Annotated in this window: 54 protein-coding genes and 2 pseudogenes (2 of these 56 running past the window's edge); 30 read left to right on the top strand and 26 right to left on the bottom strand. The window is 69.2% G+C overall.

Features of this window, described 5'->3' with window-relative positions:
- A protein-coding gene (locus tag AB0N89_RS02920) for a LysR family transcriptional regulator (RefSeq protein ID WP_364199536.1) crosses the window boundary here: on the top strand, positions 1-96 show its 3' portion. Its footprint begins 807 nt before the window's first position; the window shows 96 of its 903 coding nt (coding positions 808-903); its start codon lies beyond the left edge, outside the window; it ends in the stop codon at positions 94-96.
- Between the two features lie 28 nt (positions 97-124).
- On the opposite strand, the gene AB0N89_RS02925 is transcribed toward AB0N89_RS02920, so the two are convergent.
- The 3 genes from AB0N89_RS02925 to AB0N89_RS02935 form a co-directional block, all read right to left on the bottom strand.
- Entirely contained in the window at positions 125-1219 is a 1095-nt protein-coding gene (locus AB0N89_RS02925; protein WP_364199538.1) for a S1 family peptidase, read from the bottom strand.
- Between the two features lie 295 nt (positions 1220-1514).
- Complete coding sequence (locus AB0N89_RS02930) at positions 1515-2672, bottom strand: GDSL-type esterase/lipase family protein (protein WP_364199540.1); 1158 nt, start codon at positions 2670-2672, stop codon at positions 1515-1517.
- 8 nt (positions 2673-2680) lie between these two features.
- Positions 2681-3253: a WHG domain-containing protein gene (locus AB0N89_RS02935; RefSeq protein ID WP_364199542.1), complete on the bottom strand. Its 573-nt coding sequence runs from the start codon at positions 3251-3253 to the stop codon at positions 2681-2683.
- Between the two features lie 126 nt (positions 3254-3379).
- Between AB0N89_RS02935 and AB0N89_RS02940 the strand changes: the two genes are divergently transcribed.
- The gene (locus AB0N89_RS02940; protein ID WP_364199544.1) at positions 3380-4390 is read left to right on the top strand and encodes a hypothetical protein; all 1011 of its coding nucleotides are present in this window, start codon (positions 3380-3382) and stop codon (positions 4388-4390) included.
- Positions 4391-4471: 81 nt separating this feature from the next.
- The gene (locus AB0N89_RS02945; protein ID WP_364199546.1) at positions 4472-5332 is read left to right on the top strand and encodes an endonuclease/exonuclease/phosphatase family protein; all 861 of its coding nucleotides are present in this window, start codon (positions 4472-4474) and stop codon (positions 5330-5332) included.
- Between the two features lie 11 nt (positions 5333-5343).
- Here AB0N89_RS02945 and AB0N89_RS02950 read toward each other — a convergent pair whose 3' ends face one another.
- Together AB0N89_RS02950 and AB0N89_RS02955 are read right to left on the bottom strand one after the other, a co-directional pair.
- Positions 5344-5760: a Dabb family protein gene (locus AB0N89_RS02950; protein WP_364199548.1), complete on the bottom strand. Its 417-nt coding sequence runs from the start codon at positions 5758-5760 to the stop codon at positions 5344-5346.
- Positions 5757-6944, bottom strand: a complete 1188-nt coding sequence (locus tag AB0N89_RS02955) for an MFS transporter (protein WP_364199550.1) — start codon at positions 6942-6944, stop codon at positions 5757-5759. Before AB0N89_RS02955 ends, AB0N89_RS02950 begins: the two co-directional genes overlap by 4 nt.
- A gap of 91 nt (positions 6945-7035) precedes the next feature.
- Between AB0N89_RS02955 and AB0N89_RS02960 the strand changes: the two genes are divergently transcribed.
- Both AB0N89_RS02960 and AB0N89_RS02965 read left to right on the top strand, forming a co-directional pair.
- Positions 7036-7803 (top strand): EI24 domain-containing protein, encoded by a 768-nt coding sequence (locus tag AB0N89_RS02960; protein WP_364199552.1) that lies wholly within the window; start codon positions 7036-7038, stop codon positions 7801-7803.
- A gap of 89 nt (positions 7804-7892) precedes the next feature.
- Positions 7893-8357, top strand: a complete 465-nt coding sequence (locus tag AB0N89_RS02965; RefSeq protein WP_364199554.1) for a MarR family transcriptional regulator — start codon at positions 7893-7895, stop codon at positions 8355-8357.
- Positions 8358-8367: 10 nt separating this feature from the next.
- On the opposite strand, the gene AB0N89_RS02970 is transcribed toward AB0N89_RS02965, so the two are convergent.
- The gene (locus tag AB0N89_RS02970) at positions 8368-9210 is read right to left on the bottom strand and encodes an MFS transporter (protein WP_364199556.1); all 843 of its coding nucleotides are present in this window, start codon (positions 9208-9210) and stop codon (positions 8368-8370) included.
- 196 nt (positions 9211-9406) lie between these two features.
- On the opposite strand from AB0N89_RS02970, the gene AB0N89_RS02975 reads away from it, so the two are divergent.
- Genes AB0N89_RS02975 through AB0N89_RS02995 form a run of 5 tightly spaced genes read left to right on the top strand, consistent with a single transcriptional unit; the run spans position 9407 to position 12620 of the window.
- Complete coding sequence (locus tag AB0N89_RS02975) at positions 9407-9886, top strand: hypothetical protein (RefSeq protein WP_364199558.1); 480 nt, start codon at positions 9407-9409, stop codon at positions 9884-9886.
- Positions 9876-11054, top strand: a complete 1179-nt coding sequence (locus AB0N89_RS02980; protein ID WP_364199560.1) for a PPE domain-containing protein — start codon at positions 9876-9878, stop codon at positions 11052-11054. Before AB0N89_RS02975 ends, AB0N89_RS02980 begins: the two co-directional genes overlap by 11 nt.
- Complete coding sequence (locus tag AB0N89_RS02985) at positions 11051-11347, top strand: type VII secretion target (RefSeq protein WP_364199561.1); 297 nt, start codon at positions 11051-11053, stop codon at positions 11345-11347. The genes AB0N89_RS02980 and AB0N89_RS02985 overlap by 4 nt, the downstream gene beginning before the upstream one ends.
- Positions 11347-12078, top strand: coding sequence for a hypothetical protein (locus tag AB0N89_RS02990; RefSeq protein ID WP_364199562.1), 732 nt, complete (start codon positions 11347-11349; stop codon positions 12076-12078). Before AB0N89_RS02985 ends, AB0N89_RS02990 begins: the two co-directional genes overlap by 1 nt.
- Positions 12075-12620 (top strand): hypothetical protein, encoded by a 546-nt coding sequence (locus tag AB0N89_RS02995; RefSeq protein WP_364199564.1) that lies wholly within the window; start codon positions 12075-12077, stop codon positions 12618-12620. Before AB0N89_RS02990 ends, AB0N89_RS02995 begins: the two co-directional genes overlap by 4 nt.
- Here AB0N89_RS02995 and AB0N89_RS03000 read toward each other — a convergent pair.
- A complete protein-coding gene (locus AB0N89_RS03000) occupies positions 12595-13404 on the bottom strand; it encodes an AraC family transcriptional regulator (protein WP_364199565.1) in 810 nt (269 codons plus the stop codon). The two genes, AB0N89_RS02995 and AB0N89_RS03000, sit on opposite strands and share 26 nt — an antisense overlap.
- 97 nt (positions 13405-13501) lie before the next feature.
- On the opposite strand from AB0N89_RS03000, the gene AB0N89_RS03005 reads away from it, so the two are divergent.
- Positions 13502-14272 carry an ESX secretion-associated protein EspG gene (locus tag AB0N89_RS03005; protein ID WP_364199566.1) on the top strand — a complete coding sequence of 257 codons (771 nt, stop codon included), beginning with the start codon at positions 13502-13504 and terminating at the stop codon, positions 14270-14272.
- On the opposite strand, the gene AB0N89_RS03010 is transcribed toward AB0N89_RS03005, so the two are convergent.
- The 6 genes from AB0N89_RS03010 to AB0N89_RS03035 form a co-directional block, all read right to left on the bottom strand.
- Positions 14267-14578: a hypothetical protein gene (locus tag AB0N89_RS03010; protein WP_364199567.1), complete on the bottom strand. Its 312-nt coding sequence runs from the start codon at positions 14576-14578 to the stop codon at positions 14267-14269. The two genes, AB0N89_RS03005 and AB0N89_RS03010, sit on opposite strands and share 6 nt — an antisense overlap.
- Positions 14575-14841 (bottom strand): YbaB/EbfC family DNA-binding protein, encoded by a 267-nt coding sequence (locus AB0N89_RS03015; protein WP_364199569.1) that lies wholly within the window; start codon positions 14839-14841, stop codon positions 14575-14577. The genes AB0N89_RS03010 and AB0N89_RS03015 overlap by 4 nt, the downstream gene beginning before the upstream one ends.
- Entirely contained in the window at positions 14838-15878 is a 1041-nt protein-coding gene (locus AB0N89_RS03020) for a CHAP domain-containing protein (protein WP_364199571.1), read from the bottom strand. Before AB0N89_RS03020 ends, AB0N89_RS03015 begins: the two co-directional genes overlap by 4 nt.
- Before the next feature lie 17 nt (positions 15879-15895).
- Complete coding sequence (locus tag AB0N89_RS03025; protein ID WP_364199573.1) at positions 15896-16615, bottom strand: transglycosylase SLT domain-containing protein; 720 nt, start codon at positions 16613-16615, stop codon at positions 15896-15898.
- Positions 16616-16700: 85 nt separating this feature from the next.
- The gene (locus AB0N89_RS03030; RefSeq protein ID WP_364199574.1) at positions 16701-19685 is read right to left on the bottom strand and encodes a family 16 glycoside hydrolase; all 2985 of its coding nucleotides are present in this window, start codon (positions 19683-19685) and stop codon (positions 16701-16703) included.
- 189 nt (positions 19686-19874) lie between these two features.
- A complete protein-coding gene (locus AB0N89_RS03035; RefSeq protein WP_364199576.1) occupies positions 19875-23504 on the bottom strand; it encodes a toll/interleukin-1 receptor domain-containing protein in 3630 nt (1209 codons plus the stop codon).
- Positions 23505-23678: 174 nt separating this feature from the next.
- Between AB0N89_RS03035 and AB0N89_RS03040 the strand changes: the two genes are divergently transcribed.
- The 6 genes from AB0N89_RS03040 to AB0N89_RS03065 are packed head-to-tail and all read left to right on the top strand — an operon-like array spanning position 23679 to position 31869.
- Positions 23679-24992 (top strand): hypothetical protein, encoded by a 1314-nt coding sequence (locus AB0N89_RS03040; protein ID WP_364199578.1) that lies wholly within the window; start codon positions 23679-23681, stop codon positions 24990-24992.
- Positions 24989-26044 (top strand): hypothetical protein, encoded by a 1056-nt coding sequence (locus tag AB0N89_RS03045; RefSeq protein ID WP_364199579.1) that lies wholly within the window; start codon positions 24989-24991, stop codon positions 26042-26044. Before AB0N89_RS03040 ends, AB0N89_RS03045 begins: the two co-directional genes overlap by 4 nt.
- A gap of 1 nt (position 26045) precedes the next feature.
- Positions 26046-29078, top strand: coding sequence for a tetratricopeptide repeat protein (locus AB0N89_RS03050; RefSeq protein WP_364199581.1), 3033 nt, complete (start codon positions 26046-26048; stop codon positions 29076-29078).
- Between the two features lie 58 nt (positions 29079-29136).
- Complete coding sequence (locus AB0N89_RS03055) at positions 29137-29664, top strand: hypothetical protein (RefSeq protein ID WP_364199583.1); 528 nt, start codon at positions 29137-29139, stop codon at positions 29662-29664.
- A gap of 9 nt (positions 29665-29673) precedes the next feature.
- The gene (locus AB0N89_RS03060) at positions 29674-30534 is read left to right on the top strand and encodes a DUF3592 domain-containing protein (protein WP_364199585.1); all 861 of its coding nucleotides are present in this window, start codon (positions 29674-29676) and stop codon (positions 30532-30534) included.
- A gap of 21 nt (positions 30535-30555) precedes the next feature.
- Positions 30556-31869: an MFS transporter gene (locus AB0N89_RS03065; RefSeq protein ID WP_364199587.1), complete on the top strand. Its 1314-nt coding sequence runs from the start codon at positions 30556-30558 to the stop codon at positions 31867-31869.
- On the opposite strand, the gene AB0N89_RS03070 is transcribed toward AB0N89_RS03065, so the two are convergent.
- Positions 31862-32107: a hypothetical protein gene (locus AB0N89_RS03070; RefSeq protein ID WP_364199589.1), complete on the bottom strand. Its 246-nt coding sequence runs from the start codon at positions 32105-32107 to the stop codon at positions 31862-31864. The two genes, AB0N89_RS03065 and AB0N89_RS03070, sit on opposite strands and share 8 nt — an antisense overlap.
- A 289-nt stretch (positions 32108-32396) precedes the next feature.
- On the bottom strand, positions 32397-32993 hold the full coding sequence (locus AB0N89_RS03075; RefSeq protein WP_364199591.1) for a DUF6801 domain-containing protein: 597 nt from the start codon (positions 32991-32993) through the stop codon (positions 32397-32399).
- Positions 32994-33226: 233 nt separating this feature from the next.
- Here AB0N89_RS03075 and AB0N89_RS03080 point away from each other — a divergent pair, with 233 nt between their 5' ends.
- From AB0N89_RS03080 to AB0N89_RS03090, 3 genes are read left to right on the top strand one after another with little or no spacing between them, the layout of a single operon-like run.
- A complete protein-coding gene (locus tag AB0N89_RS03080; protein ID WP_364199592.1) occupies positions 33227-34015 on the top strand; it encodes an adenylate/guanylate cyclase domain-containing protein in 789 nt (262 codons plus the stop codon).
- 57 nt (positions 34016-34072) lie between these two features.
- The gene (gene zapE / locus AB0N89_RS03085; protein WP_364199594.1) at positions 34073-34927 is read left to right on the top strand and encodes a cell division protein ZapE; all 855 of its coding nucleotides are present in this window, start codon (positions 34073-34075) and stop codon (positions 34925-34927) included.
- A complete protein-coding gene (locus AB0N89_RS03090; RefSeq protein WP_364199596.1) occupies positions 34914-35504 on the top strand; it encodes a TetR family transcriptional regulator in 591 nt (196 codons plus the stop codon). The genes zapE and AB0N89_RS03090 overlap by 14 nt, the downstream gene beginning before the upstream one ends.
- On the opposite strand, the gene AB0N89_RS03095 is transcribed toward AB0N89_RS03090, so the two are convergent.
- Together AB0N89_RS03095 and AB0N89_RS03100 are read right to left on the bottom strand one after the other, a co-directional pair.
- Positions 35501-36898: a Gfo/Idh/MocA family oxidoreductase gene (locus tag AB0N89_RS03095; RefSeq protein WP_364199598.1), complete on the bottom strand. Its 1398-nt coding sequence runs from the start codon at positions 36896-36898 to the stop codon at positions 35501-35503. The genes AB0N89_RS03090 and AB0N89_RS03095 overlap by 4 nt on opposite strands.
- A gap of 173 nt (positions 36899-37071) precedes the next feature.
- The gene (locus AB0N89_RS03100; protein ID WP_364199600.1) at positions 37072-37767 is read right to left on the bottom strand and encodes a nitroreductase family protein; all 696 of its coding nucleotides are present in this window, start codon (positions 37765-37767) and stop codon (positions 37072-37074) included.
- 301 nt (positions 37768-38068) lie between these two features.
- Between AB0N89_RS03100 and AB0N89_RS03105 the strand changes: the two genes are divergently transcribed.
- A complete protein-coding gene (locus AB0N89_RS03105; RefSeq protein WP_364199602.1) occupies positions 38069-38788 on the top strand; it encodes a trypsin-like serine protease in 720 nt (239 codons plus the stop codon).
- A 156-nt stretch (positions 38789-38944) separates the two neighbouring features.
- Here the strand turns inward: AB0N89_RS03105 and AB0N89_RS03110 are convergent, their stop codons facing one another.
- The 4 genes and pseudogenes from AB0N89_RS03110 to AB0N89_RS03125 all read right to left on the bottom strand — a co-directional run bounded on the left by AB0N89_RS03110 (position 38945) and on the right by AB0N89_RS03125 (position 41567).
- Entirely contained in the window at positions 38945-40069 is a 1125-nt protein-coding gene (locus AB0N89_RS03110) for a nucleotide disphospho-sugar-binding domain-containing protein (protein ID WP_364199603.1), read from the bottom strand.
- 50 nt (positions 40070-40119) lie between these two features.
- Positions 40120-40275: pseudogene (locus tag AB0N89_RS03115) on the bottom strand (mycothione reductase); the annotation flags it as partial.
- A gap of 29 nt (positions 40276-40304) precedes the next feature.
- Positions 40305-40893, bottom strand: a pseudogene (locus tag AB0N89_RS03120) (transposase); the annotation flags it as partial.
- Positions 40894-41030: 137 nt separating this feature from the next.
- Positions 41031-41567, bottom strand: coding sequence for a CGNR zinc finger domain-containing protein (locus tag AB0N89_RS03125; RefSeq protein WP_364199605.1), 537 nt, complete (start codon positions 41565-41567; stop codon positions 41031-41033).
- A gap of 70 nt (positions 41568-41637) precedes the next feature.
- Here AB0N89_RS03125 and AB0N89_RS03130 point away from each other — a divergent pair, with 70 nt between their 5' ends.
- The 6 genes from AB0N89_RS03130 (at position 41638) to AB0N89_RS03155 (ending at position 49477) form a co-directional block, all read left to right on the top strand.
- Positions 41638-42276, top strand: coding sequence for a haloacid dehalogenase type II (locus tag AB0N89_RS03130; protein WP_364199607.1), 639 nt, complete (start codon positions 41638-41640; stop codon positions 42274-42276).
- A gap of 71 nt (positions 42277-42347) precedes the next feature.
- Positions 42348-42845, top strand: a complete 498-nt coding sequence (locus AB0N89_RS03135) for a hypothetical protein (protein ID WP_364199609.1) — start codon at positions 42348-42350, stop codon at positions 42843-42845.
- A complete protein-coding gene (locus tag AB0N89_RS03140; protein ID WP_364199611.1) occupies positions 42845-44224 on the top strand; it encodes a hypothetical protein in 1380 nt (459 codons plus the stop codon). Before AB0N89_RS03135 ends, AB0N89_RS03140 begins: the two co-directional genes overlap by 1 nt.
- Positions 44221-45591, top strand: a complete 1371-nt coding sequence (locus tag AB0N89_RS03145) for a VWA domain-containing protein (protein WP_364199613.1) — start codon at positions 44221-44223, stop codon at positions 45589-45591. Before AB0N89_RS03140 ends, AB0N89_RS03145 begins: the two co-directional genes overlap by 4 nt.
- A 20-nt stretch (positions 45592-45611) precedes the next feature.
- Positions 45612-46724 carry an AAA family ATPase gene (locus AB0N89_RS03150; RefSeq protein WP_364199615.1) on the top strand — a complete coding sequence of 371 codons (1113 nt, stop codon included), beginning with the start codon at positions 45612-45614 and terminating at the stop codon, positions 46722-46724.
- Positions 46721-49477, top strand: a complete 2757-nt coding sequence (locus AB0N89_RS03155; RefSeq protein ID WP_364199617.1) for a hypothetical protein — start codon at positions 46721-46723, stop codon at positions 49475-49477. Before AB0N89_RS03150 ends, AB0N89_RS03155 begins: the two co-directional genes overlap by 4 nt.
- Positions 49478-49519: 42 nt before the next feature.
- Here AB0N89_RS03155 and AB0N89_RS03160 read toward each other — a convergent pair whose 3' ends face one another.
- Positions 49520-50998, bottom strand: a complete 1479-nt coding sequence (locus tag AB0N89_RS03160) for a carotenoid oxygenase family protein (protein WP_364199619.1) — start codon at positions 50996-50998, stop codon at positions 49520-49522.
- A gap of 83 nt (positions 50999-51081) precedes the next feature.
- Here AB0N89_RS03160 and AB0N89_RS03165 point away from each other — a divergent pair, with 83 nt between their 5' ends.
- The gene (locus AB0N89_RS03165) at positions 51082-51801 is read left to right on the top strand and encodes a TetR/AcrR family transcriptional regulator (protein ID WP_364199621.1); all 720 of its coding nucleotides are present in this window, start codon (positions 51082-51084) and stop codon (positions 51799-51801) included.
- Here AB0N89_RS03165 and AB0N89_RS03170 read toward each other — a convergent pair.
- Positions 51785-52390: a TetR/AcrR family transcriptional regulator gene (locus tag AB0N89_RS03170; protein ID WP_364199623.1), complete on the bottom strand. Its 606-nt coding sequence runs from the start codon at positions 52388-52390 to the stop codon at positions 51785-51787. The genes AB0N89_RS03165 and AB0N89_RS03170 overlap by 17 nt on opposite strands.
- A gap of 90 nt (positions 52391-52480) precedes the next feature.
- Between AB0N89_RS03170 and AB0N89_RS03175 the strand changes: the two genes are divergently transcribed.
- Positions 52481-53353 carry an alpha/beta hydrolase gene (locus AB0N89_RS03175; RefSeq protein ID WP_364199625.1) on the top strand — a complete coding sequence of 291 codons (873 nt, stop codon included), beginning with the start codon at positions 52481-52483 and terminating at the stop codon, positions 53351-53353.
- Here AB0N89_RS03175 and AB0N89_RS03180 read toward each other — a convergent pair.
- On the bottom strand, positions 53337-53945 hold the full coding sequence (locus AB0N89_RS03180) for a TIGR03086 family metal-binding protein (RefSeq protein WP_364199627.1): 609 nt from the start codon (positions 53943-53945) through the stop codon (positions 53337-53339). The two genes, AB0N89_RS03175 and AB0N89_RS03180, sit on opposite strands and share 17 nt — an antisense overlap.
- A 70-nt stretch (positions 53946-54015) precedes the next feature.
- On the opposite strand from AB0N89_RS03180, the gene AB0N89_RS03185 reads away from it, so the two are divergent.
- Positions 54016-54444 carry a MarR family winged helix-turn-helix transcriptional regulator gene (locus AB0N89_RS03185; protein ID WP_364199629.1) on the top strand — a complete coding sequence of 143 codons (429 nt, stop codon included), beginning with the start codon at positions 54016-54018 and terminating at the stop codon, positions 54442-54444.
- Between the two features lie 13 nt (positions 54445-54457).
- Here AB0N89_RS03185 and AB0N89_RS03190 read toward each other — a convergent pair whose 3' ends face one another.
- Together AB0N89_RS03190 and AB0N89_RS03195 are read right to left on the bottom strand one after the other, a co-directional pair.
- Positions 54458-55081 (bottom strand): hypothetical protein, encoded by a 624-nt coding sequence (locus AB0N89_RS03190; protein ID WP_364199631.1) that lies wholly within the window; start codon positions 55079-55081, stop codon positions 54458-54460.
- Positions 55082-55094: 13 nt separating this feature from the next.
- Positions 55095-55825, bottom strand: partial view of a DICT sensory domain-containing protein gene (locus AB0N89_RS03195; RefSeq protein ID WP_364199633.1) — the 3' portion only. Its footprint extends 385 nt past the window's final position; only the last 731 of its 1116 coding nucleotides appear in the window; its start codon lies off the right edge, out of view; the stop codon is at positions 55095-55097.

The raw sequence follows: 55825 nt of genomic DNA on the forward strand, positions 1-55825 counted from the left end.
GAGGACACCTATCTTTCCGTTGCCGCTCAACGCTTTCGTGACCACGCGGTCGAGCACTTCCAGGCGCGGCGCGGAGCCGGGTCCCGGTCGGAGTGACCGGGACCCGGCTCCGGGGGAGGGACCGCTACTGGTTGAGCGAGACGCCGTAGGCGCTCATGGCCTCGCCGATCGGCTGGAAGTACGAGGTGCCACTGCCCTTGCCCGAGGTGATGCCCAGGCCGGCGCTGCCGGAGAACAGGCAGCCGCCCGAGTCGCCGGGGTTGACCAGCGCGCTGGTCTGGATCAGCTGGTAGACCGAGCCCTCGGAGTAGTTCACCGTGACGTTCAGCCGCTGCACCGAACCGGAGGTGAGGTGGGTGGTGCTGCCGCTCTTGCTGATCCGCTGCCCGACGGTGGCGGATCCGGCGGAGGAGATCCTCTGGGTGGAGCCGTTCCACAGGGTGACCGCGCCGGGGCCGCTGCCGCTGGTGTTGCGGATCAGGCCGTAGTCGTTGGTCGGGAAGCTGGCGCCCTGCGACGGTCCCACGTTCCACTGCGACACCGCGCGGGTGCAGTGACCGGCGTCGAGGATGTAGTTCTGGCCGCCCTTGTTGGTGTTGAACCCGACCGAGCAGCGCGTGCCGCCGCCGGTGATGGCCTCACCGTTGTAGATCGCGGTGTGCATCTCGCCGGTGGTCCGCTCCACCCGGACCCGGTCGCCGAGCCGTTCGGCGGCCTTCACGAGGGCTTCCGAGCCCTTGGCCGCGTCGGACACGGTCAGCACGACCTGGTTGGTCTTCGGGTCGAGACCGATCGACGTGTGCGTGACCGTCGGAAGCGCCTGCAGGGAGTCCTGCGCGCTCGCCAGCGCCGCGCTGGAGTACTTGACGACGCGGGCCTGCGCCCCGCTCGCGGTGACCTGGTCCGCCGCTGCCTGGTCGAGCACGTTCACCACCGGCTTGGCGGCGTCGTCGAGGTAGCCGTCCGCGGCACGGTCGCCGAGCGACGCGGTGACCTTCTGCAGCGTCGCGACGCTGGAGGTCTGCGTCCGGAGGAACTCGACGGCGGCGGCCTGGCTGATCCCGGCGTCCGACGCGAGGGACGTCACCGCCTCCTGCTGCACGGTGGGGGAGTAGCCCTCGATCGCCATGGCGGTGGCCGTCGACGGAGCGAGGAAGCCGATGACCGCGGCCGCGGCCACCAGGGTGGTGGCGGTACGGGCTAAGGGGTTGGGGCGCATACCGGTGACTCACTTTCGCGAGGGAGGATCCAGCGCGAAGGATGGCCGCACTGGACACAGCGGGGTCGCCGGGTACGGCCAAGGTGACCCGGCACCGGTGATCCGGTGCCGATCATGGTGTTCCGCCGCGGCCGACGGCGGATACCGACTTTCGTTGGACAGGAAGAAAGATAGGTATCCCGCCGTTCGGCCTACCGACGTATTCGCGCACAGCAAACGGAGTTCGCCCCGGCCACGTTCACACGCCTGGCCTAGCGCCTTGAGTGGCGAAGATGGTTTGAACCATTTCCCCCACTCAGGAGGTCCACCTACCGTCGTCGGCGAACGCGAGGCGTGCGAAGCGTTCTCCGATGAGCCGATGCGTGGCCGCGTCCGGGTGGAGGTCGTCGGGCAGCGGCAGCTCGGCATGGTCCGCTTCGCCGTACAGGTCGAGGCCGTCGAGGTAACTCAGGTTCGGGTCGGTCGTGCTCCGCTCCTTGGCGATACGGGCGAGTTCTTCGCGGATCGTGCTGAGCGTGAGCTTCCCCGCCTTGGCGTCCGCGGGATCGCCGGTCGCGACGAACCGCACCTTGCCTTCGCGCATGGCGTCCGGGTCGAACGCGCAGGGACCCGGGGTGTGCTCGTGGATCGGGCAAAGGATCGGCGAGACGACCAGCAACGGTGTGGTGGGATGCCCTTCCCTGATGGTGTCGAGGAAACCGTGCACGGCCGGGCCGAACACACGCATCCGCATCCCGTCCGAGTTGACCAGGTTGATGCCGATCTTGACGCTGATCAGGTCCGCGGCCGTGTCCCGCATCGCGCGGGCGGTGAACGGGTCGAGCAGCGCGCTGCCGCCGAAACCCATGTTGACCAGATCCACCCCGGCGAGGGCGGCGGCCTTCGCGGGCCAGATCCCGGTCGGGGTCGCCGCGTTGGAACCGTGACTGATGGAACTGCCGTGGTGGAGCCAGGTGAGGCGGCCGTTCGACTGTGCACTGTGGACGGTCGCGTCGGTGCGCAACACGACCAGCTGGGTGGCTTCGTCGTGCGGAAGCCAGATCTCGACGTCCTTGTCCTCGTCCGGCAGACCGGTGAAGCGCAAGGTGCGCACGGGACCCGGCTGGGATTCGGCGGTGCCGGCTGACATGTCGATGGTGAGCGTGTCGCCTTCGGTCACGCTCGCCTGTCCCGCGAGCCTGCCGTCGACGAGCACTTCGTAGACGCCGTCGGGCCTGGGCGGCACGCCGGCGTAGACCCGCTTGGTGGCGATGACGTCGAGCTCGACGACCGTGGCCGTGGAGCGGAAGGCCAGCCGCACGCCGGACGGCTGCGCTTCCGTCATGGCCAGCTGGCCGTCGGGGATCTGCTGCCTGGCACTTGCGGGCAGCCGGTGGGGGCGCACGCCGCGTTCGGTGTACTCGAGGTCCAGCGCGCCGCGGACGAGGGCGGCGGTGATCGGGGTCGTGAGCATTTCCTCTGTCATTTCGTTCGGGGCCAAGCGCGCAGCAGGACGTCGAGCGCGTCGAGGATCTCGGTCCAGCTCTCCTGCGAGCCGGGAGTGCTGTGGCTGAAGCCGCCTGCGGACTCCAGGCCGACGAAGCCGCTGAAGACACTTCCCAGCAGCCGGACCGCGTGCGTCTGATGCGGTTCGGCCAGTTCGTAGCCGCGCAGGATCGCGCGGGTCATTTCGGCGTGCCGGACACCCGCGCTGGTGACGGCCTGCTCCGGGGTGAGCCGGAATCTCGCGGCGGTGAATCTGCCGGGGTGGTCGAGCGCGTAGTCACGGTGGACGTTCGCCAACGCGACCAGCGCGTCCTTGCCCGCCAGGCCCGCCACCGCGGTGGCGGCGAGATCGGCGAGCTCCGCCAAGGCCAGCAGGGCGATCCCGGTCTTCAGCTCGTGGGCGTTCTTCACATGCGAATACAGGCTCGCCGTCTTGACGCCGCACCGTTTCGCGAGCTCCGTCGGGGTCACCTGTTCGAAGCCGATCTCGTCGGCCATCTCCGCGCCCGCCCGGATCACGCGCTCCGTGGTCAGTCCCGCTCGTGCCATGATCGCCAGATTACCATAGTCCATTCTGGACTTGCCTAATTCTGTTAGGTACGAAACCTGGGTTCGGTAGCGCGGAGCACACCGGAAGCTGGCCTTGAGCACTCCCGGAAGTCTGGAGAAACGTCCATGTCGGCTGTACCAGGACCGGTCGCCCTCGCCCGCGGGTTCCTGACCGGCGTCATCATCGGGACGACCCTGTGCGCCTTCGTGGTGGGGATCGTCATCGAGTACGCCCCGCTGATCGTCACCGGAGTGGGACTCCCGTTCGCCTACTGGATCCTGTCCTATCTCGCCGGCGCGCCGCGACGGGCTCGCGAGGCGGCGATCGCCCCGGTGACCGCGCTCGCGAAGATCGAAAGCCTCCGGGCGGGCGGCACCGAGACGGGGGACATCCCGGTCGACTTCGACCTCACCGTCGCGCCCGACGGCGCGGCGACGCATCGCGTGGAGATCACCCACGGCGTCAACCTGGTCGACATCCCGGACTACCGGCCGGGCGGGATCCTCGTCGTCCAGTACCCGCCGGATCGGCCGTGGAAGGCGCGGATCGCGGAGCGGCTGTCACCGGAATGGGAGCGCCGCGTGGCCGGAGCCGTGATCGAGTCCGCTCCGGAGTCCAGCCTGGTCCGGGAGCCACCGGAGGGCTGCGCGTTCGGGGCGCTCGCGTTCCTCGGACTGCTGCTCGGCGCGGCGCTCGTGCTGGTCCTGTTCCGGGCGGAACTGTTCGCGCCGGAAGCGCCTTCTCGGGCCGAAGAGACCCAGTCGAGCGTGACCACCTCCTCGTCGGGGTCCGCGACCGTCACCGTCAGCGGTTCCCTGCTCGGGGAGGGGGAGCTGCGCCGGGCGATCGACTCGCTGGCGGCGGCCGCGGACGTTTCCCGGGTGATCACCGTGGTCGTCGAGGAGCGGCGGCTGACCGTGGTCTTCGCGCCGACCGAGGCCCAGGTGCCGTGGTTCGACCTCCGGACGCTGGCTGTCGGCCGTGTTCCCGCCCTGGTCGCAAGGGCGCTGGGCACGATCGAGGTCGGGACGCCGCGGACGTGGCAGGTCACGTTCGTGCCTTTCGGGAACGCCGTGAGCGGCCGCGTCATCGTGACCGGCCCCGACGGCAGCGGCTCGCTCGCGGACGGCGGCTGAGATGTCCGGCGTCTGGCTCGCCGCTGAACACTCGTCCGACGGCTGGACTTCCGCCCGCCCCACCCGGTAGACCAGAATCCCGTGACCTCCGCCAAGCGCCGCCTCGCCGGTGTCCTCGCCGTCCTGGTACTCACGATGGCCAGCCTCACCGCCCCGGCCGCCGCCGCCACGAACCTGAACGTGCTGAGCTTCAACATCTGGACGCGCGGCTCGCACGGCGGGATCGGTTCGGTGGTGGACCGGATCCGCGCCTCGGGCGCGAACGTGGTGGCGCTTTCGGAGACCGGCGGCGGTGCCACCGAGGCCATCGCCGACGCGCTGGGCTGGCAGCACACCGAGCCCGGCTGGGACATCGACGTGATCAGCGCGCTGCCGATCCAGGACACCGACTGGAAGTCCTGGAACGACACGGGCGCGCGGGCCATCACGGCGAAGATCGCCGGCGTCTGGGTCTACGCGATCCACCTGGACTACACGAAATACGGCCCGTACAACGCGTGCTTCGACAAGGACAGCGTCGCCACGATCCTCGCCGACGAGACGAACCGCCGTCGTCAGGCCGAACAGATCGCCGAGTGGACGGGCGGCAGCCCCGGCATCGTCGCGGGCGACCTGAACAGCCCGTCCCATCAGGACTGGACCGCGGCCGCCCAAGCGCGGCACTGCGGTTACGAGGTCGCCTGGCCGACCACGAAGGCGTTCACCGTCCGCGGTTTCACCGACTCGTACCGGAAGCTGCGGCCCGACCCCGTCGCGGACCCGGGCGACACCTGGTCCCCGGTGGTGAAGGACAACCAGGGCAGGCCGGAACCGCAGGACCGGATCGACTTCGTGTTCTACCGCGGGGCGACGATCACGCCGAAGAGCTCGCGCACGTTCGGCGGCGGGACGGGCTGGCCGTCGGACCACCTCGCCGTGCTGAGCTCGTTCACGGTGTCCTGACCGGGAGTTCTTCAGGCACCGTGCTTCCCGGGCGCGGCGCTGCCGGAGTACTCGCCGAGATCGGAGACCAGCTTGGTCAGCTCGGCGTCGCCGTCGTAGCGCCGCTGGTGGAGTTCGGCGATCTTCGCGCCCATCCCGGGGTCCGGGTCGTCGGTGATGTCGAAGGAGACGAACTTGTCGACCAGCGGCAGCCCGACCCGGTCGGTGTTCCGGTGCGCCGGGTGCATGAGGTACTCCCAGTAGCCGTCGAGATCTTCGATCGCGAAGACCGCGCCCCATTCGTAGTCGCCGCCGAAGTCGCGGCCGACGACGAAGGATTTCACCGACGGGATGACCCGGCCCTGAGTGCGGAGGCTTTCCAAGGCTTCCTCGATCTGCTCCGGAGCGGCGTCGGACCGCAGGGTGAAACGGTTGCCGTGGTAGATCATCGTGCTTCCTTTCGGTTGTTTCCGATTGACCGGGAGCCGATCGCGGCGAGTGCCGCTCCGGCTCCCAGGGCGAGGCCCGTCCAGGTGAAGGCGCCGGCGATGCCGATGCCCTGGACGAGTGGCTGGACGACGAGCGGCGACAGGAACTGTCCGAGGAAGATCCCGGTGACCAGGCCGCTGAGCACCCGGCCGCGTTGCCCGGGCCGGGCGAACTCGGCCAGGCGCAGGTTGAGGTTCGGGACGACGAGACCGACACCGGCGCCGCCGACGAGCAGCCCGGCCACGATCTGCGTGACGGTGCCCGCCGTGCCGATCACGAGCCAGCCCGCGCCCAGGAGCGCGACACTGACCGTGGTGATCGCCGCAGGGCTCAGGCGCTTGCGCACACGGGGGAAGGCCAGCGCGCCGGCGACGCTGGTCAGGGTGCTCCCGGCGACCACGGCGCCGATGACGGCCGGTCCGCTGCCGAAGCCTTCGAGCAGGAACGGCAACTGCGTCGGCGCCATGTAGAAGATCAGCGTCGCGACCAGCGCCAGGACGTACACGCCGACGATGCGCCCCGGCAGCCGGGTCCGCTCGCCCTCCCGCGCCGCCGGTTCGGCGCGTTCCGGTTCGCGCAGGGACGCGACGGCGAAGACGGCCACGATCGCCGAGGCGGAGTAGATCCAGAACGGCGCTTGCCAGCTCACCGCGGCCAGCAGTCCGGCCAGTGGCAGGAAGACGACGCCGCCCAGGCTCGCGAACGCCTGCTGGAGCCCGAGGAACGAGGCGCGGTCCGGACCGGAGAACCAGTCGGTGATCAGTGTGCTGATCGAGGTCATGATCCCGCCGACGGCGATCCCGAGCGCGGCCCGGGTGACCAGCAGCAGGTGGAGGTCGTCCACGAAGAACCCGGCCGTGCCGGCGACCGCGTAGAGCCCGAGACCCGCCAGCAGCAGCGGGCGGCGTCCGACACGGTCGGCGGCGATCCCGGACAGGGGCGCGCTGATCGCGATCGCGAGCGAGGTCACGGTCAGCGCCAGCCGCACGAGCAGACCGGAGCCGGGTGTGCCGGCGAAGACCTCCCGCATCTCGGGCAGGCTGGGCGCGATGATCGCCGCGGCCATGATGGTCAGCGGCGCCGCGGCCAGGACCGTGCCGCGGGCCAGGCGCGTCGGTGTCGCGGTGTCCGCTCGATTCGTCACGTCACCAACCTCTCAGCGGGACCGCGGTGTTCGCGTCGGTGAAAATCGCCTATGTCCGAAGTGGCCGGACGCGCACTGGTAGAAATGTCCGATGCGGGATTTCTTCAAGGGGTTCGGGATGTTCTGGCAAGGCCTGGGCATCCTGCTGCGGTCGCCGAAGCTGCTGCTGATCGGAGCGCTGCCCGCGGTGCTGACCACCCTGCTGTTGCTCGGCGGCGTCGTCGCGTTGGCGTTCTGGATCGACGATCTGTCGCTTGTGCTCACCCCGTTCGCCGACGGGTGGTCGCCGCGGTGGCAGGTGATGATCCGGGTCGCGGTCGGGATCGGCGTGTTCGGCGCGGTACTGGCGATCTGCCTGATCGGCTTCACCGCGCTCACCCTCGCCGTCGGCGGGCCGTTCTACGAGCACATCGCGGAGAAGGTCGAGGACGACCTCGGCGGAGTGCCCGGCGCGGTCGAGCTGTCGTGGTGGCGTCTGCTGGTGATGGGCCTGAAGGACGGGCTGGCGCTGGTGCTGCGTTCGCTGATGTTCACGATCCCGCTCATGATCGCGGGGTTCATCCCGGTGGTGGGGCAGACCGTCGTCCCGGTCCTGCTGGCTCTGGTCACGGCGTGGTTCCTGGCGCTGGAACTGATCGCCGTGCCGTTCTACCGGCGGGGGATGGGCCTGAAGGAGCGGCGTCCGATGCTGCGCCGACGCCGCGCGCTCGCCCTGGGGCTCGGGCTGCCCGCCTCGCTGTTGTGCCTGATTCCTTTCGCCGCGCTGATCGTGATGCCGGTGGCGTTCGTCGGCGGTGTGCTCGTCGCGCGTGAAGTCCTCACGGCGAGCGCGCCGGATCAGCCGCTCCGAGTGGCCTGAGCTTTGCGGAAGGACATCCCGGCGTGTTTCTTCCTCCCGGGGACCTCTGTGGCGGAGACGATCTTCTTCACGAATGATCTGGGACTAACATGGACGAGGTGACGGATTCGGCGATCGGCGTGCTCCCGCAAGGGCTCGAAGACAACCTCGGCTGGCTGCTCGGGCAGGTGTGCCGCGCGCACGGATTCGCCCTGGAGCGAGCGGTTTCCGATATCCCGCATGGCTTGCGCGGCTTCCAGGCGCTGTGCGGCGCGGTGCACGGGAGCGCGCGGAACCAGGCGCAGCTGGGCAGGCAGCTGGACATCGACCGCACCGTGATGGTGTACCTGGTCGACGACCTGGTGACCGCCGGGCTGGTGGAACGCACGGTGGATCCGGACGACAGGCGGAACAAGCTGGTCCAGGGGACCGCGGCCGGACGGGAACTGCTGGAAACGACCAAGGACGCCATCCTCGCTGCGGAGGCCGAGGTGCTGGCCCCGTTGGCCCGGAAGGACCAGGACCGGTTCCGGGAGATGCTGCGGGCCGTCGTCGCGCACAACCTGGTCAGCTGACAAGGGAAGTTCACGCACGCGAGAGGGACTCCTTCCGTGCCGGGATGACGACGAGCGCGGCGAGCAAGGCCAGCACGACGAACGCCGCGCTGCCCGTGTAGGCGAACCTGAAGCCGGACGCCGCCGCTTCCCGTTGTCCCACTGAGGTTTCCGTCAGTGACGCGGTACGGGAGGCGGCGACGGCCGCCAGGACGGCGGTGCCCATCGCGGAGCCGATCTGCAGGGTGGTGTTCACCAGGCCCGACGCGACGCCCGAATCCGACGGCGTCCCGGCCGACATCGCGGTGCCCAGCACGGCGGGTACCGCGGCGCCCATCCCGATCCCGGCGAGCAGGAGCGCGGGGAGCACATCGGTGAAGTAGTCCCCGTCGACCGGGACCCTGGTGAGCAGCGCGAGCCCGGCCGCCGCGACGACGAGTCCACCGGCGAGAACCGGCCGGGTGCCGAAGCGGCCGATCAGCCGGGGCCCGAGCCAGAGCGCGACGACGGCGTTCGTGACCGGTGTCGGCAGGAACGCGAATCCGGTGGTGAGCGCGTCGAGTTCGCGAACCTGCTGCAAATACAGGGCCGTGAGGAACTGGAAGCCCATCATGCCCGCGACCATGAGGACCACGACGAGGTTCCCGCCGCTCACCGGGCGGGACCGGAACAAGCGCAGCGGCAGCAGGGGAATCGGCGCGGTCTTCTGACGGAGGGCGAAACCCGCCAGCAGGAGCACCGCCGGCGCGAGCAAGAACCAGCGCCTGAGGGGCGTACCGGTGTCGACGATGACGTAGACCAGCAGCACCATCAGCGAGGCCAGGCACAGCACCACGAGTGCGAGCCGGCGCGATCGGCCGGGTTGTTCGAGCATCGTTCGGCCCCTCCGAAAGTAATCTGAATTACAGATCATCTGTTATTCAGACTATATGGGTGAAAGTGTCGGGTTGCCAAGGGCCTTCGCGTTGACCGCCTGTGCAGCGTTCGTGTCCCGGTGTGTATTCAAGGCTGGCTTTGGCGATGCGGACCGGCGAAGATGACCGCGTCGGTGACGAGAGGGAGCGCACGACATGGTCAAGGTGCACGGCAAGGCGGAAGCCGGGCGGATCCGCGACGAACTGCGTGAGCAGCGGCGGCCGACCGGCCCGGTCGCCGAGGCCCGCGAGATCGCGAAACCGTCGGGTGAGGGCGCGGCGGCGATCGTCGCCGACGGTTCGGACCGCATCGAACTGGACTACGACGCGATCGCGGACGCCCGGAAGAAGCTGGAAGAGCACCAGCTGAATCTCGAGCGGCACTTGGCGGACGCTCAGGGCCTGGGGATGTCGCTGGCGGACGGCAAAGGCCCGGTGTCCGTGCCGATGAGCCGTTCCTTCTCCCGCCGAGGCGGAGCGGAGGAAGGCGGGGTCCAGTTCGCGCTCCGGTCCTATCTGGCCGAACTCGCCGCGCTGCGGACCGCGATCGGCTTGGTCGCCGACCAGCACCGGAGTACCGACGAAGCGGCCGCCTCCGCCGTCGAAGCCGTCGCGAGGGGGACCGATGAGCGGTGAGTACTACACGGACAGGCATCCGCTGAGCGCCCGTGCGCGGGCCGAACAGCGGAAAGTGGTCCGCAGCCGGAAGGCCAATCTGCGGGAAGACGCGCTGGGGAAGATCAACTGGGAGTGCTATGAGCATCGCCAGTTGTGGGACATGATCAAATCCGCCGAGCCGCCGAAACTGGGGGAGCGGGCGTACGACTGGGCCCGCTTGGCCAAGGAGATCGACACGGAGACCGCCGCGGTCCGCGAGATCGTCCAGAGGCTGGTCCTGTCCTGGCGTGGGCCCTCCGCGGCGCAGGCCGCCGAGTCGGCGCATCTGCTCACCACTTGGGCCAGCGATGCCGCGCAGACGTCGCGGCAGATCGGCGACGGTCTCGACGCCTACACCTCGGCGATCACCGAAGCCCGCCGGAAGATGCCGGAGCCGGTGCACTACACCGCCGAACGCTGGTTCAAACAGGGCTACGCGGTGAAAGCCCTCGACGGTCCCAACGGCGCGTACATGATGGACGACCTCCTCGACGACAAGCTGCCGACCAAACAGGAGGCGGACCGGGCCAAGGCCGAAGCCGTGCGGGTGATGGAGCAGTACGAAGACGCCAGCCGCGGTGTCCGGCACGCGCTGCCCCCGTTGTTCGCCGCCGCGCCGAAAGCGGCGGACGTCCAGGCGCCCGTGGGACCGCCGACCGTCGTCCCGCCGTCCGATCCGGAACCCCCTCGTATCGTGCCGCCCCCGGTGGAGACCGGGCCGGATCCGCGGCCACCGGTGCGGACGCCGGATTCACCGGTCGTTCCCGATCCGGGCACGGCGAATCACGAAGACGGCACCTACGCCGCTTCGGCTGGGATCGGGGACTTCCCCGCCGGAGCCACGACAGGGTCCACCGGACCCGGGCAAGGCGCCGGATACGGCACCGGACTTTCCGCGCCCGGCGGCGGTTTCGCCGCCGAAGACGCGGCCAGGAGCGGACGCGGCGCCGCGGGTGGTTTCGCCGGCGGGTTCGGCCAGGGCGCCGCGGCGGCCCGGGGCGGTGCCGGGAGCGCGGGATTCGGCATGTACCCGCCGATGACCGGCACCCAGCGGGAAGAGGACAAGGAACATCGCGACCGCTACGGCAGCGGCTACGACCTCCTCGACGATCTTCCGCCCGCCTATCCGCCGGTGTTCGGCGAATGAGCGGCTACCGCGCCGAACCGGACCTGATGCGGGCGTTCGCACGACGGCTCGAAGAGGTGTCAGGGGAGTTGGGCGAAGCCGCCCGGCTGACCGACGGCGTCGCCGCGGGCGACCTGGGGACGACCGGGATCGCCTCGGCGCTCGACGCCGTGATCCGTCCGTGGTCGGACTCGATCGGCTCCGCGCACACCGGGCTCACCGCCGCGGCGGCGGGGATCCGGACGGCGGCGAAGACCTACGAGGACACCGACGAAGACGCGGTCCGGTCGCTGCGCCGCTTCGGGAGCCCGTGATGTCCAGGTTCGCCGGCCTCGGTTTCGACCCCGCGCCGGGTGACGCGGACGCGATCGAGGGCGCCGCGCGGCGGTGCTCGGAAGCGGCCGCGAAGCTCGACCTGGCACTCGCCGCCCGGATCGAAGTGCCGCGCGAATGGGCGGGCGAAGCCGCCTTGACCGCCGCCGGTCGTGCGGCCGCCGAGCGAACGGCGCTCGAACCCGCGCCCGCCGTGTTCCGTGCCACGGCCGGAATCCTCACGTCGTGGGCGGGCATCGTCGTGGCCGGAGCGCGCCGGGCCGACCAGCTCGACCGGCGCGCCGTGGCACTCCGGCGCGCGCTCGTCGAGGCGACGGACGCCGTGGAGGTCGCGGAAACCGCCGTCCAGTTCGCCACCGGGACCGCGGCCGCCGCCCAAGCCGACCTCGCGGCGGCGAAAGCGCGCCGCGACGAGGTGCGGCGAGAACTCGACCGCGTCCTGGAACAGGCTCGCGCGCTGGAGGCGGCGCACCGGGCCGAAGCATCCCGGGTCGAGCACGAACTGAAGGCGCTCGGAGAACCCGGAGCCACGCTGGGCGAAGCGCCGGACGGTAGCGCCGGGCTCGCCGACGTCACCGACGGGATGACACGGTTTTCCGAGCTGAGCAAGGAACTCGCCGCTTCGCTGGCCCGCGCTCCCGGCCCGGCGGTCACCCCGCCGTCCGGCGCCGTGGGCGCCTTCGCCGCGGCCGTCTCCCTGAGCGGCCGGTGAAACTGACCGCCGTCCCGGGGATCACCCCGGTCTCGCTGGCTTCGGTCGAACGGACCACGGCCGAACTGCACGCGCTCCTGATCCGCCTCCGCGGCCCGGACGCCGAACGTGACCTCGGCCTGGAGACCGCCGCGATCCAGGCCGCCGAACGCGCCCACGAACACCGTGCCGGCCTGCTGGCGATCGTCGAGCATCGCGACGCCGACCCGGCGTTGCTGCTCGCCGGGTCGATTCCCGTCGAACGTCCGCTGAGCACCGAGGCCGCGGCCGGCTTGAGCTGGGCCGCCGCCGAAAGCGCGCCGGGCATCCGCGAGGTCAGCACCGCGACGACGGCCCGGGGCTACCCGGTGGTGATCGTCGAGCGGATCGCCGTCGACGGGCCGGGCGCGCAGCTGCAAGCCGTCGTCCTCGACCCGGCGCGGCCGAGGGTCGCGGTGTTCACGCTGAGTTCGCCCGGCGGCCGAGGCTGGCTGGACGTGGCCGCGCTCGCGGGCGCGCTGGTCGCGGGAGTGGACCTCAGTGAGCCAGCGCGCGTTCCCTGAACTCCCGGGGTGTTTCCCCGACGGCCTTCCGGAAGGTGCGCGAGAAATGGGCCGCGCTGGTGAAACCGCAGTCTTTCGCGATCTCGGCGATCCCTCGCGCCGCCTTCGCCGGATCCGCCAGCAGGATTTTCGCCCGCTCGATCCGCAAACCCTTGATCCGCTCGGAAATCCCCTGACCGTCGTCGAACAGCTGGTAGAGCCGGCGACGCGAGATGTACAGGGCCTCGGCCACCTGGTCCGCGCCCAGCGACGGATCGGCGAGACGCTCGCGCATGTACCGCACGGCTTCGCGGCGACGGGTCGCGAGCGCGTCGGCGCGGTCGAGCTCCGCCCGCAGCACGCTGCGCAGCACCAGTTCCGCGAGCCCGCGCAGGTGATGGGCGAGGCCGTGCGGATCGAGCGCCTCGCTGACGGCGAGGACGTGGGCGATCGCGCTGGAGAACAACGCGCGCAGCGGGGCGTCGACGTCGACGGGCCGGAACATCAGCGGCCGCAACTCGTCGAAGGACAACGAGAGTTCCGCCGCCGGGACGGTGAGCATCACGACGCCCTGCCTGCCCGGCGTCTCTCCGCCGGGACCACCGACCGGCAGGACGTGCAGGACGCAACCCGCGAAGCCGAGCTTCGCCCCGTCCTCGGCCACCGCCCGCGGAACGGTGCAACGCAGGAGAAGCTGGATGCCGTCCGGGCCCGCCTTCCGGTCGCCGAGGATGGCCGCGCGGGCGGCGGCCGCGCCGGAGGCACGGACGATCAGCTGTCCGGTCGCGACTTCTGGTTCGGTCATGGGCACCGTTCGCGGATTCGTCGGGATTTCTCGTTCATCTTCATCGTCGGCTCGGTATCGTGCCCGCCGGGGTGGCGGCACTAGGGGAGAGGTGGCCATGGCGCGGCGTTCGGCGAGTACGGCGGGCATCGTCCTGTCGCAGCTGGAATTCGACCTGTTGTGGGCGGATTTCGGGAACGGCGGGGCACCTTATCCGCTCGACGTGCCCTCGCACGGCGAAACCCTGGAGGAACGGGACGAACTGGGCGAACGCGTCTTCGCCGGGCTCGCCGAAGCGGGTTTCGCCGACGGCGACGAACTCGACACCGGCATCGAGGACCTGTTCGTCCTGCTCGGCTCGCCCTCGCTGTCGGTGGACGCGCTGGTGCTCGGCGAACAGCCGTGGCGGATGCTCGCCGCGGTCCGGGGCGCCCATGGGGTGCTGGCGGTCCAGGACGAGAAGGACCTGGTGCTCGAACCGCTGCGCGCGGACGGGTTGATCACCACCGTCGGCCGGATGCTCGGCGACGGCGTGCCCGGTCCCGGTGACCAGCTCCGGTTGCCGCGATCGGCCTTTTCGGCCGCCATGGACGGTTTCGCAAGAGCGGGTTACGACGGATTCGAGCGCGCGCTCGCCGGAGCCGGGATCACCGGCCGGAGCGTGCGTCCCCTGGCGACGATGGTGACGTCGGCCCGCCACGGAGCCGGGCAGCTCGCGGTCAACGGCGTCCGCGGCCGGAGCCCGGTGCTCAGCTGGTTCGACACCGAAGCGGGCCGCTACGCCGTCACCCACGAAGACGTCGGCGGCGAACCGTGGGTGATGGTCACCCCGGCCGACGCCTCCTGGCTCGCCGCCCGCCTCGGCCCGATGATCGACGACGTCTCATGATCGCGAACGCCAGGCGGGCGAACCGAAATCCCCGGTGAGACCGTCCACAACGGACTCACCGGCGTCGAGCGCCGAGACGGTCGCCTCGGCGGCGAGCCGGAGCACCAGCGCGGAGAGCGCGCTCGCGCCCGAGGTCAGCGCGCCGGGCTCGAACCGCAGCCCGACCGGCTTCCCGTACAGGTCGACGGTGACGGTCACGCCGTCCGCGCTCGCCTCCCCGGTCACCGCGGCCAAGCGGCCGGTGTAGTCCGTGTCCGGGGCCTCGGCGTCTTCGAGCAGCTGCTCGACACTGCGTTCGTCGATCACTGGACCCTCCAGGTCTCCGGGGTCGTCTCTTCGATCGCCTCGGCCAGTTCGGCGTTCGTCCCGAGCCCCAGCGACTCCGCGTCGTCCAGTTCGAGCCGCCGGCTCGCCTGTGCCGCCGCCCGGTCCACCAGACCGAGGATCCGCCGGGAGAGCTCCTGCGGGCCGAGCCGTAGCGCGGCCTCCTCGATCCGCAAGGCCCGCAGCGCCCCGCCCGGTTCGACCTCGACCGCGGCCACGCGATCGCGTGCCTTCCCGGTGATCACGGGCGCACCCCGCCGTAGAAGGTGGAGCCGGACAGCGTGTGCGTGTTGCGGCGCACGGCGTCGCCCGAGTTGCCCTCGATCAGCGTCACCTTGTTCCCTTCCACCTTCTCCACGATGCCGATGTGGGTGCTCGTCGACGGGCTCTGCGGTCCGGTCCCGAACAGCAGCACATCGCCCGGTTTGGCGTCGTGCAGAGAGGTGCGGCCGTACGCCTTGCCGTTGCGCTGCCCCCAGCGGTAGACGTCGCCGGTGAACGGCAGGACCGGGATGTCCACCCCGGCCTTGCGCCACATCGCGGTCGCGAACGACGAGCACCACGCCGCCGTCGGCCCGTACGGGTTGCGGTTGCTGCCGGGAGGGTTCTCCCGTGTGCCGAGCTCCTCGCGCGCCGCGGAAACCACCTTCTGGCCGCGAGACCTCGCCTTGCTCGTGGTGGTCCGATCCGGCTCGCCGTGTCCGGAGTCGTGGTGCTCCCGGACCTTGCGGTCGGCGACGCCGTCGTGCCGGAGGTCCTTGCGCAGGCTCCGCAGCTTCCCGGCGGCGTCGGTGAGTTCGCCGTTCACCTTCCGCAGGGTCGCGGCCGACTGTTTCGTGTAGCGCGGGGCGAGATCGGCGGCCGCGGCGATCGCGGTGGCCATCGCGGCACGCGAGCCCACGGCGGTGGCGTCGTCGAGGAGTTTCTTCGCCTTGGCGATGTATTCGTCGGCGAGCCGCTGGACCGCGGTATGCCCGCCGTCCACAGTGGACGTCACGCGGGCGACGACCCGTTCGGCCTCGGTACTGGCGTCGGCGGTGAGGCGGATGTCCTTGCGCAGCCGGGCCGTGGTGCGCTCGAACTCCTCCGAAGCCTTGCCCTCCCAGTGACCGAGGACGACGTCGGTCTCCTTCTTGTGCGCGTCGTGCTGGTCGTGCAGGGTCTTCGAGACCTGGTGCAGGGCGAACTGGACGCGGGCGGCGTCCTCGGCCTTGCCCGCGAGCTTGTTCCGGTGCGCCAGGATGTCCGCGGCGAAGTGCCGGGCGGTGGCGAGGGTGTCCATCGAGGTCTCCAGCGTTTTCAGGCGAGCCGGTGCAGCGTCGCGGCGGACGAGGAATCGCGATCGTGGTAGGCCTTGCGCGCCTGGGCGGCCGCGTCCGCGAGCCGGTCGGCGGAGCCGCCGACGGCCTTGACCTGGCTCTGCAGGGCGGCACCGAAATCGCCGAGCGCGTCGGCGAACCCGGATTCCTCGCCGATCCTGCCGAAGCTGTCGCCGGCGATCGATCGGACGTCCTTGACCTGGTCGGCCGAGGCGGAGGTGAGCGCGTCGCCGACTCGCCGGGTGCGCCGCACGAAGCCGTCCAGTGTCCGCCCGTCGACCCGGATCCGCCCGAGTCCGGCCCCTCCGCCGGTGGGCTTGCCGTGGTGTTTTCGCACGGCGCCGGCCGCTTTGCGGGCCGCGGGAAGGTGCCGCCGGTACGCGCCGTTCGTGTAGGTCGACCACGGTGTCCACGAGCGGCCGTCGTCCGAGATCTTGTTGGCCGCCTTGGCGTTGGTGGCGGCGTCGAACAGTTCGGCGTTCGAGTCGAGGCCGAACTGCCTGCGCCGTTCCGGCCCCATCGCGCCCAGCATGTTGATCTGCCAGAGCCCGTAGGAGTCGTCGGGCGGAGTGGCGTTGTGGGCGCGGGTGTCGCCGCCGGATTCGGCGAGCGCGACCGCCACCGCCGTGGTCAGCCCGTCGCCGCGAAAGCCGGCGTCGTAGGCGTGCCGGGCGATCTGCTCCGGGGTCAGCTTGGTCATGAGACGAGCTTGACCGCCTGTGCATGCCGGAGGGAACCGGCGTTGCACGCGTGGACACGTGCGTTGCACAGGCGGTCGGCTCGGTCTAGCCGATCGGTTCGATCCAGATGTTGCGGAACCGCGGGTTCTCACCGGGGTCACCGTGATCCTGGAGCCGGATCGCGCCCGGCCCGGCGTTCTCCGGGTTGCTGTCGCCCGTCCCGCCGTCGATCTCCACGTCGTCGTGGACCACGACGCCGTTCCAGACCACCGTCACCCGGGCGTTGTCGGTCTTGTTCCCGGCGCCGTCGAACCGCGCGGCGCGGAAGGTGACGTCGTAGGTCTGCCAGGTCCCGGGAGCGGTCGCCATGTTCCGGTCAGGGGCCCGTTTCGAGTAGATCGCGCCCGCTTCGTTGTTCGCGAGCGTGGTGTCCCCGAACGATTCGAGCACTTGCAGTTCGTAGCGCTCCTGGAGGTAGATCCCGCTGTTGCCCCGCTGCTGTCCGGTGACCTCCGGCGGGTAGTTCGGCTCGTTCCACTCGGCGTGCAGCCGGAAGTCGCCGAACTGCTGCTTCGTGCGGATGTCGCCGCCGTTGGACTCCATCGCGCCGCCGGACACCGGCCAGGTCGCGGCTCCGCCCGCGCGTTTCTCCCAGGCGTTCAGATCGGTGCCCTTGAACAGCTGGACGCGCTGCGACTCGGTGAGGGTGAGGCTGTCGAGGTTGACGTTGCCCCCGTCGCCGGCGTCGTAGCGGTAGGAGATCGTGTTCGCCCCGGCTTTGAGGTCGAGCGTGTCGGGCTGCGTGTTCCAGGTGTCCCAGTTTCCGGTGCTGGCGAGCCGGACCTGTTTGACCTTCGTGCCATTGACGTAGACGGTCACGGATTTCGTCCCGGGAGCCGGATCCGGGCCGTTCGAGTACCGCAGCGCCGCGTTGTAGGCGCCGGTCTTGGGCGCGTTCACGGTGAACGTCGTCGCGGCGCCCTGGTTCCAGTAACCGTCGACGAACCCGGTACCCGTGTAGCCCTTGTGGTTCGTGTTCGTCGCGGCGCCACCGCTCAGCGCGGCCCGCTCGGCCTCGTAGGTCGTGCTCGCCGGCGGTCCGCCGACCAAGGAGTTCAGCGTGTACCAGGCCTCCGTGCTCCACAGCGCCGCACCGGACTCCGCGGCGAACGGACGCGGGGACCGGACGTGCACCACGTGGCCCGCCTTCAGGCCCGCCACCTGCAACGTGACCTTCTTGCGGTCGGGCGACAGGCTCGCGGAGGTGACGGACAGGGTCTGCTCGTCGACCTTCGGCCCGCCGTACGCGGGAGTGGGCTGGTAGCGCCACTGCTGCGCCTGGTATTTCGCCGCGAGGTTCTGCGCGGTCCCGGCCGACAGCGGCTGGGTGTACTCGAGTTCGAAGCCGCCCGCGACGGCCCGCATCGCGCGGATGTCGAAGGCGTTCGTGTCGTTGGGGGTCACCTTCTGCAGGCCGTAGGCGAGCTTGCCGGGCTGACCCCAGTTGCCGCCGCCGTCGATCCCGCCGGTGTAGATCGCGCCGTCGGGCCCGAGGCTGATCCGGCTCACGCCTGATTCGAGTCCTTGGGTGAGCCGGAAGACGGCACCCTGGTACTCGCCGTTGACCTTCTCCAGGAAGGCCCGCTGGAGCCCGCCGTAGGTCACGTCGCCGTACACCATCTGCCCGGCGAAGGGACCCTTCGAGAGCGTGACCATGTTGCTCGGCGAGTTCGCGATCTCGTTGTGCGGCAACCACAACACCGGCGCGGTGACCGGCTTCGCGTCGAACGGCCCCGGGGGATTGGTGTAGTGGTTGAAGAAGCGGTCCTGCTTGACCCGCACGAGTTTGTTCGCCGGCAGCCAGCCGCCCTGGTTGTCCGTGACGAAGACGTCTCCCTCCGGTCCCCAGCCGATGCCGTGCGGCGTGCGCAGCCCACCGGCGATGTAGGAGATCTGACCGGTCGCCTTGCTGACCTTGATCGTCGTGCCGCGGTTCGGCGCGGGCTGCGGATCGGTGGTGGCGCCGCCGTAGTTGATGGCCACGGAAAGGTTGGCGTAGAAGAAGCCGTCCTTGTACAGCAGCCCGAACGCGAACTCGTGGAAGTTGCCGCCGAACGGCCATGTGGCGACCGTGCGGTAGTCATCGGTCACTTCGTCGCCGTTGGTGTCGTTCAGTTCGACGAGCCGCGTCTTCTCCGAGACGTACAGCTTGCCCTCGACGTACTTGACGCCCATCGGTTCCTTGAGCCCGCTGGCGACGCGCTTGGTACGGACCTTGCTCGGATCGGTGTTCCCGCTGACGTTGCTCAGCAGGTGGACCTCCCCGAGGACCTTGTCGGAGCCGCCCCAGGTGGCGATGGCGAGCCGCCCGTCCGGCAGCCAGTCCATGCCGGTGACCTGCGGCTGGAACCCCTCGGGGCGCAGGTTGGTCAGCGTGAAGCCGGGGTGGACGGCGTTGAGGGGCAGGCCGTCACCGGGCGAGTCCGCGGCGCCCTCGCACTCCTTGCGCCCCGGCGAGGTCACCCGGACGACGTCGGCGTCGGTGCTGAGCACCGAAGTCGGCACGAGCGCGAAGCCGGCCGCGCCCGGTGGCCGCCATTCGAGGGTGATCTGCTGGTCGTTGGTGTTGTCGAAGTGGTCGATCCGCAGCGCGTGATAGCCCGTGCTCAGCTGGACCGAGCCGGTCGCCGGCGTCGCCCCGTGCAGACCGTCGTGGTTGACCACCATCTGACCGTCGATGCCGAGCCGGGAGCCGTCGTCGCTGGTCAGCCGGAATTCGTGCTGGCCCGCCGTGGCGATGTTGATGTTGGCGATGACCTCGGAGACGAACTGCTCGTTCAGCCCGAAGTCGCCCGTGCTCGTCCAGTTGATCGTCGGCATGAGCTTGTCGACGTTGGGGGTCTGGCCGGGTTTGATCGTGCAGAGCTTGGTGATCTCGCGCTGCAGGTCGTACGTGCGGAGCGTGACACCGGGTTGCTGGGGCGGGATGGCCGCTTCTGCCGGGGCTGTCACCAGCCCGGTCAGGCCCGTGACCAGCGCCAGCGAAGCGACGATGGACCGGTTGAAGCGCTTGCGGACAGACGGAAGCATCGTCGCTCCTCGGGTCGGCGGCGGAGCACCTCTGTGACGTCCGCTGAACCTAAGAGGACTTTCGTATCAAGTCAACGAAAGTATGTACAAGTCGGACGAAAGTTACCCCGAACGGCCGTGCGGCCTTGTCGGCACTTGCGTGGCGCCGCCCCTCTGGTTGAACGCGGCGCCACGTCGGTCCTGCTCGACCTACTCGTCGTGGTCGTCTTCGGCCTCCTTGTCCCAGTGCCGGGCTTGTGCTTTCAGGGATGCGGCGAAGTCGCGAAGTACCTCGGCGGTATATGGCCAGTCGTTCTCGACTCTGTCTGCCCAAGTCTTGTACTTCTCGGCGGAACTCCGTTCCCGCTGGCCGCCGTCGTAGACTCCGCGCGTACTGAACCCGGCGTTGTTGAACAGGCCGATCCCGAATCCGTCGCGTATGTCGTCGGCATCGTCGAGGTCGAGGACATCCCGAACCGCTTCCGCGGGCCACGCTCCGTCGTCGCCGAGGGGGCCTGCTGAGATGAGGGCGCCGATGGCCAGGTCGCCGCTACGCAGCATGTCGATGCCGCGCAGGAGTTCGCGAACCTGATGCAGCCACTCGAGCAAGCGGGGGCCGTCTACTTGGTCTCCATTCTGTCCAGGGATGCAGCGAAGACGTTGGCCTGTCATGTAGAACCCCATCGCGCGGGGATTTATCTTCTCTGTTGGCAGGTATCGGAACTTGTGCAGCTCGACGAACGCGATCGGATCATCCGCTATCCAGCTCAGTAGTGCGCGAGGTTGCCGGTTGTGAAGCAGGCTTGAGAATGCGATTTCCCAACTTGCTACTTCTTGCCTGGGGCACCCTGTGGCGTGTAGGTAGTTTACCAGCGCTTCGACTGCGTATGCGGTGTGAGCTGTTACTTGTGTCTCAGACTTGAGTAGTCCGGTAAATGCTGCGAAAATAATTTCAGGAGAAGGTTTCCAGTCGGTTGAGTTGTTGTGAGCGGCCATGGACAAGGCATCGATGGTAGCTTCATATCGCTCGCGTTTGAGTATCTCGACGAGGTATTCTTCGGTGCGTTCGTCGGGGAAGGGAAACGCCGGGGTGAGTTCCCAGAATTTAGTTGCAACGTCGGCCTCTTCGTGATCCAACTGTTCGAGGGTCAGGGAGACGGGCAATGCGAGAATGAATGCCGACCGCAGTGCGGGATCGTGGGGAACGGTACTTATCGCTTCGGTGGCCCAGGCGTGACCGTCTGCTGATGCGCGGCAGCGGATCCAGCCGTCCGCGAAGGGTTGACCCAGTCTGGCGAGCACCTCGTCGCGAACGGAATCTCCGGCGACCTGGGCGAGAGTCCAGCCGACGGTCTGGCCCGATTCACTCGACGCCGCGAGGCGAGCCAAGCCTTCGACGCCGTGTTGGTTCAACTCTGCTGAGACGACCTTCTGTCGGAGCGATTCGACGACGGCTTGGTGGGCGGTGTAGTCGGACAGGTCGACGTCAGGGATGCGGGGATGCCAGGTGAAGAGCCAAGCGTGCCTCGCGGGGTCGTGGGATGGTTCGATTCCTTCCAGGAAGGATGACAAACGATCGACTTCCTGTGCGGACAGGTGTCGGTATTCGGAATCCCCCATTTGCTCGTAATTGGCAATGTTCTTGGCTTGATTCCAAAGTTCTAGAGTGCTGTTCGGATCGAGGCTCGTGAAGTCGGTCGATTCGAGAGTGGAAAGAAGCTTCTCTCTGTAGGTCTGGGGGAAGATACTGATCTTCGAAAGATAGCTTATCCAACGGTTTGGGAATGATGTCAAATCTGACAGGATAGCGGAGAAGACCGTGTTCAGATAAACTTCGATCGCGCCCGAGGATGCTGGTTCGGTGCTGGCCCAGTCATGTCGAACGCGAGGTTGTTCCAGGGGAATTGTAAATTTCCTGTGATCCGTGAGATCATCCAGTAGTTGCCAGCCCACTTCGCCATTTTGTTTTCGTACCTGGTTGATGAGAGCCGGCCGCTTTTCGACTGGAATCGGACTCAGTGCCCGGTGTGAGAGCAAGGAGGTCAGGGTGTGAGAGGGGCGATTGCTCACTCGGCCACCGGGGTCGATGGCCGCCAGTTGAGCGACCAAGAGAGTGGCGGTCGCGCTGTGCTCGGGCGACCACGCGACAGTTTCCAGTGCCCAGAGCAGGCCAGTGTGCGCTGAGTGGCGGTACAGGGATCTTCCGTCGCCATCTTCGAACATCAGTCGCAGAAGTGGCTCCTGCCCGCGAAGTCCTGTCCTTACTGCGTCGAGGAAGATCCGTGGTGCGGCCTCGGCGAGCAGCGGAAGGACATCGTTGAGGGAGCGCCACCGCAGACCGGTCCGGTCGCTATTGGCCGCCTTCATGAGTTGATAAACAACGTCAGAGGCGTGATTCTCGGCAGGGCGCCCGGCGACAGGTGCTGTCCCGGCGTCCCCGAGTCGCGCCAGCCCATGGGCGAATCCCTGTCGCAGTTCATCGGACCATTGTCGACCTATGCCGTTGATCCCCGCGGTGGGTACTTCTGAGTCCGGGAGCATGAGTACCGGGTCGTTCTCTCCGAGAACCTCCCCGGCGGCCTCGGAAAACCGGCGTATGTCGGTGGCGGTGACCTGTGACATGAGTTGCGCCCACGCGTCATACGGATCTGCGAGTTGCCAGCGTGAACCGCTGCGGTGAATGAACGGGTCGCCGGAGAGCGCATTGGGCTCGGCGAACCGATCGACGACCGAATAGTCGTTACCGGCTACCTTGGCGACCATCTCGTGGTCGGCCTCGTTGGTGGTGGACCACCGGCTGACAAGGGACAGGGGTACCGCGATGGTCGAGTCTGGTGCGACTGACCAGGATGGGCGCCGGGCGTTCGGGCTCAGCCGTCGCGTGAGCGCCCGGTGGCTACGACGAAGCAGACCTGCGTATTCATCTGCCTGTCGTAAGGGCAAGCCCAAGGAGAGGAAGATGGAACGGGCCAGGTCTCGGGGTATTCTCGGCAGATTCAGGATTTCCTGGCGGTGGATAATCCCGTCGTGGGCGATGACGACATGCCGATCCTGCTGGTTCTGGCTGATCGAGATGCCATCGCCCGCGATGACCGCGGGGAACGACGGCGGGATTTTCGAGGCTTGTTCCCAGCCTGCCTGGGAGGTCACCAATACCGCCCTGTGCTGTGGGTTCTGGCTGTTCAGAACGGCTGCCACGAAGGTGGCGACTTCGTCGGTGGTCTGACCGCGAAGGCTGAGGAGTCCTGGCGGCCCCGACAGCCAGGAGTGTAGCCGCTCGACGATCTTCTCGCGGCCAAGCATGAAGAGGTCGGCGGGGAGTTCGGGATTGGTTAGCGAAGTTCGTGCACGATTCCATGCAGCCAGGTCTTCGATTCCCTCGAGAACGCCGATTCCGAGTTCTGGAGCGGCTTCGATCAACCGCTCGATCAGGCCAGGGATCGTGTGCCTGTCACGGTAGGTGATACGGATGTATTGGCGGTTGGCCAGTTCGGCGAGATCGGGCGGCAGCTCCTCCGCCTTGTACATCCTTTCCGTGTGCTCGAGGACAGGAATCACCGGCTTCCCATCCTTCAGTGCGGTGGCGATCTCCTTCCGGACCACATCATCTTCCTGTAACAACCGCTGGCCGAACTCGGACAGCCATTTGTCACCGATCACGACGATCATGGCCGAGCAGGTGTCGACGGCACCCCACATGATCGGTTCGTAGTCGTGCCCCAGGGGTATGGATGAGCTCGACCGAAAGACTTTGTCCTTGCCGAAGACCTCGCCGAGTTCCGCGGCCAGCCAGGCGGCCTTGTACTCGCCGTCGCCGACGCGAAAGTTGATGAAAACCATGAGGACGAGCTTGGCGTGGGGTGACCGATGGTTCAACGGTTTCCTGTTTCCAAGTCGACTGGATCATGAAGTCTGACGCTGTGGGGTCCCAGCGTTGGCGAAAGACGGAGAGATGCTTGTGATCTGGGTCGTGCTGCCTCGGATAGAGTTGTGATCGGCGCGAGGGGAGGACGGGTGACGACGGGATCAGGCGAGCCCCGGCTGCGTTCGGCCGTCCTTACCCAGGCCTGGGAAGGCCTCGACGGTGTCGAGGTCCTCTCGTCGGCCGACGGTGGACCGCTGACCCGGACGATCAAGAAGATCATCGACCCGCTGGTGATCCGCACGGCGGCGCGTCCCCGGCTCGGCCGTCCCGTGCTGGACCCGGCCGCGGCGGCGGAAGTGACGGAACTGCTCCTGGCCGACGCGGACAGGCTGCGCGCCACGGCCGCGTGGTTCGTCCACCTCAAACGCGGGCGCCGCGCCTTGCGCATCACGGCGGGCAACGTCCAGGACGTCTGCTTCCCGCTGGCCTACGAGCTGGCGACCGGTTTCGGCGCGCCCGGGCCGGAAGCGGCGGAGACGGCCGCGGCGGCGTTGCGTGATCTGCACGGCGAAGGCGGCGTGGCGGGCGTCGATCAGCTCTCCGGGTATCTCGCGGATCCCCGGATCGCGGCGGATCTCACCCGGGAACTGGAGCGCCGCTGGCACGCCGAGACCGCCCCGGACCAGGACATCGCACCACTGAAGTCCTTTGTGGACGAACTCTCCGATCCGGCATGGCGCGCGCTCGCCGGTTCGGCCGCCGGACACGCTTTCGGGCTCGCGCTGCGGCGATCGGACGGCGCCCGCGCCTTGAGCGGGACCGTGCGGGAGATCTCCGGGCTGCCCGCACCGGACCTCGGTCTCCAGCGCGGTGATCGCACCGCCGTCCCGCCTGTGAACCGGCGTGACGAGACCGGCGCCGAACTCCTCGAACGCAGCGTCGAACGGCGGGTGCGCGCGACCTTGCGCCGCCTTCCCCCGGACGAACGGGCTCCGGTCGCCGACCTCGTCGACGACGAACTGTCCCGGGTCGCCGCGGGATTCGGGCTGAGCGTTCCCGCGCTGGCCGCCTGCTTCGCGCTCGGAGTCGTGCTCGCGCCCGCGCTGCGGCCACTCGACGGTGCCGCTCCCGTCGGCGTCCCCGAGTTCGCGCGCCGGCTCAACGCCCAGGTCGCGCGGGAGGGCTACGTCCTCCACGCCCGCCGCGCCCTGGCCGGCGCCACACCGCTCACCCCGAGGCCCGACGCCGAACTCCTGCGGGATCTGCGCGAGTTCGCCAAGCAGTTCCTCAGCAGGCTGTGGGTCCGGCTGCACGGCTTCGACGTCCGCGGCGATCTGCCCGCCGACGCCGCCGACGTCCGCGACCTCGTCACCGGCGTGGTCCGTTCGACCTCGCTGGACCTGCGGACCAAGGTGCGCCGCGCGCTCGTGGCCCGCCTGCCGGATCTGGAGGCCGTCTCGTGACGCATCCGGTGCACATGCCTGTCGTCGCGGCGGACGGCGGCCTGATCCGGTTCACGCTCGCCGATCTGCTCACCGGCCGGACGACGTCGATGCGGCTCGAACTCGGTGACGCCGGAGCCGCCGAACCGTGGCTGACCAGGCTCGTGGGCGCCGAAACCAGCCTCGCCGTGCTCGGTCAGGGACAAGCGGAGCTTCCCGCCGGTCCGGAACTGGGCAGGCTCGCCTTGTTGCTGTGGCTGCGTCGCTGGTGGCCCGCGAGCCCGTCGCTCGGGGTGCCGTCGCTCGACCCGGCGTTACTGGACCTCGAAACGGCGGTCGCCACGGCCGACGTGGAGGACCTGGCCGAAGGCCTGCTCGACGGTTTCGAAGCGTCCCCGGCCGAGTTGTTCGACACGGCGATCGCGGACGGCGCGCTCCTGGCCGCCGCGCCGCCGGTCGCCGACGAGGTCCGACGACTGTGCGCGCGTCTCGCGTCCTGGTTCGACGACCAGGACGACGTCGTGCGCGCCGAAGCCGCGGCGGAAGTGTCGGCACGGTTGGAAAACGTGGCATCGAGTCAGCGCGCGTACGCGCTGGCCGCGGGCACCGATCCCCCGGTGCCGGGAGAGGGAGTGCTGGCGAGCGGACGGGCGAGCGTCGACTGGGCGCGGGTGCCGCCGGGGATCCTGGACGCCGCCGAGGACACGGTGACGTGGCGGATCGTCGCGGCCGCGGCCGGCAGCCGGCTCGAAGTCGAGGTCGGGGGCGCGTTCGCCGACGCCACGCTCACCGCGGTCGCGGCCCACGACGGCGAGCCGTTCGCGGAGGTGCCGCTGGCCTTGGGCGCCGGGCGGTTCACCGGCACGGTCGACGTGGACGACGACGCCGCCCGGCTCGCGGCAGGCGTCCACAGTGGACGGATCGCGCTGGTCGTCGGCGTCGCGGGTGAGGGCGTCGCCGGGACCACACCCGAAGACCGGGCGCAGGTGGTCGCGCTCGTGCGGGCGCGCCCGCCGGAGGCCAGGACGCTCGCCGAACGCGCGGCGGCCGCGTCCGACGACGAGGAGTTCTGACGTGCTTGTCGGCATGCCGCCGCCTCAGAACCCTCCGGACCGCTTGCTCCCGCCCGAGCTGAGCGCGGCCAGTTCGCACGGGTACAACTGTCGTTGTGTCGCGAGGTATTTCGGCCTCGACCCGGCTCCGTACGGTGTCCTGCCCGCGTGCTCGCTGTCCGAACGCCAGTACCGCAAGCTGCTCGTCGAAGCCGCCGAGGTCCAGGACCAGGCGAAGCAGCTCGCCGCGGTGCGGAACGTCGCCGGTGCGCACCGGAAGTACGCCCGGATGCGCGAGATCGCGCAGCGGCTCGACCGGACCGATCTCGAACTCGCCGCGGTCAGCGATCTGGCGACGGTCTGCTACTCCGCGGGCGACCTGCGCAACGCGAGGCAATGCGCGGAAGCCGTGCTCCACGTCTTCAAGGTGAGCACCGCCGCCATCGTCCACTTCGGTCAGTACGCCGAGGCGCGGATGATCGAAGGGTCCCGGGAGGTCGCCGAGCGCGTGCTGATCTCCCTGGCCACAGAAGAAGGCGACGTCGCCAAAGCGCGTGAGCTGATCGCCGGACAGCGCCGCCGGGCGGCGTTCCGCAAGGACGCGGGGCCGGAACAGTATCCGCCCGAGTTGCTCGACGTCCACGGCACCGACGAGATGGAGCTGCGGATCTTCGACGTGCGCGTCCAGATCGCCGCTGGGGATCTGGCGGGCGCGAGGGCCGCGCTCGACGAGATCCTCGCGGCACTGGAGGTCCTCGCGGAGGTCGACGAGATCCGCGAGCGGGTCACGCACCAGCAGACCATGGCCAGGGCCGAACGCGCCCGGATCCGCCAGGCGGGTGGTGAGGACGCGGACGCGCGGGCCGATCTGCTGAGGCTGAGCGCCCGGCACACGGGCGGTCCGATGGCCGCGAAGGCCGACATCGGGCTGGCTGAGTCCCGCGCACTGGCCGGCGATCTTCCCGGTGCGGTCGCCACGATCGTCGCCGCCCGTGACGCGCTCGCGGCGGCGGGCTTGACCGGCGACGTCGCGGAGGCGAGCCACGCGCTGGGCATGTTGTTGCTGCACACGGGGGACGTCTCGCAGGCCAGGGACCAGTTCGAGCACGCGAGGACGATCCGGACGGCGAACGGCGACGTCCCGGGCCTCCGACTCGTCGACACGGCGCTCGCCCGTTGCGCGGCCGCGGAAGGCGACTGGACGACGGCTGCGCACCACGCGACGCGCGCCAGGGAATCGGCGCGGACGTCGGGTGACTGGCCGGACCGCCTGCACACGGATTTCGTGGCCGCGACGATCGGGTTCGCCCGCGGGGAGGACCCGCGCACGGTGCTGGACCTGCTGCTCCCGCTGACGCTCGCGGCGGCGGAGTACCGGTTCGAGTTCGTGTCTCCGCAGGCGCGCACGGCCTGGGCGCAGGACATCGCGGCCCCGACGATGGGACTGGCGCTGACGTTGCTGGCCCGGCTGGGTGAGCGGAGACTGGCGGCCGAGCTGATCGAGCGCGTTTGCGCGGTCGGGGCGTACACGGGGGTCGAGGGGCCGTCGCTCGACCTGACCGGGAAACTGCCGGCCCTCGAAGTGCTCTCGTCCACAGAGGACGCTCGCCTTCCCTTGGCGGCACTGGGTTCCGTCACGGCGTCGCTTCCGCTCCGGCTCGCCCCGCCACCCTCCCTGCGCTGGTCGCCGTCGTCCCGGATGGAGCTGGACCGATGGCTCGACGTCGCCGCCGAGCGGTACCGGCTTCCCCTTCCGGCCACCGAAACCGTCGAGACCTGGCCCGCCGCCCGCCAGGGCCGCGAAACCTTCCTCCTGCGCTTCGCCGACGCCGGGCACACGTTCCTCACCTGGCGGACCACCGGGGACCTCGACACCGTCCACACCCATCCGATCGAGTCCGCCCTCGTCGGGACCGCCCGCCAATTCCTGGACGCCGCCTCCCCGACACCCCACGAGGGCGAGAGCGTGGCCGACGCCGTCCGGCGTTCGCTGGGCGAAGACGCGTTCGGCGGCTTCGCCGGTGAACAACGGCTGGCCCGCGTCCTCGCTCTCAATCTCCTGCCCGCGGACCTGGTCGAACGGCTCCGGAGTGCGGCCGCCGACGGGAATCGCCCGCTCCTGCGCGTCCAGCCGTCGCCGAGTCTCGCCGGTGTCCCATGGGGACTGCTGGCGCTGCCCGACCGGCGGGCCGATCACGTGCTCGAGATCGACGAGATCAGCAGCTGTTTCGACGGCGACGAGCGCGTCCTCGACGTCGCCGACGTCTCCTTGCTCGCCCCGGCCGCCATCCCGCGCCGTCCGCCCGCCGCGGACGGTCCGCCGGTCTACCTGCTCGACCCGCGCATCCCCGGCCAGAGCGCCTTCGGCGAACTGGGTTCGGTGCTCGGCAAGCAGGACGCGTCGTCGCCGCTGATCCGCCATCTGGACGCGCGGCTCGCCGACGGGCCGGTCCTGCCCGCCGCCGCGCGCGGGCTCGACCTGGTCCGCCGTACCGACACCGACCGCCGTCTGCTCGCCGAACTCCTGGCGCGGCCCTGTTCGCGGCTGGTGTTCGTGGGACACGTCAGCCGCGTGCGCGACGAATACGGCGCGCAGACCGCGCTGCACCTGTCCTGTTCGGCCGATCTCCCCGGCACGGCCGCCCCGATCGGCCCGCACCGCCCGTTCACCGCCGCCGACCTCGCACTGTCCGAAGTGGACACCATGCCCGCGCGGGTGGCGCTGATCGGCTGCGCGAGCGCGGGCGATTTCGGCCTGGCCGAACCGTTCGGCGTGCTGCTCGCCGCCGTCGCGGCCGGAGCGGGACTCGTCGCCGCCACGGTCTGGGCGCTGCCGACGTCGGCCGCCGTGCCCGGTTCGGACCCGATGTCCGAGCTGGTCATCGCCGTCGACACCGCCCTCGCCGGTGAGGATCCGGTCGGCGAGCTCTGCGCGTGGCAGCGGACCCGGCTCGCCCGCTGGCGCGAGAAGCCCGAACCCGCGTCGTCACCGGTCTTCTGGGCGCCTCTGACCTGCCTCGACGCGACCGACGACGGGAAAACCTGGGTTCGGTAGCGGGACGGCCCGCCGAAGCTGTGTCCATCGAGAACGACACAGCGAAAGGCGGCACCCGATGTTCAAGAAGATCCGCGACAAGATCAACGACGCGACCCAGCAGGGCATGGCGCGCGGACAGCAGGACTTCCAGCGGCACGCCGAGCAGTTCCGGCAGGCCGCCGCCGCGCAGGGGCACGACATCACCCCGCAGCTGCCGACGCCGCAGCTGGCCGCGCAGGCCTTCCGGAACCTCAACGCCGACCCGGACATGGCAGCGTTCCTGGCGCTGCCGATGGACGAGCAGCTCAGTCAGCAGCGGGAACTGCAGGCCTACGGCACCGAACTGCGGCGGCTCTACGACACCTGCGAGCCCGCCACCCTGGTGATCCGCGAACTGGAGCCGACCGGCCGGAAGATCGCCGGGCAGGCGCAGTACACCGCGACGCTCGAGGTCACCCGCGCCGACGGCGCCACCTACGGGACCGTGACCACGCTGATCGCGCCGCTGGCGACGATCCAGCAGTACGCGCCCGGTACCCGCCACGAGGCCCGCGTCGACCCCGCCGACCCGGCGAAGGTCGCCGTCTTCGGCCCGATCGGTTAGGGGGCGAAGATGTTCCCCTCGTTCGAATTCGGCCTGCCGGAAGACCCCCGGCAGGCCCGCCGTCCCGGCCTGCGCCTGTGGCTGCTCGGCGTGCCGACGACGCTCGCCTGGGCGGTCACGGGCTGGTCCGGCGCCCTCGGGCTGCTGGACGGCTTCCGGCTGATGTCGCTGAACCGCGTCGACGCGTGGGGGGCCGACGCGGGCCCGGCGGTCTCCCTCGTCCTGCTCTTCAGTGTCGCGATCACGATCGCTTCGTCGCTCGGGTTCGCGATGCTGTGGAGCGGCGGGATGTCGCTGCGCGGGATGGGTGTCGGCTTCCGGGCGAGCAGCCTGGCCGCGTCGCTCGGTATCGCGGTGGGCACCGGCGTCGCGATCCCGTCGTGGACACCGCCCGAGTCGGTCGGGAAACGGTTGCCGTTCGGCGACGGCGCGGCCGAGCAATGGACCGACGTCGACTGGGTCGTCTACTACGAGCCGTATCTTGTACCGGCGGTGGCCGGCGTGACGGCGCTGGTCATGATCATGGTGCTGGGGCGGGCGTTCGTCGCCAAGGCGGAGGCGGACGACCGGGCACAGGCGCTGACCCAGACCGGCGTCCAGGTGATGGGGCAGGTCGTCGGCGTCGAGTTCACGAACGTCTGGGTGATGGGGAATCCCCGGTTCACCGTGCAGGTCCGGTTCCCCACGGAAGCGGGGGAGCGGACGGTCGTGACCACGATGATCACCCCGCCGCTCCAGGCCCCGGCCAGGGGTTCGACGGTGAAGGTCACCTACGACCCGCGGAACCCCGACACGGTCCAGGTGGACCCCGATCCCGCTGATCGGGCCGCCGGCGGGAACCTCGGTGCCTTCCTGCCACCGCTGTTCTGACCGCCCTCTACACTCCCGCGGATGGACGAACAGACGGCAGAGGTGTCCACCGCGCAAGCGGTCCGTAAAGCGATGATCCGGCTGGTCCCGTTCCTCGGGCTGCTCTATCTGCTCAACTATCTCGACCGGGTCAACGTCGGGTTCGCGGCGCTCACCATGAACGCCGATCTCGGCATCAGTTCGGCCGCCTACGGCCTCGGCGCCGGCCTGTTCTTCGTCGGGTACTTCTTCTTCGAGGTGCCCAGCAACGTCATCCTGCACAAGGTCGGCGCCCGGATCTGGATCGCGCGGATCATGGTCACCTGGGGCATCGTCGCCTCGGCGACCGCGTTCATCCAGGGCGAGGTCAGCTTCTACATCGTGCGGGTGCTGCTCGGCATCGCCGAGGCCGGGTTCTTCCCCGGCATCATCCTGTACCTGACCTACTGGTTCCCGAGGAAGGTGCGGGCCAAGATCGTCGCGCTGTTCTTCCTCGCGGTGCCGCTGTCGTCGGTCGTCGGCAGCCCGATCTCCGCACTGCTCATCCAGAACGGCGAAGGGGTCTTCGGCTTCGACGCGGGCTGGCGCTTCATGTTCTTCGCCGAGGGCGTGCCTTCGATCCTGCTCGGCGTCGCGGTGTTCTTCCTGCTGCCGAACAAGCCGAAGGACGCGAAGTGGCTGACACCGGGCGAGCGCACCTCGTTGCAGTCGACCCTCGACGCGGAGGACACCCAAGCGGTCTCCCACGAGGTGAGCACCCGATCGGCGCTGACCGATCCGCGCGTGCTCGCGCTGAGCGCCGTCTACTTCGGAGTCATCTTCGGCCTCTACGTGCTGGCGTTCTTCCTCCCCCAGGTGATCAAGGACTTCCAGCAGCAGTTCCAGACCAAATACACCATCGTCGAGATCGGGCTCATCACGGCGGTTCCCTACGCGATCGCCGCCGTCGCCATGGTGCTGTGGGCCAGGCATTCGGACCGCACCGGCGAACGGGCCGGGCATGTCGCCATCTCCGCGTTCGTCGGCGCGGTCTCGATCGCCGCCGCGCTGTACCTGGGTTCGCCGCTGCTGGTGATGGCCGCGGTGACCCTCTGCGCGATCGGTGTGTTCACCGCTGTCCCGGTGTTCTGGCAGTTGCCCAACGCCTTCCTCACCGGGGTCGGCGCCGCCGCCGGGATCGGCCTGATCAACTCGTTCGGCAACCTCTCGGGTTTCGTGGGCCCCTATCTCGTCGGCTGGCTGCAGGGACTGACCGGCAGCTTCCGCCCCGGCATGTGGTCCGTCGCGTTCTTCATGGCGATGGCGGGCGTCATCGCGTTGTTCTTCCGCCGCAAGGAGAAGAACGCCGTCAAGTGAGGTGGTCGAAGTCGCCCGAGACCCACCGGATGTGGGTCTCGGCGCTTCGGCGCACCACCGCGCGGGCGTCGCGGTCGATGGTGTCGCCGCCGAGGGTGTAGAGCCGGTCGACGATGCGGCGGACCACAGCCGCGGACATCGGGATGTGCTTGGGGAAGTTGCGCTGGAACGACACCCAGTCCGGCGCGAGCCCGCCGCTGATCGTGTCGCCGAGCCGAACGAGTTCGCGGCCCGGCAACGGTCCGGCGTGCTCGTCCCAGAACTCGAACGCCGGATCGGGTGCGGGCAGCCATTCGCGATCGCGTTCGTTGACCAGTACCGGGATCCCGCCCAGTGCGCGGCTCCAGCTAGCCGCGCGCCGAGGTCACCGGCTTCTTCGATGCCGACTTCGCTCCGGTCGAGGACGCATCGGGATGTTCGATACCGCACCTGTCGCAGATCCACATGAGCGCCAGCTTGCGACCTCCAGTGCGCTGGAGGTCAAGACGCGTCTTCCCCCGGCTCGGTGAGCCGGGGGAAGACGGGGGTCAGCTGACGGTCGTCTTGCCGAGGACAGCGTCCTGGTCCGGCGGGTCGAGCGTGAGCTGCACGTCGAACTCGCCGAGCGAGCTGTCGGTCTTGATGTGCGAGGTCGCCGCGGCGTCCACGCTGCTGGTCGCCTCACCGGCGGGGGTTCCCGCCGGGATGGTGAAGTCGACCTTGCCCTCCGCGGAGAACTTCAGCGAGCCTTCGGCGGGCACCTCGGTGTCCGGGATCGGCAGCTCGATGGGGATCGACACCTTCTGCTCGCCCAGCGCGACGTTCACCTTCGAACTGATCGTGCCGGAGAGCTTCTTGGCGCCGACCAGCCGGAGCCCGTCGCCCGCGGCCTGGCCGGAATCGACGTCGAGGGTGAACGGCACCGAAATCGGCGTTCCGGCCTGGGCGATCGCCGGGATTTCCGCCTTCACGACCACCGCCACCTGCTGGTCGCCGATGATGGGGAAGCCGCCCTTGTACGTGAGATTCTTTTCGACGGCGGCCGCGGTTCCGGCCGCGGTGAGCATCACGGTTCCGGCGACCGCCGCCGCGATCCCGGCGGCGCAGAACCGGCGAACACCCTTTCGCACCAGGGTTTCCGTCATGTCAGGTCCTTTCGTCGTTGAATGGGCTCGATCCCGAATCTAGGTGGAAAGTCACCAACGAGGAAAGGGAAACGGCTCTCGCGTTTTCTTTACGCGTTGATCTTGTCACGTGTATGCGGAATTGCGCGATCGGCAATTGTCATTCGAAGGAGGAAAGGGGAATCGGCCGCCGATTTCTTGTCACCCGGGTGACAGGTGCTCGGCCGGCGAGGCGAAGGACTAGGGTCTTGGGCGTGACCGAACGACCCGAGCCGTGGCACCTCCGGACCCGCCGGTTCCTGCGGGCGACGGACCAGCGCGGCGAACTGGTGCGCGGGGCTCGGTTCCTCCGGGGTCTCGTCCCGGGGGAGAACGACCCGCTGACGCCCGCGACGGGCCGCTCGTCCGACAGGCTCGCGCGGCTGCTCACCGAGGCGGGCGCCGACCGGCCCAGCGCCACCCGTGAGCTGGGGCTGGCCGCGGTCCAGGCCTGGCAGGCCGTCCGGCGGTCCGGCGCCCGGCCGATGTCCGCGGAGGGCATCACGGTGCTGTTCACGGATCTGGTCGGCTTCTCGACCTGGGCACTGCGGGCCGGTGACGAGCGCGTGCTGGAACTCCTGCGTTCGGTCTCCAAGGTGACCGAGTCGGTCGTCACCGGGCACCGCGGCAGCATCGTCAAAGGGCTCGGTGACGGCGTGATGGCCGTGTTCGCCGACCCGGACGAGGCGGTGAACGCCGCTTACGAGACCTGTTCGGCCGTGGGCGTCATCAAGGCCGAGGGCTACCTGCCGCATCTGCGCGCGGGGCTGCATCGAGGGAATCCGCAGCGGGTCGGCAACGACTACCTCGGTGTCGACGTCAACATCGCGGCCAGGATCATGGCCGCCGCGGACGGCGACGAGGTGCTGGCCAGCGCCAGCGTCGTCGAACAACTCGACCAGGACGCCTTCACCGTGCGCCCGCGCCGGAACTTCCGGGCCAAGGGGACACCCAGGGACCTGCGGGTGTTCCGGGTCGTTCCCCGCTACACGGCCGGCGGCTGACTGTCCCCTGGATCACCTTCGCTTGCCTGCCCCTCTATGTTCGTAGAGGCTTCCTCTATGGACATAGAGCTGGACTCCGGTCAGGCCGTCGTCGCGGCCAGGCTGGACGAGGTCACGCGCCGCGAGCGCGGTGTCTATCTGTGGGGTCCCGTCGGGCGCGGCAAGACGATGCTGCTCGACGCGTTCCATGCCGCCGCGCCCGTCCGCAAGAGCAGATGGCATCTGCATCACCTGCTCGCGCATTTGCAGTCCACCGCGCACGAACTGGGCGGCATCGACCGGGCCGTCGCCGCCGTGCTGGACCGGTGCGCGCTGGTGTGTGTCGACGAGTTCCACTTGCACGACATCGGCGACGCGAAGCTGCTGGAACGACTGCTCAACACGGTGTTCGCGCGCGAGATCACGCTGGTCGCGACGTCGAACTATCCGCCGGAGGGCCTGCTGCCGGATCCGCTCTTCCACGACAAGATCGAGGCCGTCGTGACCGCTCTGCGAGCACACGTCGACGTCGTGCACCTCGACGGCGAGACGGACTATCGCCGTCCTGGGAGCAGGCCTGGCCGGTTCGTCGTCGGCATGCCGGAGGTGGCGACGGCGGGTGTCACGTTCGGTTTCGATCAGCTCTGCGCGACCACGGAACTGTCCACCCGGGACTACCTCGACCTGGCCGCGCGCCACCGCCGGTTGACCATCACCGGCGTGCCGCCGCTGAGATCGGCGGGCGCCGACGCCACGATGCGGTTCCGCGTCCTGATCGACATCCTCGTCGACGCGGGCGTCGAACTGAACGTCCACGCGCGGGCGTCGGTGGACGAACTCTTCCGCGATCCGCCCGCAGTCCCGGACCTCGACCGGATCCGGAGCAGGCTCACCGCGTTGTCCGAGGGAAAGGTCCGTTGTGGAGCGAACTGACCGGCGGACCCTCATCGCCGAGGCCGCGACCGCGATCCTCGCGTCCGAAGGAATCCGCGGCCTGACGCACAACGCCGTCGACGTCCGGCTGGACCTGCCGCGCGGCTCGACGTCGTACTACTTCCGCACACGCCAGGCGTTGCTGGAAGCGGTGGTCCGGCATATCTCGGACACGTCGGCACACCGCTTCCAGCTGACCGGCCTGGCGCACACCGCCGTCGGCGGCCGGACCGCCGCGGCGAACGCGATGGCGGCCTGGCTCGACGATCTCCTGGTCGGCCGCCGCCATCACGTCACCGCCCGCTACGCGCTGGCGATCGAACTCTCCGGCTTCCCCGAACTCCACGCGGTCCTCGCGCGTGCACTGTTTTCCCGCGAGCACGCGACACGGCTGTGTGAAGCTCTCGGCGCGTCCGATCCCGAGACCGCGAGCGCGGACCTCGTCAGCCTGATCGAAGGGCTGCTGTTCGACCGCTTCGCCGGCGCGCGCTCGCTCGACGGCGTCGAGGCGGGCACGCCGGCCAGCGTCGGACAGTTCGCCAGGCCGCTGGCGGTCTACCTGCGGGGGATGCCCTAGCCGGGCATGTCCGAAGGCTGCGAGTCGAGCCCGGCCCGGGGCTTCGACCAGGCGCCGCGCGTGAAGTCCGGCATCGCGACCGGCTTCCCGCCGCGGGCCAGCGAGATCACGCTCAACGGCACGGGGGAGCACCACGCCGCGGAGTCGTAGACGTCGATGTCCGGGACGAGCCCGGCGCGCAGCTGCTGCACGATCCGCCACTGCAGCACGTAGTCCATACCGCCGTGACCGCCGAGGTTCGGGTCGTCCTTGAGCTTCTTCCACAGCCAGTGGTCGTGCTGCTCGCGGTACGGTTTGAAGTCCTTCCACGCGTGCCCGCCGTGGTCGGGTTCGAGGTAGATCCGCTCGGGGTAGTCCTCCACGATGCCGCGGCTGCCCGCGAGGCTGTTGATGCGGCTGTACGGACGCGGCGAGCTGACGTCGTGCTCCGCGCGGATGATCCGGCCCTGCTCGGTCTCGATCAGGCAGGTCACCAGGTCGCCGTTGATGTAGGTCTCTTTCCACGACGGGTGGCCCGGCGGCATGTGGCGCTTCCGGTAGTCGGCGAGCCCCTTCGGCTCGGTCGCCGTGGCGCGCAGCGTGGCGAACCGGTCGCCGCGGTTGACGTCCATGCAGGCGGCGATCGGGGCGAGACCGTGCATCGGGTAGAAGCTCGCGGTGCTGCGGGTGTGCCACTTCCGGCGCCACGCGTCGGTGTAGTACGTGTCGGAGAACAGCAGTTCGCGCAGGTCGTGCAGGTAGCCGCCGTGCCCGTTGGTGACTTCGCCGAAGACGCCCGCGTGCGCCATCTTGAGGATCGCGAGCTCGTTGCGGCCGTAGCTGCAGTTCTCGGCGAGGAACAGGTGCTTGCGGGTCTGCTCGCTGGTGTTGACGAGGTCCCACAGCTGGTCGAGCTCGGTGGCGATGGGCAGTTCGACGCCGACGTGCTTGCCCGCCAGCAGCGCGGCCTTGCCCTGCGGATAGTGGAACTCCCACGGGGTGGCGATGTAGACGAGGTCGATGTCGTCGCGGGCGAGCATCTTCTTGAAGGCGTCGGCGGATCCGCCGTACTCGGCCGGGCGTGGACGCCCGTCGGCGGCGAGCTTGTCCGCGGCGGCCTTCGCGCGCTCGGCGCGGATGTCGCAGACCGCGGTGACCGCGGCGCCCGGGACGGCGCTCCACCCGCCGATCATGGACATCCCGCGGTTGCCGAGCCCGATCATGCCGATCCGGACGGTCTGGTGCCGTTCGAAGGGCACCCCGATCATGCTGCGCTGACCAGGCCGGCGGGGCGCGCTTTCCGCTCCGGTGGCCTCTTCCGCGGCGGTGGCGCTCGTCGGGATCGCGGCGAGCGCCCCGGCGGCGAGCGCGCCGCCGAACAGGGTCCGCCGGGAGACAGAGGGCAGGTCGGCCATGAAGAACACTCCTTCGTGTCGCCTTCGGTTGCCCGACTGTGTCCAATCGCCGCCAGATATGTCAAGAGATGCGTCAAAGTGAGCACAAAACTGCACTAATGCGCAGTTTGACTGTGTGTTCATCGCCGCTTCGCGCAACCCGGGTGCGCGCGGCACCCGGGTCACGCGTGGGTTCAGCGACGGATCAGCACCTGGTCGATGGACTTGCGCACCAGGTTCGGCACCACGCAGTCGTCCGCCGGATAGCCGACCGGGATGACCGCGAACGCCTTCTCGTTCTGCGGCCGATCGAGCAGCTCGCCGAGGAACCGCATCGGCGACGGCGTATGCGTCAACGCGGCCAGCCCGGACAGATGCAACGCCGTGAGCAGCATGCCGACCGCGATGCCCACCGACTCGTCGACGTAGTAGTGCTTGTGCTTGGTGCCGTCTTCGTCGAGGAAGTAGCGCTGCTGGAAGACGACGATGAGGTACGGGGCGTCGGTGAGGTGGGTCTTGACGGCGTCGGTGCCCAGCGGGCGCAAGGCGGACAGCCACTCCTCGCCGAGCCTGCCCTCGTAGGAAACGCGTTCCTCCTCTTCGGCGGCGTCGCGGATCCGCTGTTTGGTCGCGTCGTCCTTGATGAGCGCGAACGTCCACGGCTGCTGATGCGCTCCGCTGGGCGCGGTCGAGGCCACCGCGATGGCGTCGACGAGCACCTGCTCGGGTACCGGGTCGGTCGAGAACATCCGCACGGTGCGGCGGGTGTCCATGCGGCGGCGCAGATCGGCGGCGGTGGCCAGCGATTCTTCCGCGGAAAGGCGGGCTGGGCGGTAGGGCACCGGCTCGAAGGGGTCGCCGTAGGTCGGGGTCCACTGTGCTGCGGTCATGGTGCCGATTCTGGCGTGATCGGTGCCTGATCCGGAACCCTCGAGTTCGGGTTATGTCCCCAGGGTTATGCCGCCATTCGTCTCAAGTGGACGGACACTGACCGGGCCATTCGGCTTGCGCCGACATCGACCGCATGGCCCGCATACCTGGAGCAAACACCTAACGGTGATCGAAACGGAAAGATAGGTACCTTCCACCCGACTTTCGAAGGTGTCCGATTTCCCCTGCCGCGTCCCAGAATCAGCCCATCCTTCCCTCGGTACGCGGCCCTGTTCCACGCCGCAGAAATGAGTCGGAACCATGCGACTGCGCTCATTCGCCCTGATCGCCGGCACCGCCTTCGCTGCGATGCTCGGCGTGACCGCCCCCGTGGCGTCCGCCGCGGAACCGTCCTCCGGCGTCCAGCCGATGATCATCGGCGGCCAGAACGCGTCGAGCGGCCCCTGGGCGGCCAGACTCTTCGCCAACGGCCGGCAAACGTGTACCTCGACGATCATCGCGCCGCAGTACATCCTGACCGCGAAGCACTGTGTGGCCGGCGGCGGGACGTTCACCTTCCGGATCGGCAGCCTCGACCAGCAGAGCGGTGGCACCATGGCCACCGGCTCGACCGTGACCCGCCACGCGAGCGCGGACCTCGCGATCGTGAAGCTGACGACGTCCGTCAACGCCACCTACTCGCCGCTGGGCACCACCGCCAGCGTCTCGAACGGGCAGACCGTGCAGGTCTACGGCTGGGGCGCCACCAGCCAGTGCGGCTCGGAGATCAACTGTCAGTCGCGCTACCTGAAGGTCGCGAACGTGCGGGTCACGTCCGTCTCGTGCCGTGACTACAACGGCGGCGTCGCGGTGTGCGCGAGCCGCGGCGACGGCATCACCGCCGGCGGGGACTCGGGTGGCCCGATGTTCGCTTCCGGCCAGCAGGTCGGCGTCGCGTCGACGAGTGACCGGCAGACGACGACCGCTTACACGAACATCACGCGGTACCGGCCCTGGATCCAGCAGGTGGCCGGCGTCTGATCCTTGGGTTGCAACTGGGCCTTCCTCGGCGCTTGCTGAGGAAGGCCCAGTCTTCGTGTTGTCTGCCCTGCTAGAGGTAGTTGTTGAATCAGGCGCGTAACATGCCGTGCCCAGCCTCGCCATTTGTGCACGCCACGGTGTGCACACCTGGCAAAGTCAGGCGAGGCCGGCGATTTTCGATACGAGGTCGGCGGGCCTCGGCAGCGTCGCGATCTCGTCGGCCACCTCGGAGGCGGCCCGGCCCAGTCCCGGGTCGGTGAGCAGGCGGTCGATCAGCTCGGCGTCCACCTGATCCGGCTCCGAACGCAGACCGAGCCCGCGCCGCGCCACGGCGTCCGCGTTCATGTACTGGTCGGCGCCGTGCGGCAGCACGAGCTGCGTGACTCCGGCGTCGATCGCGGTCAGCGTCGAGCCGGCCCCGCCGTGGTGCACCAGCGCCGCGCAGGTCGGCAGCAGCGCGGACAGCGGCACCCACCCGGCCGCCCGCACGTTCTCCGGCAGTTCTCCCAGTGGCGACGGGTCCGCGTCGCCGAGGGCGAGTACGAACTCGGCGTCCAGATGCCGTGCCACGTCGACGAGTTTGGTCAACGACGTGAGCGCGCCGACCTGGGTCAGCACCGTGCCGAGTGTCACCGCGACGCGCGGACGCGCGGGCCGTTCGAGCACCCACTCGGGCAGCACGCCGCCTCCGTTGTACGGCACGTACCGCATCGGCCAGCCGCGCACCGGCCGGTCGACCATGCTCGGCGGCGCCACGTCGATCGACTCGCGTACCTCGGGAAACTCTTGCACGCCATGCCGTTCGCGTTCCTCGACCATCTTCTTGAAGATCGCCTCGGTCATCGACGCCTCGTCGGCGAACCCGAAGCCGTGCGACACGGCCGGCACGCCGAGCTTCGCGGCGACCAGCGGCCCGGTGCCCTCCATCGACGAGTACACGACCACGTCCGGCCGCCACGATTCGGCCACCGACATGGTCAGGTCCACCGACACGCCGGACAACTTGGCGAAGATCGCGCCGACGAACTCCAACCCCTTCTCGGTGTCGACGTCCGTGCTGTAGTCGAACCCCTCGGGTTGCTCGCTGGCCGCCTGCTGGAACACCGCGCTGATGTCGACACCCGGCGCGGTGTCCACGACGTGCAGGCCGGCGTTCGCGGCCTCCTTGCCGCCCGCGGTCGCCATCAGCACCTCGTGGCCGGCGGCACGCAGCGCGTGTGCCAGGGAGATCGTCGGGAACACGTGGCCAAGACCGGGGGAGGTCGCGAAGAGTGCGCGCACGATTCCCATTTAACACGCGATCGGCGATCACGTCGAACGTGACGGAAAGGTCAGTCGAGCGGCAGGTTCGGCAGCGCGTTCTCGATCAACTCCGGCATCGCCGGGTGAATCCAGTACTGGCCGCGCGCCATGCTTCGCGCGTCCAGGCCGAAGCTCATCGCCTGGATCGCCGGCTGGATCAGCGTCGAGGCCTGCGGGCCGATGATTTCTGGCCGACCCGATATCCCGGTTCGAACGGCAACTGCGTCAATGCCCGCGCCAAGACCTGCCGGTGGTCGGCCACGGTGTTGGAACAGGCGTTTCCCGGCCGCACCATGATCGCCAGCGGCTCGCCGGTGCCGTCGGCACCATGGTCGACCCACGCGCCCAGCGGATGAAACCCGAAGCCCTGCTTGAAATTCGGTGCGGCGCGTTCCTTGTCCGAGCGCGCGGTCACCAACGTCGCGTCCAGATCGATGATCAGCGGATCATCGGCGCATTCCCATGCCGCGGATGGCGCGCACCGCCTTACGCGGATCCTCGGCCGGCGCGGTGATCAGCCGCGACACGGTTGGATCCGAGGCCGCCAGCCCAAACATGCCCGGCTCGACCCGTGCCAGGCCGATGTCGGCCACGCAATCACCGCCCAGCGCGACCGCCAGATCCCACACGATCTTGCCAGGATCGTGCACTGCGAGGGTTTCCGCCACGGCGACAACACCCTCGGCAATGTCGTGATCAGCCCGACCGGTTCGGCCGTTCTCAGCAGCAACGCCGCCCCGGCCTGCGACACCCCCGAACCTGACCCGCCTGCCACCAGCTCTTGGCACTTGGGCAGCCGGCAATGATCAGTCGAGACCCATTGGCTTGCGCGGGTATTGCAAAGCGCGTGAGTGGGCTGCCTTTTTTGGATTAAAATGAGGCCGGATCTTCGTTGGGCTCTTAGCGCAGAATGGTTAAACTGCCCGAAATTGGCTGCAAGCTACCTGTCCATGGCCCGACGTGCGCGGTGGTTGGCGACGTTGACGCGGTTTCCGCAGAGGCCTGGCATGCAATAGCGACGCCCTCCGGGTCGTGTCGTGTCGATGAAAGCACCCTGGCAGGCAGGGGCGCCACATCCGCGGAACCGTTCGACGCCGAGAGTCTGGACGACGCGGAGGATGCCGACGCCGCAGATCAGGGACAGGGCGTCCGTGACCCTCGTGTCCGGCTGAAGCGAAACGGCCCATCGTGCGCTGTCGGTCAGGGTGATTTGAGTGACGGGTGAGGTGAGGGCAGAAGCGCCAGTCATGAGGCGCGTTCGGTCCGGATGATCGATCAGATCCCGCACGGTGGTGCGCAGCCGGTGCACGGCGCGCAGATCGCTGATGTGGGCGGGCGTATGTATCGAGTGAAGGTCTGCGAAGGCGCTGAGCGCGGCCAGATCGGGCAGGTGGTCTTCGCCGTGCCAGACCTCGGGGGCGGTGTTGACCAGGTCGGTAGCGACGCCCGCCGCCCAGACGTAATCGTCTAACGCCACTTGCATCCCTTACCAACCTCTCGTACCTTTGCGGTTAACCACCACTTTAACCCTTACCTGGAGGTTGCTCGTGCAGATCGACGCGTTGGTGTTCGACATACTCGGCACGCTCGTCGACGAACCGGCTGGGATCCGCGCGGCCATCCGGCAGGCCACGCCGGACGCCGACGCGGACGAGCTGGTCAAGCAGTGGCTCGGCCACGTCGCAACCGAGCAGCGGCGCATTGTCGATGGTGACAGGCCATACACCCCGAGTGATGTCCTCGACCGTGAAGCCGCCCAGTCGGACACGCTCGCGGCAGCGGGCCGCAGGATGCCGCCCTGGCCCGACACCGTCGAAGGGCTCAACAAGCTGGCGGAGCACTACCCGCTGATCGGCCTCTCCAACGCCAGCCGGACGACCCTGCTCCGGATGAACGCCTACGCGGGTCTCCGCTGGCATCAGGCCCTCTCCGCCGAAGAGGTGCAGTCCTACAAGCCCGACCCGGCCGTCTATGGGCTGGCAGTCGAACTGACCAAGACGAAACCGGAGCGGCTGCTGATGGTCGCCGCCCACGCGTGGGACCTGAGGGGAGCGCAGAGCGTCGGTCTGCGCACCGCGTACGTCGCCCGGCCGATCGGGGACCCGCCGTCGGAGACGGACCGCTTCGACTTCTACGCGGACGACCTCGCGGATCTGACGGCTCAGCTCGCAAAACTCCGGATGTGATCAAAACTGTCGGTGCCTCCCGCTAGGTTCTTCCCAGTCCCCACCGAGGCACCCCGCAAGGAGAAGATGCGTTGTCAGACTGGGAAAGAGCGAGCACGGCCCGGGTGTTGCCACCTGCCCGCCCGCGCAAGCTCGCGAAGGTTCCGTTCGTCGAACTGGCCGACGGACAAGTGCAGGGCGTGGTGTCCAGCGGCTCGGACATCGGGCGGGTGTACGTCTCGTCGGTCGCGGCGAGCACGTACGAATTCGCCTGTAGCACCAACAACAATCGGCCTTGCGGCGGCGCGCGGGGCATGTTCTGCAACCATATTCTCGCTCTGCTCAACGAATCCACCCTTCAGTACGGTGCTGAGCGCGTCGCGCGGTACTTGCGCGTCGACGTTCCGGAACCGACTGCGCAGGCCCTTTCGCAGACCATGAGCGCGACTCGGCCGTCGCAGGGCGACAACACCGCCGCCGCGTCCGTGTTCAGCCAATTCCTGCGGCACCTGGCCTACCTGGAATTCGAGGCGTCCACGGCGCCGGTGCCGGAGCTGCAGTGGTTCCCGCCGACCAGGGCGGTGGTGTGATGCGCACCGATCTGCTCACCGATCCCATCGCTGGTCTCGACGAGGCGCTGGCGGCTGTCGACGCCTTCGATGACGTGCTTGTCTCGGGGCTGCTTCGTCCTCAGAAGACCGCAGGTCTGACCGAGCTGGCCAATGCGGTCGCGGGGTCGCCGCTGGCGACGAGGGTCGCCGAAGCGGCCGAGAAGACCGCGGCCGCAGCGGCGGGGGAGGAGCACTTCGTTTCCCTTGCCGCGGCGAGGGTCGCGGTGTTCGGCTCCGTGCACGACGCCGTCCTCACGCGCATCGCGGAGGCGACCGGTCGGCCGTCGGGCGAGGAAGCCATCCGGCAGCCGTCCGAGCCGGAATCACCGAACCTGCTGGCCGCCGCTCGGTCCTGGCTGTCCGATTTGGTCCGTGCCGGCTGGCAGGGCATCGACCACGACTTGATCTCCGCCTCGGCTCCGGTGATCTCCGCGTTGCTCGCGGAACCGAGTTTGCGCCGGTTGGCTGTTCTGCTCGACGGGTTCGCGGCGGAACTCGCGGCGTCCTGCCCGGGTGCGGCGTTGGAGCGCGTTCCCGTCCGGCGCTGGGGTGACCTGTGGTCGCGCGGGATGCTGCTGACCCTGCCCGGGGTGGCGGCGGCGCCCGCGATCGAGACCGTCACCGGCCGGCTGTTGCCGCTGGGCGTCGACCTTCTGGAACACTCGACGGCCGCGCAGGCCCAGGTCCACGCTGTGCTCGAACCCGAAGACGGCACCGCGCCGCGGCTCGTGCGTGCGAGTGTGACGGTGCCCAAGCCGGACACGATCATCGGCGCCGGGATCTGGCAGCTGCTGCGCCCGCATCTTTCCCTGCTCACGGCGGTCAGCGAGGGCCGCTCGATGGATCTCGCCGGCATGTCGGTCACCGCCGAGGGCGACCTTCTCTGGCAGGACGAGCATGCTCGTCTCGGCGAGCCCGCGGACGCGTTCTCCACCGCGCGTGTCGTACTGCCGAAAGCCACCGCGCCGACAGTCGTGCCACTCGATCGGCATCCGGTGCGCATCGCGGTACCAGTGTTCCTCGAGGGCTATGGAATCGAAGGCGACGACGACGCGCTCTCGTTCACGTTCGCCGGGAGTCACCTTTCCGTCGAGACCGACCGCATCCCCGCCGCCGGGCCGCTGACCCCGAAGGCGATCGCGACGTCCAGCGCGTGCATCGGCCTGATCCGGTGGGACGGCGAGTTCCGACTCCAGCCCCTCGCGGTCGAGACCACTGTGCGCAAGAAGACCACGGCTGTGCACGCCGGAGCTTGGGCCGGAGGCACGGAGGACAAGGCCGGGGTGAAAGCCGAGAAGGCGGCCACCGACGCCGCGGCCGTGCTGCGCGAGCGCGCCGGAAGGTTGCTGCGGAAATGACCGAATCCGAGGACAACCGCCGCCAGGTCCTGTACTGGCGGCTGCTCGCCCGGCTCTTCGACGGCGAGGAGCAGGCCGCGCTCGAATCGGCGAGTGTGGCCGTGGTCGAGGACATCGGCCTGCCGTCGGCCTTGCTGGACCCGAACGTCGCCGTGGACTCGGTCGTCCAGCGGCATCCGGAACTCGCCGCCGAGTTCGACGGGCTGATGGTCCCCGAAGCCGAGGGCAGCCGGGACAAGGCCGCGGAGGTGCGGCGTGCGGCGCTGGTGTCGAAGGTGCTGCTCAACGTCTTCGCCCCGGCCCCGCACACGGTGACGGCCGGTCAGCTGTCCTGCTGGCAGGCAGACGCGGGCTGGCTCGAACGCGCGCTGGGATGCCGCCCGGGTGAGCTGCGCGGAGGTCGTCCTGGCGGAGCCCCGACCGGGCTGGGTGGCACCGGCGGAGGCGGGACTCCCGACTTGAGCACGCTGCTCCCGGCGATCGGCCCGGACCTCGCCGGCATCGAGGCGGACCTCGTCAAGCGGATGCATCTGCGTGAGGTCCTCGCCGATCCCGCGCTCGCGGCGAAGCTGAGCCCGAGCATGTCCCTCATCGAACAACTGCTGCGGGACAAGGACAACCTGTCCGGAGTGGCGCTGGCCAACGCCAAGTCGCTGATCCGCCGCTACGTCGACGAGATCGCGGAGGTCTTGCGCACCCAGGTCGAGAAGGCCTCGACAGGCAAGGTGGACCGTTCGGTCCCGCCCAAGCGTGTGTTCCGCAACCTCGACCTCGACCGCACCATCTGGAAGAACCTGACCAACTGGAGCCCGGAAGAGGAGCGGCTCTACGTCGATCGGCTCTACTACAAGCAGACCGCGAAGAAGACCACGCCACAGCGGCTCATCGCGGTGGTCGACCAGTCCGGTTCCATGGTCGACTCGATGGTCAACTGCGCCGTGCTGGCCTCGATCTTCGCCGGACTGCCCAAAGTGGACGTCCACCTGATCGCCTACGACACCCAGGCGCTCGACCTCACCCCGTGGGTGCACGATCCGTTCGAGACCCTGCTGCGCACCAACCTCGGCGGCGGCAACGACGGCATGGTCGCGATGGGGCTGACCCAGCCGAAGATCGCCGAACCCACCAACACCGTGGTGGTGTGGATCTCCGACTTCTACGAGACCCGCGTCGAGCAGCTCTTCGAAAGCATGGCCGCGATCCACCGCTCCGGGGCGAAGTTCATCCCGGTCGGCTCGGTCACGAGCGCCGGCCGAGGCAGCGTGAACCCGTGGTTCCGCGAGCGCTTCAAGGACCTCGGCACACCGGTGATCTCCGGCCACATCACCAAGCTCGTCCACGAACTCAAGACTTTCCTCACCTCCTGAACCTCCCCGAAAGGCAAGACATGTCCGACCTGCTGCGCGCCCCCGCCGAAATCAAGTACGCCGAAGAGCTGGACTGGCTGGAATCGGTCGACGACAGCCCCAAGCCGTTCGCCTGGCGCCTGTCGCCGAAGATGGTGCGCCTGTTCGTCCTCGGTTCCGAGCGTGCCGACGGCCTCGACCGCGAGATCTCGCAGAAGTGGTTCGGCGACCGGAGCATCGTCGAGCGAGCCATCGTCACACTCGCCTCCGACCGTGGCCTGCTGCTGATCGGCGACCCCGGCACCGGCAAGAGCTGGCTCGCCGAACTGCTGGCCTCGGCCATCTCCCGTAACTCCACGCTCGTCGTGCAGGGGACCGCCGGCACCACCGAAGACCACATCAAGTACTCGTGGAACGTCTCCATGGTCATCGCGAAGGGCCAGTCCCGCGAGTCCATGATCCCGTCGCCGATCATGACGGCGATGGAGGCGGGCTCGATCGGCCGGTTCGAGGAGCTGACCCGGTCCACCAGCGACGTCCAGGACGCGCTGATCTCCATCCTTTCCGAGAAGTACATCTCGGTGCCGGAACTGGACAGCGACGGCATCGTCTTCGCCAAGCCCGGCTTCTCCGTGATCGCCACCGCCAACAGCCGCGACCGCGGCGTCAACGACCTGTCCTCCGCGCTCAAGCGCCGGTTCAACTTCGTCCGCATCCCGGTGGTGACGAACAAGAAGAGCGAGGCGGAGATCGTCCGCTTCCGCACCGAGGAACTCCTGCGCCGCCACCAGATCGAGCTGGACGTGCCGCCGACGCTGCTCGACGTGCTGCTGCGCAGCTTCGGTGACCTGCGCGCCGCGGCCGCGTCCGCGGGCAGCGACGACGAGAAGCTGGAGTCCGCGCTGTCCACCGCCGAGCAGATCGGCGTGCTCGAAGACGCGGTCCTGCACAGCAACTTCTTCGGGGAACGCGCGCTGACCGCCCGCACACTCGCGTCCTCGCTCGTCGGCTCGCTCGCCCGGCGTGAGCCGGAAGACCTCGCGATCCTCAACAAGTACCTGCACGGCGTCGTCGAACCGCGCAGCAAGGACGAGGGCGGGGACTGGCCGGAGTTCCTCGACGGCGGCCGCGACGCGATCGCCACCCTCTCGTGAGCGGCGCCTTCGAGGCGTTGCGCGGCCAGTTGCAGGAGGCCGCGGCCGCCTTCGCCGACGGGCCCGGCGCTCTGGAGGGCATCCTGCTCGGGCTCGTCGACGATGTCGATCGCGCGGTGCGGGAGCCTTTGGAGATCTTCCCGGTCTGCCACCATTCCCCGGCTTCGGCCGTGGCGATGGCGCGGCGGCTGCGGGAGAAGCAGCCGAAGGTGGTGTACCTCGAACTGTGCGAGGACATGGCTCCGCTGCTGACCGAGCTGCGCAACTGCCGTCTTCCGGTGGCGGTGCAGGCCTTCGCGACGGACGTGAAGGGATTCCCCGCCGAGTGGGCGCCGCTGTCGGTGGTCGCGCCGATCACCGAGGCGTCGGCCGAGTACCAGGCGATCGCGTACGCCCTCGACACCCCGGGCGTCGAACTCGTGCTCGTCGACCGGTCCGCTGATCACGTCTTCCAGTGGGACGAGCGTGAGCCGTCGCCTGATCCGGACGCGGCGCCCGCCGAGGAAGAGGCCGCGTTGCACGGCGACGCGGTGGGTGTCGAGATCGGTGACCTGCGGCCCCGGTTCGCCGAGCTGGAGGAACACCTGCTGCGGCACGGTCGGGTGCGGCACTGGTCGGAGTGGTGGCACCAGTACGTCGAGCTGCCGCTCGGCGACAGCGACCACGACACCTATCGCCAGGTCATGTTCCTGATCGGCAGCCTGTTCCGCCGGCTCGCGCCCGGGGGCACCCGCCGCGTGCGGGTGGACGAGGACCGTGAGCGCTACATGTGGACCCGGATGCGCGAGCATCTCGCCGCCTCAGGTGCCGATCCAGCCGACTGCCTCTACCTCTGCGGCGCCTTCCACGCGGCCAGCCGGGTCGCGGAGTTCGGCGTCGAGGGTACGGACGGGTTCGTGATCAGCCCGCGCAGCGAGAGCAGCTGGCAGTACGGGCTGATCCCGTCGAGTCACGCGTCGATCGAGGCACAGTTCGGCCTCGCCGGGGGATCGGTGTCGATCGCCGCGACCGAGTGGGCGAAGAACCTCAAGCGCACCAAGGTGAAGCAGTTCCAGCTGGAGGGGCAGGTGGGCGGGCCGAAGCGGAAGAAGACCGCGGAACTGCCCACACCCACGGCGGATCCTGAGTCGGCGGACCAGCTTTCCGGCTTCCTGCAACGACCGCCCGTCCTCGACAGGCTGGACGAGGCCGAGCTGCTGGGCTGGTCGGTCGAGATCGTGCGTGCGGCGCGCCGCAACGGCTATCTGTCGTCGACGGCCGACGCCATCGCGGTGTTCGAGACCTCGATCCTGCTGGCGGGCCTGCGCGACCGGGCCAAGCCGACGCCGTACGACTTCCAGGACGCGGCGGTCACCTGCATCGAGAAGGACGTCGTACCCGGCAGGCGCGACGTGCGGCGCCTCGTCGAGATCATGATGGGTGGCGACCGGATCGGCCAGGTCGGCTACGACGCGTTGCCGCCGCTGGCACGAGACGTACACGACAGGCTGGAGCCGCTGAACCTCAAGCTGCAGCAACGAGGTGTGCAGCGGGCGTTGCTCGACATCGCTTCGCGGCCGGAGCTGGAGCCGTGCTCCGACCTGCTGTGGATGCTGCGGTACCTGATGCCGCACGGCGCGGCACGGCCGATCATGGGGGAACGGCGGCTCGGTGAACGGCCGATCCAGGAGTCGTGGGATCTGGCGCTGGGCACCCACCAGCGAGCCTTGATCGAGCTGGGTTACGAGGGCGTCAGCATCGAACAGGTGCTGGAGCAGCGGCTTCGGCGCGCCGCCTACCATCCGCAGGCCACCGCGGCGAAAGTGCTCGGCGCGGTCGAGGACGCGACGCTCTACCTGCGCAGCGCCCGGCTGGCGGGAGAGCTGGGCACGCGCGCCCTGGAGGTGCTGGCCACCGAACGCACTGTCGACGGCGCACCGGAAGTGCTGCGGCGGGTGCGGCGGCTGCTGGCGCATTACCGGACCAGCGAGCCGGTGCTGCCGAAGTGGATCGAGGACTTCGTCAGGACGGGGTACGCGCATTACTGCACCCTGCTCCCGGCGGCCTTCGCCGACGAGGAAGCCGGTGTCGAGCAGGTCGCCGCGATGCTGGGCTTCCTGTTCAGCATGGAGGCGCTGGCGCTGTCACTGGGTTGCGACCGTACCCAGCTGGAGCTGGCGATCGCCGGATCGCATCCGCAGGAGCCGTCGAAGGTGGCGCTGCTGTGGGCGGCACAGGTCCAGCTCGGAACTCTCTCGCGTGCGGAACTGCGTGAGCGGTGCGCCGAACTCCTGGCCAACCCGATGGTGCTGCCCGCTTATCCGCGCTACCTCAGCGGGTTCGTCCACGCGCTGGAACCCGCGCCCGGGCTGGCCGACTTCGTCGTCGAGGCGGTGTCGAACGCCTTCGCCGAGCTCCCGGACAGGTTGCTGCTGCCGTGGCTGCCGACGTTGATCACCACGCTGCGGTCCCGGGGCGCGGACCTGGTGCCGCTGCTCGTCCGTGAAGCGGGCCGGATCTTCCCTGGCCGGCTCGCGGCGCTCGACGAATGGGTCCCGCCGTGGAAGGACCAGCCGGAACCGCTCGCGCTGACGAGGAAGGCCGGGAGCGGCGCCCTCGCGTTGCTGGCGGCACATCCGGCGACCTGTGACGCCGTGGCCGGCCTGCTGGGCTGCGACGAACCCTGGGGGAGTGCCGCACCGACCGGCTTGGCGCTGCTGGAACGGTATCCGGGCACCGCCGTCGCGCTGGAGGAGGTGCTCGCCGGGGTGTGAGCCGAGGGGCGGTCGCCTGCTGACCGGCGACCGCCCGGCCAGTCAGTCGGCGATCCAGCTCCCGTGGAAGCCCAGCGGCACCGGCCTCGGCAGATGGATGCGGGCCAGCGGCTTCGCGGTGAAGTCCTGCGCCGAGAGGATCACGAGGTCCGAGGCGTTGCGGTCAGGGTTGTTCACGTAGGCGAGGGCGTAACCGTCGTCTTCGGACTTGCTGCGGGCTGATGGCACGAAGACCGCTTCGCTCGCGTCGGCGTCCCTGCCGAAGCGGTGGACTTCCGAGCGCCCGTTCCGGAGGTCGTGCTTGATCAACGCGTTGCCGAAGGAGTTGGCGGGCTTGTCCAGGTAGACGTCGAACAGCTCACCCGGCGATGCCGAGTAGCCGTACCGGTGCCGCCGTGAGACCAGGCTTTCGTTGACCCGCGGGAACTCCTGCGGCCGGTCGTCGAGGACGCGCCGCCGCACCCGTCCCTTCGCGAGGTCGATCGTCCAGCGCTCCAGCACCGGCGGGCCCGACGCCGACGGGCCGCCGAAGCCCCGCTTGCCCGCCACCTCGAACGGCGCCGGCATGGTGGTCAGGTCGACCACCACCGTGGAGCCCTGCTCGTAGGCGTTGAGCGTATGCGAGTAGAACACCGGATCCACGCCGAACCAGCGGACCGGGCCGCCGTCGCGTTTCATCACCCCCACCCTGGCCGGGTGGTCCGTGTTCCACTTGTAGGGCACGACCTTGCCGGGCTGCGGGTCGAAGGTGACCGGCACGTCGAAGACGACCACGTAGTTCTGGGTGAGCCCGAAGTCGTGCATCATCGGGCTGTCGGAGACCGGGATCCGGGTGGTCCGCACGACGCGGCCGGTCCGGTCGACCATCAGGTGCCGTACGTGGTCCCAGGTCGGGTGATAGGTCACCGCGTGCAGCTCGTCGGCTTGGGCGTCGAACTTGGTGTGCGCGGTGTAGGAACCCTCCAGCGAGCCGCCGAAATCGAACGGCCCCACCGTGTTCAGCTCACCGTCGAGTTCGTACACCGGCGCGCCGGACTCCTGCAAGGTGAGGATCCGGCCGTGGTGGCCGATCACGTGCGTGTTCGGCGCGAAATCCTCGGCGGGCACCGGCCACGGGTATCGCTCACCCAGCTTCGCCGCGACACCGGACGAGCGCACCCAGCGGTTGCGGTACCACTCGGCCTTCCCGTCGCGCAGCCGGACGCCGTGCACCATCCCCTCACCCATCATCCAGTGGTGAGCGCGCGGATCCTCGAGCCCGAGGACGTTCGGCCCGGTGCGCAGGTACCGCCCGCAGAGGTCCTTCGGAATGCGGCCGGTGACCTGCAGGCCGAACGCGGTCACTTCCTCCTTCGCGGGTGCGAAAGCGCCCTCGATGAACGGGAAGCGCTCCTTCGCCGTGCCGATCGAAGGGGAAGGCGCGGCCGCGGCGGACCCGGTGTTCGCGTAGGTCGCGGCGACTCCGCCGATGGCCAAAGCGGCGGCCCCGCGGAGCACGTTCCGCCTGTTCGGTTCGGTCATGATCGATCCCCCGACTCGTCAGCTAACTGTGTATGCCATGAACAGTGTATGCCTTTACCGTTTTTGAGTGCAACAATGCCCCGATGGACGACGTCGAGATCGAGTTGCTGCCGCCGGGCACCGCGCTGGCCTGGGGCTACACCCCGGCGCCCCGGCGTGGACCGAAGCCGGGGTACAGCCTCGAACAGATCGTCGACGCGGCCATCGCGCAGGCCGACGCGGAGGGTTACGCGGCGCTGTCCATGCCGTCGATCGCCAAGCGGCTCGGCATCACCGCGAACGCGCTCTACCGCTACCTGAGCTCCAAAGAGGAACTGCTCGTCCTCGTCGCCGACGCGGCCTGGGGGCCGCCGCCGGAACCGTCGTCCGGTGACTGGCGTGCCGCGGTCACGGCCTGGGCTCGCGCCCTTCTCGAACGCAGCCGCCGTCATTCCTGGTTGATCGACTTGCCGGTGCGCGGCGCGCCGACCACGCCGAATCTGTTGGGGTGGCTGGAAAACTTCCTGGAGGGAATGGCGGACTCAGGTTTGGGCGCCCAGGACGTGATGGGCTGCGCGGTCCTGGTCGACGGCTGGGTGCGCAGCACCGCTTCCCTGCTCCGGGACGTGAACGCGAACCCTCCCGAGCAGGTCCAGGCGCTGAGCGGGTTTCTCGGGCCGCATCTCCAGGGGCGCGGCTACGCGCGCGTCGCCGCCGTGATCTCCGGCGAGGCGTACGGCGAAGAGGGGATCGAGGAAGCCGACGTCGAGTTCGGTCTCGGCCGCATCCTCGACGGCATCGAGATGCTCATCGACCGCCGCTGAACACTCCGTCGAGCCGGTAGTCGACGATCTCCGCCGCCTGTTCCGCGGTGTAGGCGTCGACCATGATCGCCGTGACGAGGCCGGCCGACATCGTCGCGAGCGAGTCCGCCTCCAGCCGGGGATCGAGGCGGGCCGGGACGTCGCCCTTCTCCTGGGCTTTCCGAAGCAGTCCGGTGATCGCGTGGACCAGATGGGGCAGTAGTGGTTCCTGGTCGGGATCCTGGCTGCCGCGCGTGACGTCCACGGCGAAGTACGCGATCTGGACGGCGGCCAGCATGCGGGCGCGTTCGCCTTCCGGCAGGACCGCCGTGAGATAAGCGCGCACGATGGTGCGCTCGTCTTCGGTCGTCATCGCCTCGCCGACGGTCTTGCCGGCGCTCTCCATGGTCAGTTCGACCATCCGCCGCCAGGCGAAGCGCAGCATCTCCTCCTTGGTCGGGAAGTAGTACTGGACCAGGTTCATCGAAATGCCCGCCTCCGCGGCCACCGCGCGCAGCGTGACCGCCTGCAGGCCCTGGACGGCGGCGATCCGGAAGAGCGCCTCCGCGATCCCGCGCCTGCGCTCTTGATGGTCGACACGTTTCGGCACGCGATCACTCTGCCATGTCGCCGGGGGCTGGCCGGAGTGGCCGTCCGCTGTTATGGTGCAAGTGCACCATAAAAACTTCGAGGAGGTCCGATGTTGGGGGAGTTCACGGACAAGAAGGCGGCAGTACGTTTTTCCGCCACCTATGACGAGATCCTGGGGAAGTGGCCGGTTCCCGCCGAGGAGCTGGACATCGAGACGAGATTCGGCCCGACGCGCGTCCGGCGTTGTGGTCCCGAAGACGGTCCGCCGATCGTGGTGCTTCCCGGCACGATGGGCACGTCGTTGTCCTGGTATCCGCATATCGCCGAACTCGCCGCCCGGCACCGGGTCCACGCCGTCGACACGATCGGAGAGCCCGGGCGATCGGTCCAGACCGCGCCCATCGAGTCCACTGAGGACTGCGCGGATTGGCTCGCGGACGTGATCGACGGCGTGCTCGCGGGAACCGGCCACGAAAAGGTCTATCTCGCGGGTGTTTCGCGAGGTGGCTGGCTCGCCTTGAATCTCGCGTCCCGGACGACCGACCGGATCGCCGGCGTGGTCACCATCGAAGCCGCGGGGTTCGGCGTGATCGGCCGCAGCTTCATCTGGTGGAGCTTCCGGGAGATCTTCCGCTGGTTCCTGCCGAAATGGCTCCTCCGGCTGGTGGCGTCCGGCGATCCGGACGTGCGGCACACCGTGCGGCCTTTGCTTTTCAGTGCGCTCAAATACAAGCAGCAGCTACCCGAGATGCACCTGTTCGGCGACGACGAGTTGTACGCGATCGACGTACCCACCCGGATCGTCGTCGCCGAACGCAGTGCCATCCACGACAGCCGTGCGGTGGCGGCCCGGCTCGAGTCCCTGAGCCCGCACCTTCGCGTCGAGGTCGTGCCCAAGACCACTCATGGACTCTCGCTGGAGAAGCCGGAACTGGTCACCGCCCGGATTCTCGAAGCGGTGCCGGTCAAGCCCGGGGTGTGACGTCCGGCCACGACGGGGAACGGCCCAGCAGGGCGACGATCGTGTCCAGGTCGGACGGTCCCGTCGCGTCCACCGCCGGTCCGAAGGCGGCGCCCGGCGTCTTCCGGTTCTGGTCGTCCGGGATCGACTCGGCGAACTTCAGTCCCGCGTCGAGCACCTCCTGGTCGAACTTCACCGGCAGGCCGAGGCTCTTGGCCACGTCCCAGGAGTGCACCAGGTAGTCCACGAAATGGAAACCGAGGGCCTGCTCCGCGGTGAAGGTGACTTCGGTGGAGAACTCGGGAAGCGCGAACTTCCGGTCGGCGAGGTCGTGGGGGACGAAGGCGTTCAGCACCCGGTTGACCGAGGCGCGGTAGGTCTCGACGGGGTCGTCGCCCAGCGGGAGCAGCCGCCAGTGGCCGAGGTCACTCTCGCCGTCGGCCGCGGCGGCGAAGCCGTGGTGCTGAGTGGTCATGTGAGCCAGCAGGCCGTGCACGGTCCAGGCGCTGCACGGGGTCGGTTTGGTCAGGTCCGCGGGGGTGATCTTGGTGACCAGGTCCAGGCTGGTCCGGGTCACGATGGCGTCGAGAAGGCGAAGTTCATCGATAGGCATAAGCACATCATCTACGCCTGCATACGAGTTCGTCAACCGGTTCCGCGGCTTCGGTCGGTATGGTCTGCGCATGGCGGAGCAAGGGAGGCCGGACCTCGCGGCGATGCTCGGCGGGCTGATGCGCAGGCTGATGAACGCCGAGACGCCGGTGCTGGCCGAGCACGGGTTGACGATGTGGGGCTACGTGGTGCTGAGCGCCCTCGACGACGGGCCCGTCCGCACGCAGGCCGCGCTCGCCAAGGCGATCGGCGCCGACAAGACCCGGATCATCGGCACCCTCGACACGCTCCAGGAGGACGGCCTGATCACCCGTGAGCCGGATCCGAAGGACCGCCGGGTCCGGCTGCTGGGGATCACCGACACCGGCCGCGCCGCGCGAAGGTCGGCCCAGGCGCAGATCCAGGAGCAGGAGGAACGTCTGCTCGGGCAGTTGCCCGCCGCCGACCGCAAGGCGTTCCTCCGTGCCGCGCTGGCGCTTTCCGAAGCCCGCTGGCCGTAAGGGCGACGCCGAGTCAGGCCACTACCTCGGTGACCAGACCCGGCGGATAGCCCGACGGCGATCGGTGCCACCACGCGCCGAAAGCCTGAGCCAGCCGCCGGGGCACCTCTACCTGTGCGCCACCGCCATGGAAGTCGATCGTCGCCAGCACGCCCTCGATTTCGGTGGAGCTCCACGGGATTCGCCGGGCCAGCTTCGCGTAGTCGGCGCTGGCGGACACGAACGTGACCACCTTCGTCGCGCCGATTCGCCGGGCCTCCTCGATGACGGTGGCTTCGAGCACGCCGGGCGGCCAATCGCTGAGCTTCAGCTTCCGGTCGTAGTAGGGGATCGGCTCGTCGGCGCGCAGGATTCCGTAGCCGCCGCTGAGGATGAGGAGCCGCCCGCTTCCGGCGGCCTCGCCCAGCGCGCCGCCGACGTTCCGGTAGAAGTGCCCGCTGTAGCGGAGCCACGCGGGCCGTACTCCGCCACCGTCTACTTTGGATTTCGCCAGGACGCCGGCCCGTGCGCGAAGCAGCGGTTCCGGCCAGGCGGCACTGGTCTTTCCGGCCGCGTCACCGCCTCGGATCTTGGCCTTCGAAGGGCCGAGGATCGTCAAGGCCTCGCGCGGGTCTATCGCGTCCAGGACGGTTTTCACCGTGGGGACGGTATCAGTGGAACCAGGGCGAACCGTTGCCGTTCGGCGTCGGGAGCATGCCGTGGCTGGGCGGCCACAGTACCGCCGTCGGAACCGTCTTCAGCTGGGCGCGCAGGGAGTTCACGGGCAGCGGCCGCTTCCGGGTGAGCATGGTCGTCGTCCGCGGGTGCAGATCCACGAACGGGTAAGTGGTGTGGAGCGCGCCGAGCCGTCGTTCGAGGCGCAGGCTGCGTTCGGTCAGGTCGGCCGACTCCAGCGCGGGCTGCACGAGCAGGAATTCGGCGTTGCCGAGCCGGACCGCCCGGTCGAGTGGCCGGAGATCCTCGCGGATCAGGTCCGCGATGTTCTGCTCGGTGTGCATCTTGACCCGGTTGCCGTGGCGCCGCCCGACCTCGTCGAGGTCGTCGACGGTGATCAGGATCAGGCCGAGCGGGACGGTGTCGGTCGACGCGCCCAGCCAGCCCGAGATCCCGGCCATGGTCGCCAGCCCGGTGTCGGGATCGGTGGCGAGGGCCGGTTCCACCGGCTTCGGCGGCGCTTGCCGTTCCAGCCGGCCGGCGAGATGGCGCAAGGCCGCTTCGGCTCGGTTCTCCACCGGCGCCGCCGCCGGGGTCGTGACGCTCTTGAGGACCTCGTCGATCTTGATCCGCGCGGTGGGCGGCAGCCGGTCGCCGAGCGCGTCGCGCAGCCGGACGACCTCGGCGTACGCCTCGTCACGGCGGAAACCCCAGCGGCCCTGGAACC

It is taken from the genome of Amycolatopsis sp. NPDC089917, from assembly GCF_040684635.1.
In the GTDB taxonomy this organism is placed as follows: Bacteria; Actinomycetota; Actinomycetes; order Mycobacteriales; family Pseudonocardiaceae; genus Amycolatopsis.

Excerpts from the sequence above, each read along its gene's own strand:
- AB0N89_RS03030 (WP_364199574.1), bottom strand. The coding sequence starts at position 19,685 with ATGCTTCCGTCTGTCCGCAAGCGCTTCAACCGGTCCATCGTCGCTTCG.
- AB0N89_RS03105 (WP_364199602.1), top strand. The coding sequence starts at position 38,069 with ATGCGACTGCGCTCATTCGCCCTGATCGCCGGCACCGCCTTCGCTGCG.
- AB0N89_RS03160 (WP_364199619.1), bottom strand. The coding sequence starts at position 50,998 with ATGACCGAACCGAACAGGCGGAACGTGCTCCGCGGGGCCGCCGCTTTG.
- AB0N89_RS03020 (WP_364199571.1), bottom strand. The coding sequence starts at position 15,878 with ATGGACACCCTCGCCACCGCCCGGCACTTCGCCGCGGACATCCTGGCG.
- AB0N89_RS03165 (WP_364199621.1), top strand. The coding sequence starts at position 51,082 with ATGGACGACGTCGAGATCGAGTTGCTGCCGCCGGGCACCGCGCTGGCC.
- AB0N89_RS03145 (WP_364199613.1), top strand. The coding sequence starts at position 44,221 with ATGACCGAATCCGAGGACAACCGCCGCCAGGTCCTGTACTGGCGGCTG.
- AB0N89_RS03180 (WP_364199627.1), bottom strand. The coding sequence starts at position 53,945 with ATGCCTATCGATGAACTTCGCCTTCTCGACGCCATCGTGACCCGGACC.
- AB0N89_RS03140 (WP_364199611.1), top strand. The coding sequence starts at position 42,845 with ATGCGCACCGATCTGCTCACCGATCCCATCGCTGGTCTCGACGAGGCG.
- AB0N89_RS02975 (WP_364199558.1), top strand. The coding sequence starts at position 9,407 with ATGGTCAAGGTGCACGGCAAGGCGGAAGCCGGGCGGATCCGCGACGAA.
- AB0N89_RS03035 (WP_364199576.1), bottom strand. The coding sequence starts at position 23,504 with ATGGTTTTCATCAACTTTCGCGTCGGCGACGGCGAGTACAAGGCCGCC.
- AB0N89_RS02930 (WP_364199540.1), bottom strand. The coding sequence starts at position 2,672 with ATGCTCACGACCCCGATCACCGCCGCCCTCGTCCGCGGCGCGCTGGAC.
- AB0N89_RS02970 (WP_364199556.1), bottom strand. The coding sequence starts at position 9,210 with ATGCTCGAACAACCCGGCCGATCGCGCCGGCTCGCACTCGTGGTGCTG.
- AB0N89_RS02925 (WP_364199538.1), bottom strand. The coding sequence starts at position 1,219 with ATGCGCCCCAACCCCTTAGCCCGTACCGCCACCACCCTGGTGGCCGCG.
- AB0N89_RS03185 (WP_364199629.1), top strand. The coding sequence starts at position 54,016 with ATGGCGGAGCAAGGGAGGCCGGACCTCGCGGCGATGCTCGGCGGGCTG.
- AB0N89_RS03150 (WP_364199615.1), top strand. The coding sequence starts at position 45,612 with ATGTCCGACCTGCTGCGCGCCCCCGCCGAAATCAAGTACGCCGAAGAG.
- AB0N89_RS02965 (WP_364199554.1), top strand. The coding sequence starts at position 7,893 with ATGGACGAGGTGACGGATTCGGCGATCGGCGTGCTCCCGCAAGGGCTC.
- zapE (WP_364199594.1), top strand. The coding sequence starts at position 34,073 with ATGGACATAGAGCTGGACTCCGGTCAGGCCGTCGTCGCGGCCAGGCTG.
- AB0N89_RS02985 (WP_364199561.1), top strand. The coding sequence starts at position 11,051 with ATGAGCGGCTACCGCGCCGAACCGGACCTGATGCGGGCGTTCGCACGA.
- AB0N89_RS03100 (WP_364199600.1), bottom strand. The coding sequence starts at position 37,767 with ATGACCGCAGCACAGTGGACCCCGACCTACGGCGACCCCTTCGAGCCG.
- AB0N89_RS02940 (WP_364199544.1), top strand. The coding sequence starts at position 3,380 with ATGTCGGCTGTACCAGGACCGGTCGCCCTCGCCCGCGGGTTCCTGACC.
- AB0N89_RS03175 (WP_364199625.1), top strand. The coding sequence starts at position 52,481 with ATGTTGGGGGAGTTCACGGACAAGAAGGCGGCAGTACGTTTTTCCGCC.
- AB0N89_RS02990 (WP_364199562.1), top strand. The coding sequence starts at position 11,347 with ATGTCCAGGTTCGCCGGCCTCGGTTTCGACCCCGCGCCGGGTGACGCG.
- AB0N89_RS02980 (WP_364199560.1), top strand. The coding sequence starts at position 9,876 with ATGAGCGGTGAGTACTACACGGACAGGCATCCGCTGAGCGCCCGTGCG.
- AB0N89_RS03025 (WP_364199573.1), bottom strand. The coding sequence starts at position 16,615 with ATGACCAAGCTGACCCCGGAGCAGATCGCCCGGCACGCCTACGACGCC.
- AB0N89_RS02950 (WP_364199548.1), bottom strand. The coding sequence starts at position 5,760 with ATGATCTACCACGGCAACCGTTTCACCCTGCGGTCCGACGCCGCTCCG.
- AB0N89_RS03055 (WP_364199583.1), top strand. The coding sequence starts at position 29,137 with ATGTTCAAGAAGATCCGCGACAAGATCAACGACGCGACCCAGCAGGGC.
- AB0N89_RS03075 (WP_364199591.1), bottom strand. The coding sequence starts at position 32,993 with ATGACGGAAACCCTGGTGCGAAAGGGTGTTCGCCGGTTCTGCGCCGCC.
- AB0N89_RS03005 (WP_364199566.1), top strand. The coding sequence starts at position 13,502 with ATGGCGCGGCGTTCGGCGAGTACGGCGGGCATCGTCCTGTCGCAGCTG.
- AB0N89_RS03095 (WP_364199598.1), bottom strand. The coding sequence starts at position 36,898 with ATGGCCGACCTGCCCTCTGTCTCCCGGCGGACCCTGTTCGGCGGCGCG.
- AB0N89_RS02960 (WP_364199552.1), top strand. The coding sequence starts at position 7,036 with ATGCGGGATTTCTTCAAGGGGTTCGGGATGTTCTGGCAAGGCCTGGGC.
- AB0N89_RS02935 (WP_364199542.1), bottom strand. The coding sequence starts at position 3,253 with ATGGCACGAGCGGGACTGACCACGGAGCGCGTGATCCGGGCGGGCGCG.
- AB0N89_RS03000 (WP_364199565.1), bottom strand. The coding sequence starts at position 13,404 with ATGACCGAACCAGAAGTCGCGACCGGACAGCTGATCGTCCGTGCCTCC.
- AB0N89_RS03065 (WP_364199587.1), top strand. The coding sequence starts at position 30,556 with ATGGACGAACAGACGGCAGAGGTGTCCACCGCGCAAGCGGTCCGTAAA.
- AB0N89_RS03060 (WP_364199585.1), top strand. The coding sequence starts at position 29,674 with ATGTTCCCCTCGTTCGAATTCGGCCTGCCGGAAGACCCCCGGCAGGCC.